Origin of the sequence: Mycobacterium gordonae (assembly GCF_017086405.1) — a bacterium.
In the GTDB taxonomy this organism is placed as follows: domain Bacteria; phylum Actinomycetota; class Actinomycetes; order Mycobacteriales; family Mycobacteriaceae; genus Mycobacterium; species Mycobacterium gordonae_D.
The window spans coordinates 4490570-4548240 of the sequence record NZ_CP070973.1 but is presented as its reverse complement, the minus strand read 5'-3'; the positions used below and the strand labels follow the sequence as shown (position 1 = coordinate 4548240).

The window sequence follows — 57671 nt, the reverse complement described above, 5'->3', positions numbered from 1 at the left end:
CGGCCATGATCCGGGTCATCGGGATGCCGCGCAGCAGTGCGTGCGCGTGCTCGCGGTACGTCGCCACCACCGCGTCGTCGTCGGTCAACGCGCGCAGCGACCCCGCCGCAACGGCTTCCTCGCCGACGTAGAGATGCAGAAAGCCGCGAATCTTGGCCGCGCTATAGAGTTCGGCGCACTTCTCTTCCATCCGGCGCACCCGCACCATGTCCGATAGCAACGAGTGCGTCAGGTCCTTCTCCGTCACAGCGACGCTCCTTGAGGTTGAGATGGGTGCGGTTGTTCGATCGTGGACGTGTCACCTTCGGGCAGCCCGAGTTCGCGGGCCTTCAACAGCCGGCGCATGATCTTGCCGCTGCTGGTGTGCGGCAACGAGTCGGCGAATTCGATCTCCTTGGGCGCCACGGCAGGTCCGAGTCGCTTGCGGGCATGCCCGAGCAGTTGCAAGCGGAGTTCCTCGCTGGCCGCGTACCCGTCCTTGAGGGTGACGAAGGCTTTGATGACAGCACCGACGGTGGGGTCCGGCTTACCGATGACGGCCGCCTCGGCCACCGCCGGATGGTCGGTCAGGGCGCTCTCGACTTCGAACGGACCGATCAGGTGCCCGGCGGACTTGATCACGTCGTCTTTGCGGCCGACGAACCAGAAGTAGCCGTCGGCATCTCGCGTGGCCAGGTCGCCGGTCAGATACAGCCCGTCGCTGAAACACTTTCGGTATCTCTCGTCGGCGTGCAGGTAGCCGCGGAACATCGACGGCCAACCGGGCTTGAGCGCAAGCTCGCCTTCCACGTCGGGTTCATCGACAACGGTGACGCTGCCGTCGTCATTGTCGCGCACGATGCACGCCTCGACCCCGGGCAGCGGTCGGCCCATCGAGCCCGGCTTGATGTCGAAAGCAGGCGTGTTGGCAATCATGATGCCGCCCGTCTCGGTCTGCCACCAGTTGTCGTGAATCGGCAAGCCCAGGGTCCGTTTCCCCCACCACACGGCTTCGGGATTGAGTGGCTCGCCCACGCTGGCGATGAAACGCAGGTGCGGAAAGCTGAATCGCGCGGGCAGTTCCGGCCCGGCTTTGATCAACATCCTGATGCCGGTCGGCGCGGTGTACCAGACCGATACCTGTTCGTCCTGCAGGATCCGGTACCACCGTTCCGCGTCGAATTCGGTCTGGTCGACGATGGATGTCACCCCGTGCAGCAGCGGGCTGATGATCCCGTACGAGGTGCCGGTGACCCAGCCGGGATCCGCTGTGCACCAATAGATGTCGTCAGGGTGAAGGTCGAGCGCGTACAAGCCCGTCACGTAGTGCATGGCGACGGCGCCATGGACGTGGATGGCCCCTTTGGGGGTGCCGGTGGTCCCGCTGGTGAAGTGCAGCAGCGCCGGGTCGTCAGCCGTGGTCGGCTCGACCGGCGCGTGTTCGTCGGCGGCGTTCATGCACTGCCAGAAATCGACGGTTCCTGCGGGCGGCTCGCCGTGGGCGCCGTCGTCGACCACGATGACGTGTCGCACCGAGGCCAGACCGCTGTGGATTTTTGCGATCTTGCGCTGATAGATCGCCTTCGTGGTGACCAGCACATCTGCCTGGCCAATATCCACCCTGGTGGCGATCGGTTCCGGGCCGAAGGCCGAGAACAGAGGGGAGACGACGCTGCCGTTGCGCAGGGCACCGAGCATCGTGATGTACAGCTCGGGGATGCGGCCCATAATGGCGAACACCCGGTCGCCTTTGCCGATTCCCAGCGCGCGCAGCACGCCGGTGAAACGGGTGACCCGGTTACTCAACTCGGCATAGGTCAGCTCGTGGGACCCGTCTTCGGTGAGGAATCGCAGTGCGGTGCGGGTGCTTTCCGGTCCGTTCGCGTGCCGGTCGACGGCGGCGTAGGCGATGTTGCATTTCCCTTCGCCCATGCCTTGGCACAGATTCGGCACATCCGAGAAGCTGAAGTGCGTGCGGGTTTGCTCGTAATCGGCAAGATTTGGCGGGACGCGGAAATCGCGTGAGGTCTTGTGAATCACATCCATGTGCGGGTCCCCATCCCCAAGGTGCTGGCTCTGCAAGCCTGTTCTGCCGACGCAGGGCGCAATAGGGAACAAGGTCACTGATCAGCGGGCCGGACGTCGCAGGTTCGAGCCTGTCCAAACGGGGGGCATCCGAAAGTTGACGGGGCTAAGGTCTCGTCATGGCGGCGTCGATGATGCGGCGCTGACGAGGTCAGGAGGCACCGATGTCGTTCGCTTTTGTAGCTCCGGAGGTGCTGGCATCGACGGCGACACAGGTTTCAGAAATCGGTTCGACATTAACCGCGGCCAACGTCGCTGCGGCGGCTCACACGGCCAGGGTGCTAGCCGCGGGTGCTGACGAAGTATCGGTGGCGATCGCGGCCCTATTCTCCGGCCACGCTTTGGATTATCAGGCGAGCAGCCTGCAATTGGCGGGGTTTCACCAGCGCTTCGAGCAGCTTATGAGCGCTGCCGGAAACCTGTATGCGGTCGCCGAAGCGGCCAACGCGTCGCCCTTGCAGATGGTGGAGCGGGAACTGCTGGCGGTGATCAACACGCCCACTGAGATCTTGTTGGGGCGTCCGCTGATCGGCGATGGCGCGAGCGCGCCGGCCGGAAGCGGTTTGCCGGGCGGTGCAGGTGGGCTGCTCTATGGCAACGGCGGGGACGGCGGGTCCGGCGGGGCTGGCCGGGCCGGCGGTGCCGGCGGGAGTGCTGGCCTGATCGGCAACGGCGGCCGCGGTGGAGACGGCGGGACCGCCGTCAACGCCGGACCGGGTGCGGCCGGCGGGGCGGGAGGTACCGGTGGGTTGCTGTACGGCTCGGGCGGCGTCGGAGGCAATGGCAGCGCCGCCAGCCCCTTCATCACCGCACCTGTCATCGGCGGAGCCGGTGGGCCCGGTGGCCACGCCTGGGTCGTAGGCGCCGGAGGTGCCGGCGGAAGCGGTGGCGCCGGCACCTTCGCCGGTGCCGGCGGGGCCGGCGGGTCAGGCGGTGGGGGTGGATGGCTATATGGCAACGGCGGCGCCGGTGGAGGTGGTGGAACGGGCGGGACCAGCGCCGGAAGCACCGCGACAGGCGGGACCGGTGGTGCCGGCGGGTCAGGCGGCCACGCAGGTCTGATCGGCGATGGGGGAGCCGGCGGGTTCGGCGGGGCCGGAGGCGACGGTGACAATAGCGGCGGCGGTGGCTTCGGTGTCGTCGGCGGGGCTGGTGGTAATGGCGGCAGTGGCGGTAACGCCGGGTGGCTGTCTGGCTCGGCCGCCGTCGGCGGTGCTGGCGGAAGCGGCGGCGATGGCACCGGGGTGGGTACCGGAGTAGGCGGGGCCGGCGGGTTTGGCGGAACGGGCGGCAACGCCGGGCTAGTGGGCCAGGGTGCCATGGGCGGCGCTGGCGGGGATGGCGGCGCCGGCAAGGCAGTCGGCGGTGACATTGCATTTGGCGTCGGCGGGGCCGGCGGGACGGGCGGAAGCAGCGGGACCGGTGGGTGGTTGTACGGTTCCGGTGGCGTCGGCGCGACCGGGGGTATCGGTGGTGAGGGCAATGCTGTCAACGGCGTATTCGGTGTTGGAAGCACTGGCGGCGCCGGAGGTAATGGCGGCACCGGAGGCGGTGCCCGGCTGTTCGGCGATGGTGGCGGGGGAGGGCAAGGTGGAAGTGGCGGCGGCGGCGGACTCCCCGGCGGTGGCGGCGGCGCCGGCGGCCGCGGTGGAAACGCGGGGCTGTGGGGCAACGGTGGTGTCGGCGGGTCCGGCGCGAACGAGCAGTCGGCCGCGCAGTCCTTCGTGGGCACCGCCGGCGGCAACGGTGGTGACGGTGGTGACGGCGGCCTCTGGTACGGAGCCGGCGGTCGCGGCGGATTGGGCGGAAACGGTGGCGCTGGGGCTTTCGCCGGTGGGACCGGCGGGTCCGGAGGTAACGGCGGGAACAGTCAGCTGATCGGCGACGGCGGACAAGGCGGTGACGGCGGGCAAGCTGGGCCCTCTGGAGGCATTAGCGCACTGAACGGCGTCGGCGGGACAGGCGGCCGGAGCGGTCAATTGTTCGGCAAGGCGGGGGCCGCTGGCGTGCCTTAACCCAGCAAGGCTTTCCCGGCTACTCCGACTCCGGCTGCTGTCCAAGCGGTCCATCGAGGCTCGGCCGTGTCTTATGGCGAGACGGTGGTGACCAAGGACCCTGGCATCGGGGTGCTGTGTGGCGCACGGTCGTACTAGCAGCAGAACGTCGTACTCAGAGCGGAGAGGCGGGTGCGATGCCCCGAACGCTGGTCGAAACCGCGGTGATCACCAACGCCGTGGAGTTGGCGTGCCACGCCCCGTCGCTGCACAACACTCAGCCGTGGCGGTGGGTGGTCAGCGGCTCGACCGTCGACCTGTTCCTAGACCCGAACCGCATCGTCGTCTCGACCGACAGCTCGGGGCGGGAGGCCGTGCTCAGTTGTGGCGCCGCCCTCGACCACTTTCGGGTCGCGATGGCCGCCGTAGGTTGGGAAACCCACGCGGAGCCGTTTCCCAATCCGAACGACCTCGACCACCTGGCCTCGGCCGACTTCACGCCGATGGCGTATGTCGGACGGGCACGGCGCGACCGTGCTGAGGCGATCGCGGTTCGTCGCACCGACCGGCGCCCGTTCCGCGCGCCCCACGACTGGCCGTCGCTGCAGCCGCTGCTGCGCAACTGTGTGGACCAGAATCTGGTGGGGATCGAGGTCTTGAGCGACGACGCGCGGCCTCGGCTGGCGGAGGCGACTCGGCTCAGCGAGGCGCTGCGCCGCTACGACGACAGCTACCAGCACGAATTAAGTTGGTGGACAGCGCCATCCAGGGATCACGATGGTATCCCACGGGCTGCGCTGGTATCGGAGGCCGAAGCTCTCGGAGTCGGTGTGAACCGGGAATTCCCCACCGCCGCAGGCGAAGACCACGCCACCAGACATGATCAGGCGAAGATCGTGTTGCTGTCGACGCCCGAGAACAGCCGCGCGGACGCCCTGCATTGCGGCGAAGCGCTCTCCGCCGTCCTGCTGGAGTGCACGGTGGCTGGTCTGGCGACCTGCCCGATCACGCACGCAACGGAACTGGAGCCAGGTCGTGAGATCCTGCGTGAGCTCACCGACGGGCGGGCGACCGTTCCGCAGGTGCTGATCCGGGTCGGCATCTCACCGTCGGGTCCGATCCCGGCAGCGACCCCGCGGCGACCGCTGGGTGAGGTGCTGGAGATTGTCGGCTGACCGGCGGAGGCGGCCTGGTCAGTGGCCTGGTAGATGACCCAGCTAATGGCGAACGTCCACCCCATGCCGGGACTTCGGTCCCTACCCACGACGCCCGGGAATTGGTCGAATTAGGCATTGCCGTGGGGGCGATGGGAAATTGAGGAGTGCGTCATGACCAGTGCAGCCGAGGCCGCGAGGCCCGCACCGAGGCGCGTGTTCCGCGACCGGCGGGAGGCCGGTCAGGCGTTGGCGAACCTGCTGGGCGCCTATCGCGACGACCCGAATGTGATCGTGCTGGGCCTGGCGCGCGGTGGATTACCGGTGGCGTGGGAGGTGGCGGCCGCGCTGCGTGCCCCACTGGATGCGTTCATCGTGCGCAAGCTCGGCGCCCCGGGCCATGAAGAATTCGCCGTGGGCGCGCTGGCCAGCGGTGGTCGTGTCGTCGTGAACGACGACGTGTTGCGCGGGTTGCGGATCACGTCCGCACAGCTGCGCGACATCGTGGAACGGGAAGGCCGCGAATTGGTGCGGCGCGAGGCCGCCTATCGCGGTGGTCGCCCGCCGCTTGACGTGGCCGGCCGGACGGTGATTCTCGTTGACGACGGGTTGGCCACCGGCGCAAGCATGTTCGCCGCTGTACAGGCGTTGCGTGACGCCGAGCCGGCGCACATCGTGATCGCCGTGCCCGCCGCGCCCGAATCCACCTGTCGGGAATTCGAAGGTCTGGTCGACGAAGTGGTCTGCGCGTCGATGCCGACACCGTTTCTGGCGGTGGGAGAGTCGTTCTGGGACTTCCGTCAGGTCAGCGACGACGAGGTGCGCGAACTGCTGGCCAAGCCGACCACGGGGCTTGCGCTGATCAAGCCCGCGGCTGCGACCGCAGCCGAGACGATCGCCGACGTGGCCGTCGATGCGCCGCATGGCATTCCGTCACGCGACGTGCTCGAGCAGATCATTGGTGACGCTCGGATCGTGCTGATCGGCGAAAGTTCGCATGGCACCCACGAGTTCTACGAGGCGCGTTCGGAGATCACCAAGTGGCTGATCGAGGAGAAGGGCTTCTGCGCCGTTGCGGCGGAGGCGGACTGGCCCGATGCCTACCGGGTGAACCGCTACGTTCGTGGCCTGGGCAAGGACACCACGGCGCAGCAGGCCCTGAGCGGTTTCGAACGCTTCCCGGCATGGATGTGGCGCAATACGGTCGTTCGCGACTTCGCAGACTGGCTGCGCGAACACAATCGGCGCGGTCAGCGGCAGGCCGGGTTCTACGGCCTGGACCTCTACAGCCTGCACCGGTCGATGCACGAGGTGATCAACTACCTCGACACGGTGGATCCCGCGGCGGCGGCCCGGGCCCGCATCCGGTACGCGTGCTTCGACCATCCCGCCGGCGACGACGGGCAGGCATATGGGTACCAGGCGGCGTTCGGGGCGGGGCCGAAGTGCGAGCGACAGGCGATCGAGCAATTGGTCGAGTTGCAGCGCAATGCGCTGGACTACCTGCGCGCCGACGGCCTGCTCGCCGAGGACGAGTTGTTCTACGCGCAGCAGAATGCGCAGACGGTCCGTGACGCCGAGGTGTACTACCGCTCGATGTTCAGCGGCCGCGTCTCCTCGTGGAATCTGCGGGACAAGCACATGGCGCAGACCCTGGAAGCGCTGGTGAAGCACCTGGACCGCCACAGTGACCGTCCTCCGGCACGAATTGTCGTGTGGGCACACAATTCTCACGTCGGCGACGCGACGGCGACCGAGGTGTGGGCCGATGGACAGCTCACTCTCGGTCAACTCGTCCGGCAGCGGTACCACCACGACGCGCGCCTGATCGGCCTGAGCACCTATACGGGTACGGTCACAGCGGCCAGCGAATGGGGCGGCATCGCCGAACGCAAGGCGGTCCGGCCCGCGCTTCCAGGTAGCGTCGAAGACCTGTTCCACCGGACCGGCAAGGATGCCTTCCTGGTGTCGGCGCGGATCAACGAAAAGGCGGCCGAGCCGTTGTCCGCGGTCCGGCTGGGCCGGGCCATCGGCGTGATCTACCAGCCGGCGACCGAGCGCCAGAGCCACTATTTCCACGTGCGGCCCGTCGATCAGTTCGACGCGATGATCCATATCGACACCACCCGTGCGCTGGAGCCGTTGGAGACCACGAGCGTGTGGGTTGCCGGCGAAACGCCAGAGACCTATCCCAGCGGTCTCTAGCCCGATCGACGAGCGGAGTTGACGATGCACGCCGGTTTCACACCGGGGTTACCGCGGATCGTCACGTTGACGATGAATCCCGCGCTCGACATCACCACCAGCGTGGACGTGGTGCGGCCGACCAGTAAATTGCGCTGCAGCGCAACGCGTTACGATCCGGGCGGGGGAGGCGTCAACGTCGCGCGGATCGCCCATGCACTGGGTGGGTCGGCGTTCGCCGTGTTGCCGGCCGGTGGGTCGCACGGCGGGCTGTTGACCAGGCTGCTCAGCGAGGCGGGGGTGCCCTTCGGGGAAATCCCGATCGCCGGCGCGACCCGGGAGAGCTTCACCGTCAACGAGATGAGCACCGGGCGGCAGTACCGGTTCGTCCTGCCCGGGCCGGTGCTGACCTCGGCAGAGCAGGACAGATGCGTGCAGGAACTACGGATGGCCGCGCGGTCCGCTGACTTCGTGGTGGCCAGCGGCAGCCTCCCGCCGGGCGTGCCCGCCGACTTCTATCAGCGGGTGGCCCACGTCGCGCGCGAGGTGGGGGCCCGACTCATCCTCGACACCTCCGGTGGTGCCCTGCACGGCGTCACGTCGGGGATCTACCTGCTCAAGGCGAGCGTCCGGGAGTTGCGCGAGTGTGTGGGCCGCGACTTGGCCACAGAGCAGGAACAAGCTGCGGCCGCGCGCGAACTGGTGGACAGTGGTCGCGCCGAGGTGGTGGTGGTGTCGTTGGGCTCGGCCGGAGCGCTGCTGGTAACCGGACACACCTGCCAGCGGTTTGCGGCGGTTCCGATGGAGGCGGGCAGCGGTGTGGGTGCCGGTGATGCGATGGTCGCCGCAATGGCCGTCGGCCTGACCCGCGGATGGCCGTTGGGCAAGTCCGTGCGGCTGGGTATCGCCGCGGGAGCGGCGATGCTGCTCACACCGGGCACCGAGGTCTGCGAGCGCGCCGATGTGGAAAGGCTTTTCGAGTTGACCGGAGAACCCATTGAGGCGGGCAGCGCCGCGGCGGGGACGAAGGACACGGCAAACTCAGGCCCAACGACCCCTGCAGAAACGGCTGACCGCGCCATAGATTGATAGTGAGCAGAAGTCAGGAGCCGACATGAATCAGCTGGACGCGAAGTCGGTGGTGGTGGGGGTCAACGGTTCGCAAGCCGCGGTGAACGCCGCCAAATGGGCGATCGACGAGGCGCTGAGCCGGCAGATGCCGCTTCGGCTTGTCCATGTCATCGCCGGCGCGGGCGGGTCGGCCAGCGCTTCGGAGTGGGAACTCGAACGCGCCGAAATGGTGCTGTCGCAGGCCGAAAGCGCCGTCCTCAGCGAGGCGCAAGCCCAGGGCAAGCCGGTCGAGATCGAGACCGCGATCCTGTCCGGAGATCCGGCGCAAGCCCTGATCGACACGTCACAGGATACTGCCCTGGTGTGCGTGGGGACTTCCCGGCGCGGGTGGGCAGCCGACGGCTTGCTGGGCCCCACCGCCGCCGCATTGGTGACCCACGCGCACTGCCCGGTGGCGGTCATTCGGACCAATCCTGACGGCTCGCCCACCCGGGTGGGTGTCATCGCGGTGGTCCTCAACGATGAGCCCGGCAACGACGAAGTGGTCCGGCTGGCCATGGAGGAAGGCCGGCGCCGGCATGCGATCGTGCGGCAGATCGACCGCCGCGTGGACAGCTGGGTCCGCCGCTACCCCGACGTCCCGGTGCAGGTCGTGGCTTCCGGCGCCGGGGCAAGGGCTGACGAGAAGCACAGCCGGGCAATCGATCTCGCTGTGGTGGGCGAGTCGGAAGCCGCTGAGCTGCCGGGCCTGGCGACCCCGAACTGTCATCCGATCCTCGGTTATCCGGACTGCTCGGTGCTGCTGGTTCGGCACTGATGGTCCGACCTCCGCAAGTTCGTCGGGGGTCAGGTTGCGTGGGGCTGGGTCGGGTTCGGGGTACGCGTTGATCGTTCGCCCGAAGACCGCGCCGAGCGTGTCCTCACGGCAATAAATCGGCCCTTGAACCGCCGTGAGTGCACGTTGGGCGAGCCTCAGCCACGTCAGCGATCGGCTGGCACGCCGTCCCCGACGATTCAACGGGCGCGACCACCGAGGGTCGCGGCGCTCTACCCGACCTCGATGGTGCTGCCGGGCATCAGTCGATGAATCCGGCCGCGGCACTCGACGTCGACGGGTCCGGTAGCCCCGGACTCTGCGGTCAAAGTCGCACTGCGCCCACTGATTTGCAGATGCAGGCGGTGCCCCCGGTACACGAACGGGAACTCGATCGGGCCCAGACCCTCCGGCCATTGCGGGCTGAGGATCAGCCGATCGTCACGGGTTTCCAGCCCGGTGAAGCATCGCTGCAGCAGGTCGATGCTGCCTGCCATGGCCGCAAGGTGAATTCCTTCGGCAGTGGTGCCGCCCTGGATGTCGGTGATGTCGGAATCGAGTACCTGCTGGAAGTACTCCAGCGCGTTGGCGCGGTTGGCGCGGGCCAGCACCCAGGAGTGCACGACGGCGCTCAACGTCGACCCGTCGGAGGTGCGCGCCAGGTAGTAGTCGACCGTCTTGGGGATCTGAGCGGGCGCGAAGTGGTAACCGAGCCTGCCGAACAATCCGAGCAACTCCTCCGCGGACAGCAGGTAGAACAACATCAGCGCGTCAGCCTGCTTGGACGCCTTGTAGTTGTTGACGCTGTCGTTCTCGGCTTCCAGGATGCGGTCGAGTCGCTGGATGTTGTCGTAACGCAGCCGATAGCCGTCCCAATCCAGTTCGGCCAAATCGGCATAACCTTCGAACTGACTGATCACCCCGTCGTGGAACGGCACGAACATGCGCCGGCTCACGTGGTCCCAGCGCTCCCGCTCCTGGGTGGTCAGACCGAGCTTGGCGACGAGTTCGAGGCGGTCGCGCAGCGGCAACAGATCCAGCGCCTCCATCGCCCGCAGGATGACCCACACCGCCATCACGTTGGTGTACGCGTTGTTGTCGATGCCGTCGTATTCGCGGCCCGGGTAACCGGAATGGAATTCGTCGGGACCGATGATGCCGCGGATCGTGTAGCGGCCGAGGCCGGCGTCGAAGTTGGCCAGGCCCACCCAGAATCGCGCGATCTCCACCAACATCTCGGCACCGTAGTCCACCAGGAACTGGCGGTCACCGCTTACCTGATAGTTCTGCCAGGTGTTGTAGGCGACAGCCAGTCCGACGTGGTGTGCCCGCGCACTGGCGTCGGGAAGCCAGCGTCCGGACTGGGGATTGAGATGTACCTCTTGGCTCACCTCGCGTCCGTCGCTGCCGGACTGCCAGGGAAACATGGCACCCAGGTGGCCGGCGCGGTGCGCGGCACGGCGAGCTTCCGGGAGGCGTCGGTACCGGTACAGCAACAGGGACCGGGAGACGTTGGACATGCGCAGGCTCAATACCGGAGAAATGAACAACGAGTCCCAGAACACGTGTCCCCGATAGGCTTCGCCGTGCAGTCCCCGGGCCGGCACTCCGGCGTCGAGCTCGGCCGTGTGCGGTGAAATGGTCTGCAGCACATGGACCAGATGCAGGCGCAGGATACGCAGCGCGTCGTCCCCGTCGGACAACCCGATGTTGCACTGCTCCCACAGCCGCGCCCATGCCCGGGCGTGCGACCGGTGCAGGTCGGCGTAGCGTCCGGCGGCGTCGAGCGTCTCGGCGGCGGCGGCGGCCGGTTCGGCGATGGCGGCGTCCCGGCCGGTGAAGATGGTCGCGATCTTTTCCAGAGTTACCGGCTGACCGCCAGCCACCGCGACCGCGATGTGGTGACCGGCGCGGTTGTGTTCGCGGATCATGGTGTGCTGTGTGTCGGCCGGAGTCATGGCGTCGCTGCCGTGCCAGACGCTGCTGCGGGTGGCGAGCGCGATCGCGATCCGTGATTGCGATGTCTCGGTGCGCAAGACCACACCGTTGGGCGCGATTTCGTCGATCACCGCCTCGGTGAGGTGCGCGCTGGACAACGGGTTGTAGCGTTCGACCATGGTGTTGCGCACGGTCGCGTCCAGCAGCGACTCGAACTCGATCGTGCCGGACCAGTTCTCCGGGCAGATCGTGGCCTTCATGGCCAGTAGGTGAGGATCGTGCATGGATGCGAAGCGCTGCTGGTCTAGCGTCGTGATTCTGCCGGCCCCGTCCCGGAACCGGAGGCTGCGGGATAACGTCGCATGGCGCAGGTCGAATGTCTGCCGGTAGCAGAGCAATTCGGCCTGGTCGAGGTCGAACCACGGCCCACCGTCGATGCGGAAGGTCAACGACAGCCAGTTGGGCAGGTTGACCAGGCTCTCGTTCTCGATGGTCCGGCCCGCGATCTGGTCGGCAAGAATGTTGTAGACGCCGGTGGCGTAGGTACCGGGGTAGTGATGCTGGGAAGCGGTGGCCTCGGCGGCGCAGCCGCGAGTGGCGACGTAGCCGTTGCCCACGGTGCACAGCGTTTCGCGGAGCCGCTCGCTCGCCGGGTCGTAGCGGTCGTACACGAGTTCCCAGGCGTCGTTGGGAGCCGCTGACTCCTCCCGCAGGTCGTCGGTCAGTCGCTGCAAGAAGTCGGTGACAGCGGCGGGGCTCTCCAGGCTGAAGGTCGCGGCTGACGGCCGGTCACCGCCCTCGAGGTGGCGGACGGCGATACCCACACCGTCGAAGCGGATCGCGTCGAACGCGTCCTCGTCACTGATGTCGTCGCCGATGAAAATTGGCAGAGTCGTCGCTGAGGATGAATTCTCCTCGGCACCAAGGTGTTCCAGGATCCAGCGCAGCGCCTTGCCTTTGCCCCAGGAGATGTTGGGCCGCAATTCCACCAGCTTGCGCCCGGTGGTCACACGCAGCCCCATCGACCGCCCCAGCCGGCGCACCACCGCGATCACCCGGTCGACGGACTGCGGGTCGGTGTTGCGGTAATGCACGGCCACCGCAAACCGTTTGCGTTCCACTATCGTGCCGGGAACGTCTTTCAGCTCATCCGCCAATCGTGTTGCGGCATGGACCAGTACACCGACCGACGCGGTGGCTTCGGCGGGCTGGTGCAGGGTGCCGTCGGGCGCGGCTAGCTCGAAACCGTGACTACCCGCAAACCACAATCCGTCGACCTCCACTTTGCCGCGCAGGTCGGCCAGATCGCGGCCGCTGATCACCGCGACCGGGCACTGCCGGGTCAGCGCCCGCAGGGCATCGGCTGCCCCGGGCATCAGCTTCGCCGACTCGGGCTGGCCGACGATGTCGGCCAGGGTGCCGTCGAAGTCGACGAACAGCACCGGCTGGCGTGCTGCGACGAGCTCCTTGAGCTGGCTGTAGACCTGCAGGGCGTCGGTGATGGCCGATATCGCGGCGTCGGCATTGCGCACCGAGATCTCCGCGAGGTCGGCGATGACGGCGTCGGCGCCGTGCGCGGTGAGTTCCTCGCTGCCGTGGTCGAGCCCGATCACCAGACTGAAGCCGGCGGCGCAGGCGTCTTCGACGCCGGCCGGGTCGCGCTCGATCACCGCGCAGCGGTCGGGACGGACCTTCAGCCGGGCCGCCGAACGGACCAGCACCGACGAGTCGTGTTCGTCGGCGAACTCGACGGCGTCGGCGTCGGCGAGTTGGGCGATGACGTCATCCGACAGCCGCGCCCCGGCCCGAGTGGCCGAGTAGACAGCCGTGCCGATGCCCGCATCGTGGAGCCGGCGAAGCAGTGGCCCGGTGGAATCCGAGGCGCGGAAGCCGCCCGAGGCCGCAGCGGAAAGCACTCCGTCAAGGTTCAAGATCACGGCGTCGTGGTAACGCCGGTCAATGGTGGCGGGCCATTCGGTCACGATGGTGACGATGCCACAGCACAGGCCCGGATTGGCCTCCGGAACGGCAATGAAGGTCCCACGTCCCTGCACTTGGTGACTTAAGCCCCACGACCGAGCTCGCTTCGGGCAATAGCGTTTTGGGTAACGGAGGGAGAACAGTATGGACGCGCCGGCGGACCGCCACGGCATCCTCGTCGGGGTCGACGGATCCGAACCATCCAACGCCGCAGTGGTGTGGGCGGCGCGCGAGGCCGCGTTGCGCCATGTCCCCCTGACGCTGATCCACATGCTGAACGCGGCGGTTCCCATGTACCCGGAGATGCCGCTGTCGATGGGCATGGGGATATGGCGGGACGAGGACGGCCGCCGTGTGCTCCAGTGCGCGCTCAAGGTGGCCGAAGATGTCATCGGAGCGGGACGTCCGCTCCCGGTCTCCACCGAATTGAAATGCTCGCCACCGGTTCACACCCTGGTCCAGCTCTCCGGGAACGCGGACATGTTGGTGGTGGGCAGCCACGGACGCTCGGCGGTGGGCCGCAGACTGCTCGGCTCGGTGAGCTCGGGGGTGATCCGGCGCGCGAACTGCCCGGTCGCGGTGATCCGCGACGAAACCGCCCGCCCGGAGGCTCCGGTCGTCGTGGGGATCGACGGATCGCCGGCGTCCGAGCTGGCGACGGCTCTCGCCTTCGAGGAGGCATCCCGTCGCGGGGCCGAGCTGAAAGCGGTGCACGCGTGGAGCGACATCGAAGCGGTCGAATTGCCCGGCTTGGACTGGACCGTATTTAAAGAGGATGCCGACCGCATCCTGGCCGAGCGCCTGGCTGGCTGGCAGGAGCGGTATCCCGACGTGACGGTTCGGCGGGTGGTGGTGTGCGACCGGCCCGCAAGACAGCTCATCAACCAGGCGGAATCCGCGCAGCTCGTGGTGGTGGGTAGCCATGGCCGCGGTGCCGTCGGCGCCATGCTGCTCGGCTCGGTGAGCAACTCGGTCGTCCACTCCACGAGCACGCCGGTGATCGTCGCCCGGCCGGTGCACACCCAGTCCCGGCGATCGACAGTCTGAAGTCATGGAGTTTGCCATCACCGGCGAACGGCCCGCCGATGTGACCACGGATCTCGCTCCCTACCTCGCTGTGCGGGAAACGCACACCGGAGTGGTGGTGCTGGCCGGCGACCGGGCGTACAAGGCGAAGAAGCCGGTGCTCACCGACTTCGTCGACTTCCGCACCGCCGAGGAGCGTGAGCGTGTCTGCCGGCGGGAAGTCGAGCTGAATCGTCGCCTGTCGCCCGAGGCATACCTCGGGGTCGCCCATCTTTCCGACCCGAGCGGCGGCGCCGACGAACCGATCGTGGTCATGCGCCGGTACCGCGACCACGACCGCCTGGCATTCCTCGTCAGCCGCAGCGGGTCGGGCGAATCATCCGAGAAGCTGCTGGACTGCGTTGCCGCTGTGCTCGCGGAGTTCCACGGGCGAGCCGAGCGCAGCCCATTGATCAGCGCGCAGGGCGAAAGTGCTGCGGTCGAACAACGTTGGCACGCTAACCTGAAGGAACTGCACCAGTTCACCGCGATTCCCGGCGTGTCGCCGCAGTCCGTGAGCCGCATCGAGCGCCTTGCCGTCGCATACATTTCGGGTCGTGGCCGGCTGTTCGCGCGCCGTATCGACGAGGACAGCATCGTCGACGGCCACGGTGACCTGCTCGCCGACGACATCTTCTTCGTCGACGGCCACCCGGCATTGCTGGACTGCCTGGAATTCGATGACCAACTGCGGCACCTTGACTGCATTGATGACGCCGCCTTCCTGGCCATGGATCTGGAATTCCTCGGGCGCAAAGACCTCGGCGACTATTTCCTGACGCGATATGCCGCGCGGGCCGGCGACGCGGCGCCGCGCTCGCTGCAAGACTTCTACATCGCCTACCGGGCGGTGGTCCGGGCCAAGGTCGGCTGTGTGCGGTTCCTGCAGGGCAGGCCGGAATCGGCCGACGAAGCGGCCCGCCACCTCGCCATAGCGGCCGAGCATCTGGCCACCGGAGCCGTTCGGCTGGCTCTCGTCGGCGGCAATCCCGGCAGCGGCAAGTCGACGGTGGCCCGCGAACTCGCCGAAGTCGTTGGCGCGCGGATCATCTCCACCGACGATGTGCGCCGGGAGCTCCGGGATTCGGGCGCCATCTCCGGGAGTCCCGGAGTACTGGACTCGGGTCTGTACAGCCCCGACAACGTCGCCGCCGTCTACGACACGGTGCTGCACCGGGCCCGTGTGCTGCTGAGCGAGGGGCAGTCGGTCATTCTGGACGGAACCTGGCAGGACGCGGGTCTGCGCGCACAGGCGCATCGGGTGGCTGACGAAACCCATTCTTGCGTAGTAGAAATCATCTGTGAAGTGCCGGTTGCGACAACGGCTGGCCGAATCCAACACCGCCCGGCAAGCAACTCCGACGCCACTCCTGACATCGCCGCGGCGCTGGCCGCACGCCGTGGCGCCTGGGCGGGCGCCTACCGAATGGACACCTCCCAGCCCCTGGAATCTTCTGTGGCCCAGGCATATGACGCCTGGTGCCACGCGATCGACCTCAATCTTCAGCACCGAAAGGAACGGGCATGACCAACACTGACAGCTACGCCGTCGACATCTCCGCCCTGCGCTTGACCGACGCCGACGAGGCCGGCGGCAAGGGCGCCAACATGGGCGAGTTGGTGGCCGCGGGCCTGCCGGTGCCACCGGGATTCGTCTTGTTGCGCGGCGGCTACCAGGCGGCGATGGCGGCCGGTGGTGTGGACGCCGAACTCGCTGCCCTGCATCGCGAGGCGCTGGCGCAGGTCGACAACGGCGCCCGGTTGGCCGAGCTGTGCCAGCGGATGCAGAAGTTGGTGAGCAAGGCTGGTGTCAGCGACGACGTCCGCGCTCAGGCGCTCGAGTCCTATGCCAAATTGGGCGCCAATTGCGTTGTGGCGGTGCGTTCGTCGGCGACCGGCGAAGACGGCAGCGACGCGTCCTTCGCCGGGATGAACCGGACCCTGACGAACATCACCGGTGGTGAGGACCTGATCGATGCCATCACCCAATGTTGGGCGTCCCTGTTCAGCCCGCGCGTCATCACCTATCGGGCCAGTCGCGGCTTCACCGCCGACCCCGCCATGGCCGTCGTCGTCCAGCAGATGATCGCGTCTGAGAAGTCCGGCGTGGCGTTCAGCGCCGACCCTAGTACGGGGGAGCGGGATCACCTCGTCATCGAAGCCGCGCTGGGCCTGGGCGAAGTGGTGGTGTCCGGCAAGGTCCAGCCCGACACCTACGTCATCGACAAGAAGACCCTGCAGGTGCGTGACTTCTCGATCGGCTACCAGGCCTTCAAGATCGTACGCGGCGCCGACGGCCACGACGTCATCGTCGAACTGACACCCGAGCAGGCGCAGGCGCGAGTCCTCGACGACGAAGCGCTGCGCCGGGTCGCCGAACTCGTCGTCGCCACCGAGAATCATCACGGCTGCCCGCAGGATGTCGAGTGGGCGATCGCCGACGGCAAGACCTGGCTTGTTCAGGCCCGGCCCATCACCATGCTGTACGACCACGAGGAGTCCGGGGAATCCGGCGTGCTGGTGCGCGGACTGCCGGCGGCGCCCGGTTCGGCGTCCGGGCGGATTCGGGTGCTGCGCACACCGCAAGAAGGTAACCGGTTGCAGGACAACGAAATCCTGGTCGCGCCCATGACCAACCCTGACTGGTTGCCAGCCATTCGCCGCGCGGCGGCGTTGGTGACCGAGACCGGCGGCATGACCTGTCACGCGGCCATCGTCGCTCGGGAGCTCCGGGTGCCCTGTGTGGTCGGCGCTCGCGACGCCACCACGCTCCTGCATGACGGTCACCTGGTCACCGTCGACGGTGCCCGCGGCACCGTCACCGCCGGAGCCGCCACCGCACCGGCACAGGTGACGGCGGCTCCGCCGACTGCCGTTACCACCGTGAGCGAAACAACCGGCACCAAAATCTATGTCAACCTGGCGATCCCCGACACCGCGGAGGCGGTCGCTGCGCAGGACGTGGACGGGGTCGGCCTGCTGCGCGCCGAATTCCTGCTCACGCAAGCGCTTTCCGGACGCCACCCGCGCGAGATGATCGCCCGTGGTGAGCAGGCCGGCCTAGTCGACGCCATGGTGGCCTCGATCGGCCGCATCGCCGCCGCCTTCGGATCCCGGCCGGTCGTCTACCGCGCCACGGACTTCCGGAGCAACGAATTCCGGGGTCTGGAAGGCGGCGAGGCCTACGAGCCGGTCGAGCACAACCCGATGATCGGTTATCGCGGGTGCTACCGGTACGTCAACGAGCCCGACCTGTTTGCGCTGGAACTCCAGGCGCTGGCCCGGGTGCGAGAGCAGAACCCCAACGTGCACTTGATGATTCCGTTCGTGCGGACCCGGTGGGAGCTGGAATCCTGCCTGGCGCAGGTGGATGCCAGCCCGCTGGGCAAGCAACGTGGCCTGCACCGGTGGGTGATGGCCGAAGTGCCCTCGGTGATGTTCTGGTTGCCCGAGTACATCGCGATGGGTATCGACGGGGTGTCGATCGGCAGCAACGATCTCACCCAGTTGGTGCTGGGCGTCGACCGCGACTCCGACATCTGCGCCGAACTGTTCGACGAATCCGACGGCGCCGTGCTCGACGCGATCGGGCGGATCATCGCCACGGCACGCAAGCACGGCATCACCTCGTCGCTGTGTGGCCAGGCGCCCTCGACCAACCCGACCTTCGCCGAGCACCTGGTGCGGATGGGCATTACCTCGGTGTCGGTGAACCCGGACGCGGTGACAGCCACCCGGCGCACGGTCGCGGCCGCCGAGCGCCGGCTGTTGCTGGAATCGGTGCGCGGTTGATCACCTGAAATTCCCGCCCGGGGCCAGAGGTGGCGCATCACACCGCGCTGGCTGGTGATGGAGACCGACGGACAAGGCGCTGCGGCGCCCTACGTCGCGAGGTTGGCCGCTGCCGGCCGGCACCTCCCCGAGACCCGGTTGACGACAGCGGAGTTGATGGCCACCGCCCGCCACCGGCGCGCCCGCAGATCGGCAGGCGCTGCGCACGCTGCTCCGGCTGCCGGCCGAAAAGATCTGTGTCGCAGACGATCACCGGATGCACCCGGGGGCTCTCGCGGCAGCCTGCGAACAGCAGGGGCTGCGGGCGGGCAGTCAGGTCCTGTTCGTCGTCGCCGGTGCGGGTGTCGTGGCCGGCGCGGCGCTCTATTGCCGGCTCGCCGAGCACTAGCCGTTCATCCAACCACGACTCGATGTTCACGCAGTCGAGGACTTTAGACCCACGACCGAGCAACGTTCGGGCAATAGCGTTTTCGTGTGTCGAACACTAGGAGAGATGAAATGACGACCTCAAAGAAGGAAGCAAAGGGTCTCGTCGTCGGTGTCGACGGGTCATCCGTGTCCAATGCCGCGGTGGCCTGGGCCGCCCGCGATGCGGCCATGCGCAACGTCCCGCTGACGCTGGTCCACATGCTCAGCGCCTACGTGCCAACGTTTCCGCAGGTTCCGCTGGCCGGCGGCGTCGCGGTCTGGCAGGAAGACGATGCCCGGCAGGTGCTCGAGGAAGCGGCTAAGATCGCCCGCGAGTCGGCCGGCGGCCCCATCGAGATTGCGACCGAGCTGAAGTCTTCGCCGCCGATTCCGACGCTGGTGGAACTGTCCGGCGACGCCGAACTGGTCGTGCTGGGCAGCCACGGGCGCGGCGCGGTGGGTCGGGTGCTGCTGGGTTCGGTCAGTTCCGGCGTGCTGCGTGGCGCGGCCTGCCCGGTCGCCATCGTCCCCGGCGACGACGAGCCCCCGGCCGACGCCCCCGTCGTGCTGGGCATCGACGGCTCGCCGGCATCCGAGGTGGCGACGGCCATCGCGTTCGACGAGGCGTCACGTCGCGGCGTGCCGCTGCGCGCAGTACACGCGTGGAGCGACGCCGAGGTGCTCGACATTGCCGGCCTGGACTGGCCCGCGCTGGAGGTGGAGGCACAGCAGATCCTCGCCGAGCGCCTGGCCGGCTGGCAGGAACGCTATCCCGATGTGACCGTGCAGCGACGCGTGGTCTGTGACCGGCCGGCCCACGAACTGGTCGACCAGTCCAAGTCCGCGCAACTGGTGGTCATCGGCAGTCGTGGTCGCGGTGCCATCGCCAGGATGCTGCTGGGTTCGGTGAGCAACGCCGTCGTGCACTCGGTGCACACGCCCATCATCGTGGCCCGCGCGGCGGACTAGGACGCCAGGGCGCTGCGGTCCCGGCGGCGCACCGCGCGGGTCGTCAACAGCGTGCCCCAGGCCCGAGCGGCGTTGCGGCGCATCGCATCCGGATCGCCCGTGGTGAGGAACACCTTCCCGGCGAGGCGCGACCCCGGCGCTGCTTCCGGATAGCGGTAGGCGACCGCGGCGGCCAGGTGCTCGGCCGGATCGATGAGCAGCACCTCGGGCAGGGCGGCCGCGAACCAGCGACGCGCCGCCGGGTAGTGCGTGCAGGCCAGCACCAGCGCAGCCACCCGGTGCAGCGGGGCGACGATATCGGCCAGGTCCGCGGTGAACTGCGGCGAACCGGTACGGCCGGCCTCGATGTGTGCCGACAGCGGTTGCGCCACCCTCGACAACACCACCCGCCCCGGCCGGGCCAGTCCCCGTTCGTAGTGCCCCGCGTCGATGGTGCGCTGTCCGCCCACCACGCCGACGGAGGCGAGGTCCTCGGGAACCGAGGCCAGACCGTGGGCGATGATGCCCTCTACGGCCACCGGCGCCGCACCCAGCCTGGCAACCACCGTGCTGGCGGCGTTACAGGCCAGCACCACCTCCGTCGCGCCGCGCTCGGCGAGGGCGGTGACGACCCGCAGCAGGCGGTCGGTCAGTTCGTCGGAATCCATCCGGCCGTAGGGGGTGGCGCCGGCGTCGGACCAGTACAAGATCGGCAGACCGGGCACCAGCCGGTCCAACTGGTTGACCAGACCCACGCCGCCGATGCCCCAGTCGATGATGCCCAGGCAGGCTTCGGTGTCCATGGCGGTCACGGGTAGGACAGCGGGGCGGTTTGCCCCTTGGCCAGTGGACCGGAATCGAAGGCCACCACGCGGGCAGACCTGGAAGCCGTCAGTGTCTGCAGCCCGGCGCCGGGGAAGCGGCTGCCGAAATACCAACGGTACTCGTGCTCGGCGCGAATCGGATTGTGCTGCAGCATCGTCCGCCATTCTGGATGATTGGTCAGGGTGGCCAGGTCGTGGACGAAGGCAGGGCGTTCGCGCCGGTTGCGCAGGTGTGCGACGGCCGATCGGGCCAGTATGGGCAGATCCCGTACCCGCATCGGCTGCTCCACCATGTCGACCACCCACAACCGCCCGCCGGGGGCCAGGACCCGCCGGATCTCGGCCATCACCGGATCCCAGTCCAGATAGCGGAACGACAGAAACGAGATCACCACGTCGACATGGTTGTCCGGCACGTCTAGAGTCGGGCCGTTCACCTTGCCGAATCGCAGCCGGGACCGGTCGCGGTTGCGTTCCCGTGCCCGGGCCAGCATCCCGGCGGAACTGTCCACTCCGACGGCGAAGTCGATGTCGCCGTTGTCGTCCAGGGCGCGTAGCAAAGCGCCGTTGCCGCAGCCGATTTCCAGCACACGCACGCGGCGGCCGAGTTCGGCGTGGGTGGCGGCCAGCCGGGCCGCCACCCACTCCCATTCGGCCTGGCGGACGCGGATGTCGGCGTAGGCGCGGTCGTAGAGGTCGGCGACCCGGTCGTAGGACCGCTCTTGTTGCGCGCCGGCCGGAGCGCTGTGCACCATCGGTTCGGCGGCGCAACCCAGGTACTTGCGCATGCTGCCGGCCCAGCCGTGCGATTTGCGGCCCGGCGCGGCGATCAGATAAAGGCTCGGGCGAGCCGTCGGTCGACGGCCCGCCCACGCAAACCGGTCCTTGCGTGCGGACACGGTGGTGTAGTTGTGGTTGCCGAAGGTGGCGACGCCGAACACGTCGGCGAAAAACGGTGTGAACCAGCGCGCCGTTCGGCAGGCGTGAAAATAGGCCCTTCCGTCCGGCGCGAACGGAATGGTCATGTCCTGCCACTCGTGCGGCGAGAACTGCTCGGGCCAGTCCGTCGAGCCGAACATCGGTCCGTACATGCCGGAGTGGCTGATCAGGTGCAGCTGGCTGATCACCCTGCCCGACGATGCGAAGCGAGCCAGCTCGGCGGCGAAGTCGGCCTTGCGGTGCACGCCGGAGACGACCACCTCCGCGTCGGGGTGTGCGGCTGCCAATTCGCGGCCCATGGTCGCCGCGGCGACTGCGAATTCGGCCGAACCGCCGCGATACCGGGTGGTGTGGGCCACCCAGATCACGGGCGCCTGCGGCGCGACAGCGGCGAACGGGGTCCGCGGGTGCTCACCCGATGGGATCCAGGCGCCGTAGTTGCCGACGAGTTCTAGTACCTCGGCCCGGGCCAGGTCGAAGACCCGCATGCCGGCCGGTGGCGGACCGTAGACATGCAGCGACATCCCGCCCGACGGGGCGGCCATGTCGTGAATCACCTCCGGCGCGATCGCCATGGCCGTACCCGGTTGGCGCACATGCTGTTCGGTGACGGACAACCGCGTTCCGCGCCAGCCGAACCGGCGTTCGTCGAACGTGCCCTCGATTGCAACGACGAAGCCGCCCGCGCCGCCGTGGTCATGCGGGGCACAGCCGTGCCCGGGGCGCCAGCGGGCCAGCATGATCTCCACCTGATCGTCGACCCGCAGGATCGAACGCGAATACGGCTCACCTTCGCGTGGATCACCCGCGAGTGCCGACAACGTCGGCTGGGCTGCGGCGGCGCGGGCCAGCAACTCCGGTTCCGGAACCCCGCCGCCCGCGATGGCTGCCAATGCGTCGAGCAGCGGTCTGAGCTCTGCCAGCAGGTCGCCGGTGGGAGCGGACAGTCGGTGCGCAATCTCGGACATGGTCTTTCCCCCTTGGACGAGCCTGGCCGGGGTAGCCGTGGTGCTGGTCGGTTGGCCACCACACGCTCCCGCCAGGCTCTTGGAGGATCCTTGGAGGATTCTTGGAACCGGGCTCACCGCTCCCCGACGGCATGGGCGTCGAGCGGGTTGAGCCGGTTGACGATCAGCGGGTCGGCCGTGGTGAACGGGAAGTCGGGGAGGTCGTCGATGTGGGTGTCGAAGGTGGCCGCGAGAACTTCGCGCGAGTACGCGCTCACCGATGCCCGGTAACCGATGTCACCCGGAGTCGGCTGGTCGAAGAAGATGCAGAAGTGCATCTCCGGGGCGTCGAAGACCTCGATGTGGTGCGGGTAGGCGCGGGGGATGAAGTACACGTCGCCCCGACGCAGGTACCAGGTGTCCAACTCCCCGCCCGGACCCATCACGGTCATCCGCGCCGCGCCCTGGTTGACGTAGCCCATCTCCGCGGTGATCGGGTGCCAGTGCGGTTCACGCATCCCGTCCTCGCGGATACGCAGGGAGTACATCGACAGGTCCTTGAGCGCGGGCCAGTATTGCAGCCGCGCGGTCCTGGCCGAGCCGACCGCGATGCCGACCGGCGGCGTCATCGCCTCGACGGCGAACTTGTGCGGGTCGTTGAAGAACGCCGAGGCGGGGACGTCGGGCGCCCCGGTGCGGGCCGCCAGCGCGCGGTCGGTGGTGCTGCGGCGCATCGCCGCGAAGTCCGAGGCCGGCAAGTCGTAGGTGTTGCCCAGCACCGCATCGGTCATCGCGCCGAATGCGGCACCCAGCCCGAAGTCCTCGGGCCGTTCGTTGCGGAAGGTGATGATGAATTCGCACACCTCGGTGCCGATGTTCTCGATGTGGTGCAGCGAACCGGAGTCGATGTGGAACATCTCGCCGGCGCGCACCACGAACGAGGTGAACTGGCTGCCCGTGTCGAGCACCGACACCAGTGCGGTGCCGGAGACACAGTAGGTGAGTTCGTTGGCGTTGGCGTGCCAGTGCGGTGTCCGCATCGCGCCCGGGTTGATCACCAGCCGCTTGATCGACATGCCCTGCAGGATGGGGAAGTTGTCGGCCGTGAGCCGCTGGATCGAACCGAGTTCGGACTCCTCCACGATCTCGCCGTTGATCAGTGATGCGACGTGTGTGCTTGTCTGCGTGAACATTTCATTCTCCTCGGACTTCGCTGTAATTTGCTGTCTTCAGCATCCCGTCCGGGCGAGCGCGCCGTCCAACACCCGTTTTCGATGTCTTGATCGGCGTCGGTTATCAAGCGGGTCTGCGCAGCGCGGGTGGCACACTCGTCTGATGCCCGAAATCCAATTCACCTCGGCGGCAGCCATCGTGCCCGTGCTGGATCTCGACGCGGCGCTCAACCGCTACCGTCGGCTTGGATTCGAGGCCCGCGGCTATGCGGGGCCCGAACGTTACGGCTTCGTCGACCGCGGGGCGGTCCAGTTGCATCTCACCGAATGGGCCGAGCACGACCCGCTGAGCACCTCGTCGAGCGTGTACTTCTACGTCAGCGACGCCGACGCCCTCCACGCGGAATGGAAGGCCCTGGCAGATCTCGGCGGTCGGCTGCACCCGCCGCATGACACGCCTTACGGGCTAAGGGAATTCGCTTATGTCGACCCGGACGGCACCCTGCACCGGGTCGGCTCGCCGCGCTAACTGTTGCGGTAGACCTTGATCGCCGCCGTGATCATCGGAAATTGCAGCGGCAGGCGGGCCAGCGCCAGGATGCGCATCGGCCACGGCTTGTCCCACCACAGCCGCACCATGTTGATGTTGCCGGGGTACACACCGATGAACAGCGCGGCTGCCGCGGCAGCCGCGGGCCGCCGGGTGCTACGCGGCAGCAGCAGCGCGCCGATCACGATCTCGGCCACGCCGGAAGCGTAGGTGTAGAACCGCGCGCTGAACGGCAACTCGGCCGGGATGATGTCGTCGAACGGCTTGGGCGCGACGAAGTGCAGGGTGCCCACGCCGAGCAACATCGCCGCGAGGCGGTAGGCCGCGGTCTGAGCGGGGGCGCGCTGCACGAGCGGTTCGATGGTCATGACGCCCATCATGCTCCATCGCCACGGCGCCGCACGATATCCGGGTGCGCAGCAGGCGGTCGCCGGCATCGGACTGCGACTTCTGCACTGTCAGCGCAAAGGACGGCCGACGGACTCCCGGCACGGCGTTTAGCATGAGAACTCATGGTCGGGATTCACGTGCGGCGAACGATCGCCGCACCCGTGGAGAAAGTCTTCGACTGGCTGGCCGATCCGGCCAATCTGCGCACGGCGCCGCTGGTTCTGCGGTCCGCATGGACGAAAGACACCAAGGGCCCCGGTGTCGGTGCCGTGCGCGAGGTGGTCGGGACCGGCATGTGGTTTCGGGAGGACATCACCGCCTACGAACGGCCGCGTAGCTACAGCTACCTGATCGTGCGCTCGGTTCCCGCATTCGATCACGACGGCGGCACCCTGACATTCACCCCATCCGGCACCTCGTCCGGGGAGTGCACCGACGTCGACTGGCTGACCGACTACACCCATCCCGTTTTCGCCGGAGGACGGCTGATGGAGCTGGTCACCCGACCGCTGCTGCGGTGGAACTTTCTCGCGATCTTGGACGCTTGCGACAAAGCGGTTGCGAGTTAGTTGTGCAAGCGCGCCTCCGGTTGGACAAACCCGCGACCGCGCGGGGACGCGGTGTAGGACTGGCTCCACTTGCCCATGCGGTTGCCGAGGGCTCTGCCGAATTGGCAGGTCAATTGGGCGGTGCCGGTGAGCGCTGACCGCGCCGCGGGGCGCACGTTCGTTGTGACCGGCGCGGCGTCGGGCATCGGATTGGCGACCGCCCGGCGACTGCTGGACGAAGGGGCCACTGTCATCGGCGCCGACCTCGCCGCGCCGCCGGATCTAGGTGCGCGGTTTCATTTCTTGCCGGCCGACGTCAGCGAGGAGACCGCGGTGGCCGCGATCTTCGCGGCGGTGCCGGATCGGCTGGACGGGGTGGTTCATTCCGCCGGGGTGGCCGGTGGTGGTCCGGTGCATCTGCTTCCGCAAGCCGAGTGGGACCGGGTCATCAGGATCAACCTGACCGCCACGTTTCTGGTCGCCAAGAGTGCGTTGGCCAGGATGATCGAGCAGCCGCGGGTGGCCGGTGAGCGCGGCTCGATCGTGACGCTGGCGAGCGTTGAGGGCTTGGAAGGCACCGCGGGCGGCAGTTCCTACAACGCGGCCAAGGGCGGCGTTGTGCTGCTCACCAAGAACATTGCGCTCGACTACGGACCGAGCGGGATCCGGGCGAACGCGATTTGCCCGGGCTTCATCGAAACACCGCTCGCTGAAAGCGTTTTCGGCATCCCGGGGATGGAGGGGCCACGGGCCGCGATCACCCGGGAGCATGCTCTGCAACGGCTGGGGCGACCGGAGGAGGTGGCGGCGATGGCGGCGTTTCTGTTGTCCAGCGACGCCTCGTTCGTGTCGGGTCAGGCGATCGCGGTCGACGGCGGCTATCTGGCCGGCCGCGATCATGAGGTGGTCAGGCTGTTCGGGCTGCCCGACTGATCAGTTGCCTTTTCCGCCCTTGGGCTTTTTGCCGGGTTTGCCCGGCGGCGCCAACGGAGGTGCCGGCGCGAGTTCGGGCGTGCTCGCGATCGGCGAGGTTTCCGGTGTGGAGGCCGGCGACGGCAGCGGCGTCGTCGTGGCGGCCGGCGACGGCGGCGGTGCGGAGAAGGGCGCGTCCAGAGCCATCAGCATGATCGCCAGCAGGAGCACCGCAACGAGCGCCGCAGCCCACAACTTGCGACTTGGACGGGTCGGCTCGGATTGCGCCGGGACGTACGCCGAGGTGCCCGCCGCCGGCGCGGGCATCACCAGCGTGCGATTGCGTACCGGGGGGCGACCGGGGCCGCTGAGCGCCTCGCGCATGGCGCTGGCCTGATGGAACCGCTGAGCCGGCTGGCGCGCCATCGCCCGCTCGAACACCGCGGCAAGCTCCGGGCGTACATCGGGGCGCAGGGCGGCGATCGGGGCTGGTGTTTCGTGCAAGATGGCGTTCGCCAAGGCGGCGAACTGCTGCTGAGGGTAAGGCCGGCGGCCGGCCAGAGCCTCGTAACCCACCACGCCGACGGCATACAGATCGTCGGCAGGCGTCGCCGGCTTTCCGGCGAGCCGGTCCGGGCTCAGGTAGGCCATCGTGCCGACGACCTGTCCGGTCATGGTGTGCGCGCCACCGGCCGTCTTGGCGATGCCGAAATCCGCGAGCTTGGCCTCGCCGGCGGCGGTGAACAGGATGTTGCCCGGCTTGACGTCGCGGTGCAGAATTCCGGCGTCATGAGCCGAGGTGAGCGCGGCCAGGACGGCGTCGAGCACCGTCCGGACGAACGGCTCCGGAAGCGGACCGCGCGCGATGTGGTCGGCCAGCGACACTCCGGGCAGCCGCTCCATCACGATGAACGGCAGGCCGTGGTGTTCGCCGACATCGTGGACGATCACGATCTTCGAACTGCTCAGAGCCGCGGTGGCCCGCGCCTCCGTTGCGAAGCGCAGGCGGCTGTCGGGCCCGTCACCGTTGCCCGGACCCGATTGGAGCAGCTTGATCGCCACCGGCCGACCCAGCTTGAGATCCCAGCCCTCGCGGACCTCGGACATGCCGCCGCGACCCAGGACCCGGCCCAGTTCGTAGCGGCCGGCGAGGACGCGGCTCGGCGCCGACAACGCCGCCCCTTCACGCCCGCGCTGATACTCCGTCGTCATTTCTCCTGTCACATAGCCAAAGATGTCCGAGCCGAAACTTGTGGCGTACGGTCAACGTGTCGTTATTCGGGGCCCGGTAGTGGTCCGCAATCGCGATTGGAAACGCCAATGACGTCGACAACCGAGGTGGGTGGGCAGGTCGTTGCGCTGGCCCGCGGGATGCGTGATCTGGTGCGGGCGCAGGCCGGCGAATCCGAGCGGATACGCACCATGACCCACGCGGTGGTCGACGAGATGTGGTCGAGCGGGCTGATGACCGCGCTCAGCCCGGGCGAGGCCGGCGGCGTCGAGCCCTCGCTCGCCGAGATGATCGATAGCTGGATCGAAATGGCATGGCAGGACGGATCTTTCGGTTGGATCGGCATCGCCAACCTGCCGTCCAGGTTCGCCGCGGCCACCTATCTCGACGACGAGGGTTTCGCCGAGGTGTTCACCGCCCACGACAATCACGTCACCGTGGGAGGCCAGTTCTTTCCCAACGGCCAGGGCGCCGCCGTCGACGGTGGCTACCGGCTGAGTGGGTCGTGGAGCTTCGGCTCGGGCACCGGACATTCGCAGTACGTGGCGGCCGGCTTCTTTCCGATGGACAACGGTGAGATGCGCTGGGTCAGCGAGGGCATTCCGGACATGCAGGTGGCCCTGGTGCCGCGCGAGGAGATCGAGTTCAACGACGGCTGGTACGTGCAGGGCCTCAAGGGCACCGGGTCCTACGACTACAGCGCCCAGGATGTGTTCGTGCCCGCGAGCAGGACGTTCGGGCTGTTCGATCGCCGGCCCTACCGGGGAACGTCACCAGCCGCACACATGGGACTGATGCCGGTCACCGCCGCCGGTCACGCCTCGTGGGCGCTTGGGGTGGCCAAGAGCATGCTCGACGACGTGGCGGACCTGGCCGCGACGAAATACCGGATGAGCGACATGGCGTCACTGGCCAGCCGGCCGACTTTTCAGAAGGGGCTGGCGCATCATTTGTCGGCCTGGCGCGCGGCGCGGCTGCTGGTGCTGGACGCTTTCGGTGCCGCCGAGGCGGCGGTTGCCGCCGGCGAGGACCTGAGTCCAATGCTGCGGGCGGACATGCGGGCGGCTGCCGTATTCGCCACCGACACCTCGCGCGAATGCGCGGAATGGGCTCATCTGGTGGCGGGCACCAGTTCGATCCGCGAGGGCACCCGTCTGGAACGGGCCTTCCGCGACATCTATACCGGCACCCAGCACGCCTTCATCAGCGAGAAGGTAGCCATCGACTCGGCGCAGATCTGGCTCGGTGTCATCGAGGATCAGTTCGGGCTCTAGGTGCGACCGTGCTCCGAGCGTTAACTGACGGCGAAAACACTCGCGAATTCCCACCGAGGCTTCACGCTCGGCGAGCATCAATGCCAGCCCAGGATGCGTTCGGGCGGTTCCGGTCCGCTGTCCTGCCGGACGAACGGGCCGGCGTTGATCCCGGCTTGCTATATACCGGTGATATGGATTATCCGTAGCCGGGTAAAGTCGGTTAACATAGCCAACATTTCCGGGGACAGGTGAGGAAGCCGCTTGCCATGAATGACCATGCACTGGCCGCTCAGTTGGCCTCCGAAGCCGGCCGGTTACTGCTCGGGGTCCGCACGGAGTTCGCCGGAGCTGACGCCGTTGAGCGGAAAGCCGCGGGGGACAAGCGTTCTCACGACTTTCTGATGGAGGCCCTGGGCCGCCGGCGGCCCGATGACGCGGTGTTGTCCGAAGAGGGCGCCGACGACCCGGTGCGGTTGCGCAGCGAGCGAGTGTGGATCGTCGACCCGCTGGACGGCACCCGGGAATTCTCCGAACTCGACCGGGAAGACTGGGCGGTGCATGTCGCGCTCTGGGAGTCCGGAGAACTGGTCGCGGGCGCGGTTGCGCTGCCGGCGCAGGGGATAACCCTGGCCACACCGGAGGTGTTGCCGCCGCCGGAGGCCGCCGGCAAACCCCGCATCGTGGTGTCGCGCACCCGCCCACCAGCGATCGCACTGGCCGTCCGCGACGCCCTGGACGGCGAACTGGTCGAAATGGGATCGGCCGGAGCCAAAGTGGCATCGATCGTGCAGGGCGTAGCGGACGTCTACGTGCACGCGGGTGGCCAATACGAGTGGGACTCCGCCGCACCCGTGGCAATCGCGCGTGCTGCCGGACTGCACACCTCCCGTGTTGACGGGTCGTCGCTGCTGTACAACCAGCCCGATCCCAAGCTGCCCGACCTCGTGGTGTGCCGACCCGAACTCGCCCAGGCGGTGCTGGCCGTCACGCGGCAGGCGTAGCTTCCCCGCGCGAAGCACTCTCGGTCGGTTGCCGTCGTCGTCGCCGGCGCGGCCATTACGCTGACCGGAACTTGCTGCCTCACTGCGCAGTTTGGAGGTGACCCCCATGACGCCCTGTCCGACAGAGCGGCCGGCGATCCGTCGCCAACGCTGGCGCTCAATGACACCGTCGCCGAGTTGCGCAGATCGGGCGCCGACGTCATCTCTTTCGGCGCGGGTGCACCCCGCTGTGCCGCCACCGCGGGCGACGTTCGACGCGCTGGCCGATTTCGACGTGGCGCCGTCCTCGGGCTACGGCGGCAGCCGTGGCGAGCGGTTTCTGCTGGACGCATTGTGTCAATGGTATGAAACGGAATTGGGCGTCGTGACGACATCGGGCCAGCATGTGGTGACCAACGGCGCCAAACAGGCGATCGTGATCGCGTTACTGGCGTTATGCGACGGCGGAGACGAGATCGCGATTCCCGATCCGTACTGGCCGAACTATCTGAACATGAGCAAGCTGGCCGGTGCGACTGCTGCCCTAGTGGCCGACACGCCCGACGTCACCGCGTGGATCGATCGGGTGAGCGATGACACCAGGGTGGTCATGTACTCGAGCCCGTCCAATCCGACCGGGGGCGTTGCTGTCTCTGGATGACATCCGTGCGGTGGCGGCCTGGGCCGGGGAGACCGGCCACTGGATCGTGGCAGACGAGATCTACGGCTTCCAGTGCTACCGCTACGCCCGTCCGGCACCCTCGGTCCTGCAACTGCCGGCCGATGAGACGGGGCACATCCTGCACATTTCCAGCGCCTCCAAGACATTCGCGCTGATGGGTCACCGGGTCGGCTGGATCAGCGGACACCCCCAAGTGATCGCGCGCTGCGCGTCGGTCGCCTCGAACATAGCCGGCAATGTGAACACCGCCGCGCAGTCGCTGGTGGCCCGGGCGTTCTCGACACCTCACGCCGAAGTGTCGAGCCGCTGTGCTCAACTCGAGGAGCAGCGCGATGTCTTGTGCTCAGCGTTGGAGTCGGTCCCGTGGTTGCGGTGGCGGAAGCCGGACGGTGGTAGTTCGTCTGGTGTGAACTGGTGACGGATCTCGCCGGTAAGTGGGATGGCGACGGCATCGCGGCCGGCCTCCTGGCCGACGAGCACGTGGCCGTGGTTTCCCGGCTCCGCCTTCGGGCACCGTGATGCTCTACGGCTGTCCTTCACCGAGCCGCCCGGCCGGATCCGTTCGGGTGTCGAGCGGATCCAGGCATGAGGGGAGCTGCGGCTTTAACGCTTTGCAAGGATGCCCGACACCACGCTGCCGCCGACGATCAGCCCCAGGGCAACGATGAGGTCGATGGATCCGGTGATCAGTCCCACCACGCCGGTGACGGCGGCGAAGCTGGGCAGCCAGTCAATGACCCGCAACGCCGAAGGCACTTCCGCCTGCTCCCCGTTGTCCATGTCGGACATGGCCGAGGCGTAGTCCGGGTAGAACTCGGTGAATGCGACCGCGAAGAAGATCGCCGCGAGTTGCAGGATCCAACCCGTCCAGAAGTTTTCCGGGTCGTGCAGGATCAGGTTGCCGATCAAGCCGACGCCCGCGGTGAAGGTGAACGCGCCCGCCCACACGGCGGTGATCACGTTGTTGATCCGCATGAACAGCGGGCTGTCCCAATGTTCCCGCGGTTTGCTGTCTTTCGCGTACGCCAGGGTGAACGGCCGCCGGACCAGCAGCGTTGACCACGCGAAAAGCGCCAGCGACAGGTTCGTCAACTCGCCGGACCACATCTCGAGGAATCGGATCAGCGGCGCGCCGGCGAACAGGCCGACCACGGCAAGAGCGGCGAAGAACACCACACCGAAGACCTCGAGCGCGTGGATCTGCACACCGCGGATCAGTCCGACCAGCATCACCAGCACCGAGAACCCGAGGGCCGACAACACCGCGATCTCGAAGTGGCCCGGAGTGGCCAGGATGGAGAGCAGCGCCCACGGCGCGATGCCGGCGAACGTCGAGGTGAGGAAACCGTCCAGGACGCCGGCTACGCGGCCGGTGCTGTCTGTCGACGGCTGTGTGCCGTGGTCGGTGTGGGCCGGCTGGGTCATTGTGGTCTCCCGCATATCTGTCTGACGTTCCAATTTAGACATGTCTATATTGACATGTGGATAGTGACATGTCAATTTTGGAACGTTAGGATGGCCGGGTGAGTTTGCGACATGCCGCGTTAGGCCTGCTGTCCCAGGAACCCGGAAGTGGGTATGACCTGCTGAAAAGGTTCAAAGAGTCGATGGACAACATGTGGCCCGCCACGCAGAGTCAGTTGTACGGCGAGCTCAACAAGCTCGCCGCGGCGGACCTGATCACGGTGTCCGACATGGGGCCGCGGGGCCGCAAGGAGTACGCCATCACCGACGCCGGACGCACGGAGTTGCGCCGGTGGTTGTTGTCGCCGCAAGAGGATCCGCCCATTCGCAACGCCGCGTTGTTGCGGGTATTCCTGCTCGGCGAGCTCTCGCCGGATCAGGCACGTGAGTACCTGAAGTCCTTGCTGGCCGTCTCCGAGCGCGAGCACACACACTATGCGCAGATCCTCCAGTCCCACGAGTGGACGGCCGACGACGGCGCCTTCTTCGCCCGTGCCGCGCTCGAGCAGGGGCTGCGCTGGACGCAGCACGAAATCGAATGGGCCAACTGGGTGCTCGACAGTCTGGACAAGCGCGAGTCTGGTTTCTAGACAAGGTTTCCGGCTGATTGCGGCTGGTTGAGGCACGCGAGGTGTCGCCCGGCCGGCGCGGCCCTCGATTCGTCTGACACACCTTGTGCTGCATTTTCGTACCGGATCGTCCTGCCAGGGTTACGGTGCGAGTCGACCGCATCGGGCGCGGACATGACGAACGGCAGGTGATCGCTTTGGAAGGGTTCGGCTTTCATACGCTCGCGCTGCTGGCTGCGGTAGGTTTCGCTGGCCCGTTGCTGGCCTCGCTGCCGCGCTTGCGCATTCCGGTGATCATCGGCGAACTGCTTGCGGGACTGGTTCTTGGCAGAACCGGTTTCGGTGTCGTCGACGCGTCGAATCCGACGCTTCAATTGCTCGCGAACATCGGTTTCGCGCTGGTGATGTTCACGGTGGGCACCCACGTACCGATTCGCGGCAGTGCGATGGCTTCGGTGTTGCCGGCGGCCGCGGCCAGGGCGGTCTTGGCCGCAGCAGTGGCGGCGGTGCTGGGGGTCGGTCTGGCCGCCTTTTGCGGCACCGACCATGCGCCCCTGTATGCGGTGCTGATCGCGTCCTCGTCGGCCGCGCTGGCGCTGCCGATGATGAATGCACTGAATCTGCAGGGTCCTATGGTGCTATCGGTGACGGCACAGATCGCCATCGCGGATGCTTCGAGTATTGTGCTGCTGCCGTTGGTGATTGACATCGAGCACGCCCTATCGGCCGCGCTGAGTGCCCTGGTGATTGCGGGTTGCGCGCTGATCTTCTACCTGGTGCTGCGCACGGCGGACCGCCTGGGCTGGCTCCGGCGTGTGCAACTGTATTCGGAGAAGCAGCGTTTCGCGGTGGAATTGCGCACCAACATGGTTCTGCTGTTCGCGCTCGGGGCATTGGCGTTACGAACCCATGTGTCGGTGATGTTGGCCGGCTTTGCGCTCGGTCTGGTGATCGCCGCGGTCGGCGAACCTCGGCGGCTGGCATGGCAGCTGTTCGGCATCACCGAAGGTTTTTTCAGCCCTCTGTTTTTCATCTGGCTTGGCGCCACGCTGCAGGTGCGCGAGTTGAGCGCCAATCCGAAGTTCATCTTGCTCGGGGTGGGGCTCGGGTTGGGAGGGGTCCTGGCGCACTCCGCGGGACGGTTGCTGGGACAGCCGCTCCCACTTGCGATCCTGACGGCGGCTCAACTCGGCGTGCCGGTCGCCGCGGCGACCATCGGTACCCAGCAACACATGCTGGCCCCGGGTGAGGCAGCGGCGTTGATGTTCGGTGCCTTGCTCACGATCGTCTCCACAGCGATCGCGGGGCGGTACGCGGCGCGCTCACTGACGCCGACGGCGCCTGTGACCGCGGACGACAGTGCCGCGGCCGACGGTTAAGTGCGTTCGCGGACTGCCTCACCCATCCGGGTGATGGCCTCGGTGAGAATCGCCTTCGAGGTAGCGAAGTTCAACCGGACGTGCCCGGCGCCGCCGGCGCCGAACACGTGGCCCGAACTCAGCGCCACCCGGGCGTGATTGACGAACCAGCGAGCGGGTCCAGATAGGTCGGACACCGCCTTGATGCCCTCGGTGTGCTCTTCGTCGAAGCCGAGTTCGCGGCAGTCCAGCCACGCCAGATAGGTGCCCTGCGGGCGCAGCAGGCGGACGCCGGGGAGGTGCGTTTCGACCAGATCGCCCAGTAGCGTTCGGTTCTCGTCCAAACCGCGCAGCAGTGCGTCGAGCCAGTCTCCGGCACTGCTGAATGCGGCGGTATGGGCGATGAGGCCCAGATGACTGGCGCCGTGGCCGACTTCCTCGGGCATGCGCCGCAAGTCAGCGGCCGATTCCGGACCGGCCATGGCCAGAGCTGCCTTGAGCCCGGCGAGATTCCACGCCTTGGATGCCGACGTCAGGGCCAACGCATTCTCGGCACCGGGCACGCTGAGGTAGGGGGTGAATCCGGCTCCCGGCAAGATGAGCGGCGCGTGAATCTCGTCGGCGACCACTGCGATTTCGTACTGCCTGGCCAGTGCCGCGATCGCGCCCAATTCGGCTGCGGTGTGCACCGCACCCGTCGGGTTGTGCGGATTGCACAGCAGATAGCCGACTTTGCCGGTGCGGCCCGCCGACTGACGGGCCCGGACGAAGGCATCTTCCAACGCGTCCAGGTCAATTCGCCCGTCAGCGCCCAGCGGAGCTTCGACGACCGTGCGGCCGTCGTGCGAGACGAATGCGTAGAAAGGCGCGTAGACAGGCGAGTTGACGATGACGGTGTCGCCGCGCTCGGTGACCAGCCGCAGCATTTCGACGACGCCGAGCATCACGTCGGGCACCACCCGGGTGCGGCCGACCGACAGGCCGTCCCAGTGCCAACGCCGCCTGGCGAATTCGCTGATCGCCGAGGCGTAGCCCCTGCCGTGCGGGTACCCGGTGTCGCCGGCGTCGACGGCGCAATGGATGGCCCGGGCCACTTCCGGCGCGAGGTTGAGGTCCATCTCGGCGACCCAGAGCGGCAGCACGTCTGCCGGGTACGCCCGCCACTTCATGCTGGTGCGGCGGCGCAGTTGTTCGAGCGTCAACTCCTCGAGCGGGTTGGTAGTCACCCAGCGAGTAAATCACCGCGTCCGAGCCCCTCGCGATACATCGCGAGCAGACACAAAAGCACACGGTTTCGTTCCGAAATAAACGTGTGCTTTTGTGTCTGCTCGCCAAAAGGGGGGACCACCTCGCGGACGGGACAGAGCCAGCGGAACAAAGGTTAGGTTACGCGACAAGGGTATTCATGCTGCGGTCCGGCCTGTGCGGCAGATCGCTCGCCACCTCCTGAAACGTGCTGCAGCCGTGGTCGAGTGAAGGAGACAATGCGCGTGCGTGTCGTCGTGTGGTCCACTGGGGGAGGCGGGTCCATCGCGATCCGTGCGATCCGTGCGATCCGTGCGATCCGTGCGATCCGTGCGATCCGTGCGATCCGTGCGATCAGGCATCGGCGTGATCTGGAACTTGTTGCGGTCTGGGTGCATTCGCCGGACAAAGTGGGCAGGGATGCCGGGGAACTGGCCGGGGCGCACCGCTGGGACTGCCCGCCACCGACGACACCGAGCCTTTGCTAGCCCTGCCGCCCGATTTGCGTGGTCTACGCCGCCGGCGGACCCGAATGCGACGGCGCCGCGGTGCCGGACTACCTGCGGGTCCTGGTCGCCGGCGTCAACGTCGTGTCGACGTCGTCGACGAACCGCGTCGACGTCAACGGAGATCCCGACGTGCACTGCGTGCTGACGCTCGGGGCCGCCGCGGGCCACGGCGCCGGGCACGCGGCGATGGCGGCGACGGCCATGCGTGTGGTCAGGGCGATCCCGTATGTCGTTGAGGCGCAACCCGGTTTGCTGAGCTCGCTGGATCTGCCGATGACCCTGCCCCGCCTGGTGTCGGCTGACCCCTGGGCGCCAGACCTAGGCCAGCTGGACGCGGCCGGTGATCAAGTCCATGATCGCCTTGCCCGGCGCGAAGGACCCGGTGATCGACGCCATGGCGTGGCCCTGGTCGACGTTGAGCGTGATGCCGTTGACCGACGCCGCGGCGTCGCTGTTCAGCATGACCATCGCCTTGCCGATGTCCTCCGGCGTCAGCGTCGAACTGCCGGTGTCGTCGCGGTAATCCTGGGCGAAGGTGAGCCACAGGTCGGCGTTGGCTCGCGCCAGGGGCGTGTCGGTGGGGCCGGGGCAGACCGCGTTGATCCGCACACCCTTCTTCTGGAAGGGATAGCCCTGCCACGCCACGTACCCGTTGATCGCCTTCTTGCTGAACCCGTAGTGGATGATGCCCTGGGGTTCACGCTCCTCGCACCAGTCGTGCGCGGCCTTGTAGTCCGGCGCGGCCAGGAAGTCCAACACGAGTTCCAGGTCATTCTCCCAACCCATTCCGGCCACCGACGAGATGAAGCAGATGGCCGCACCCCGCGGGAGCAGGTCCTTGGCCAACAGCCGCTCGATCAGGTGGCGGTGCCCGATGAAGTTGACCCGCATCAGCTTTGGCCCGTCGGCCACCCCGGCCGCGGAGAACAACTTGTGCACCGGCCCGTCCAACACGTCGACCGCCCGGTCGATCGAATCCGGGTCACTGAGGTCAAGTGAGATCACGCGATCGACGTCGAATTCGACCGGTGCGAAGTCCATCACGGTCACCTGCGCCCCGAGGGACTTCGCGATCTGTGCCGCCGCCGCGCCCATTCCGGTCGCACCGCCGACCACCAGAACCTGCTTGCCCTCGTAGCCCAATAAGTCTGACGCCGTCGTCATCTTCTCGCCCCTTTTTCCCTGGTGGTTCGTGCAACGACGTTACAGTATCCGTACCAGATGTAAGTTTCAATCGGGATGGTTGACCGTCGTCGCGCGTCCCACGTAGCGTACGTGAGACAAATATTAGGTTTGCAAGGGAGTCGTGGGTGTTCACGCTGCGCTTCGACATGCGTGCCCCCTCTTTCGGGGCCGATCCGGCGGCTCTGTATGCCACCGCGCCGGAGATGTGCGCATGGGCCGAGAGGCACGGCTGCCTGGCCGCCGTCATGTGCGAGCACCACGGTTCAGCCGACGGCTATCTGCCATCGCCGCTGCTGCTGGCGTCGGCCGTCGCGGCCCGCACCCGGCGACTGGCCTTGAGTCTCGTTCTGATCTTGCCGTTCTACGACCCGGTGCGGCTGGCTGAGGACATCGCGGTGCTAGACATCCTCAGCGCCGGGCGGGCCACCTACATCCTGGCGCTGGGCTACCGTCCCGAGGAGTACGAGATCTTCGGCCTGGACCTGGGCGACCGCGGTCGGCTAGCCGACGAGAAGCTGGCTCTGCTGCGCCGACTGCTGGCTGGGGAGACGGTGGAGCAGCGCGGCAGGCGAATCGTCGCGACACCCCGGCCGCTGAGCGAGAACGGGCCGGCGATGATGTGGGGCGGCGGCAGCCTGGCGGCGGCCCGACGGGCGGGCCGGTACGGGATGGGCATGCTGGCCAACGCCAATGTGCCGGGGATGCGGGAGGCTTACGAGGACTCCTGCCGCAAGCACGGCCATGAGCCGGGACCGGCGTTCTTTCCGGACCGCAGCACGCCGTCGGTGTGCTTTGTCGCCGACGACGTCGATTCGGCATGGGCTGAGCTGGGCGAGTATCTGTTGCACGACGCGCGCACCTACGCCGCGTGGAACCCGGGCAACGAAGTGTCGGCGGGTTTCACCCACGCCGACACCGTCGAAGAGCTGCGCGCGGCCGCGGCCTCGCACGTGATCTACTCGGTGCCGGAAGCGATTTCGCGGGTGCGCGCCGGCAACATGCTGGCCATGTCTCCGCTGTGCGGCGGGTTGCCACCGGAGATCGCATGGCCGTATCTCAAGCGGGTCGGCGAGGTCGTGCTGCCGGCTGCCTCCGAAGCCGCCGGGAACGGCAACAGCGACCGCATGCTCGATGAATTGTTGTCGAACAGGAACGGGTGATTGATGACCGGGGCCAGCACCGCCGAGATCTACTACGACCCTTTCGATTTCGAGATCGACGACAATCCGTACCCGATCTGGAAGCGGATGCGCGACGAAGTCCCGTTGTACTACAACCAGAAATACAACTTTTACGCGCTCAGCCGGTACGAGGACGTCGCCTCGCAACTGACGAACTGGGAGACCTACCGCTCGGGCCGCGGCACCACCATGGACATCATCATGAGCGGCATCCAGGTGCCGCCCGGGGTGATCCTGTTCGAGGACCCGCCGCTGCACGATCTGCATCGCCGTTTGCTGTCAAGGGTTTTCACGCCGCGCCGGATGGCGGCGATCGAACCGCTGACCAGGGCCTTCTGCGTCCGGGCGCTCGACCCGCTGGTGGGCTCGGGTCGGTTCGACTTCATCGAGAATCTCGGGTCGATGATCCCGATGCGCACCATCGGCTACCTACTGGGCATCCCCGAGGAGAACCAGGCCCACATCAGGGACCGCGGTGGGCGTGCCATCAACCTCACCGAGGGCACCTTCCGGGCGGTCGACGGCGACTTGTTCGAGAAGAGCTACGAGGTGTTCGCCGACTACATCGACTGGCGGACCGAACATCCCTCCGACGACCTGATGACGCAGCTGCTCAACGCCGAAATCGAGGACAACGGGGTGACCCGCCGGCTCGATCGCACCGAGGTCTTGATGTACACCAGCATGATCGCCGGCGCCGGCAACGAGACGACGACGCGGCTGATCGGGTTCATCGGGCAGCTGCTCGCCGAACATCCCGACCAGCGCCGGGAGATCGTGGCCAATCCGGAACTGATCCCGATGGCCATCGAAGAAGTGCTGCGTTACGAGGCCCCGTCGCCGGTTCAGGCGCGCTACGTCGCCCATGACGTCGAGTGTTACGGCTCGGTGGTCCCGGAGGGCTCCGTCATGCTGTTGCTCAACGGATCGGCCAACCGCGACGAACGCAAGTTCGCCGACGGCGAGCGGTTCGACATCCACCGGGGTGGCCCGCATTTGAGCTTCGGGCACGGTCTGCACTTCTGTATGGGCTCGGCGCTGGCCCGCATGCAGGCCCGGGTGGCGCTCGAGGAAGTCATCAAGCGCTGGCCGGAATGGGACGTCGACTACGCCAACGCCGTTAAGGCGCACACCAGCAGCGTGCGCGGGTGGGCCAAATTGCCTGTCGTCGCAGGTTAACGCGCCGTCCGGTCTTTCGGCGCCGGGGTGCTGCGCCGGACTGGGGTAATGTCGCGCCGGTGTCCGCCCACCGATTGCCCAGCGTCGCGGTGACGCTCGCGCTCGCCGCTGCGGCGGCAATCGGGTGTGGCCACCCGAGCCCGGCGCCGAGAGCCGCCAACGTCGTCAAAGTGACGGTGACCAATGACGGCGGCAGCAATCGTTGCGTGCTGGACACCACGACCGTTCCGGCCGGCCCGGTGACGTTCACGATGTCCAACGCAGGTGCTCCGGGGGTATCCCACGTCGAGTTGCTCAAAAATCAGCGAGTCATCGGCGAGAAGGAAAGCCTGGACCCGGGTGAGGATCCCGTGTCGTTCACCGTCACCCTCGCAGGGGGCGACTACCAGATCTTCTGCCCAGGAGCGGGCATCGAGTATCAGACCCTGACGGTGACGGGCCGGGCACCGGAACCCGCCACCGGGCCGGTGGCGGCCATGTTCGCACAGGGCGCCAAGGGCTTCGCGCCGTACGTCGTCGCTCAGATGGGTCAGCTCGAGGACGCGGTCAAGGCACTCGACGTGACCGTGCAATCGGGCAATGTCGACGACGCGAAAGCGGCCTATGCACGGGCGCGACCGTTCTACGAGCACGTCCAGTCGAGCGTGGACGGCTACCTGTTGCCGGGGTTCACTGTGGGCGACAACGCGGGAAATCTCGACTACCTGATCGACATGCAGGAGGCCACTCCGGTCGACCCCAAGGTCGGCTGGAAAGGGTTTCACGCCGTCGAGCGAGACCTGTGGCAGGCCGGTTCGATCAGCACCGGCACCAAGGCGCTCAGTGCCGAATTGGTCCGCAATATCGGGACATTGACCACCACCGTGGTAACCGTGCAATTCCGGCCCGAGGATGCGGCCAACGGCGCCGCCGATCTGATCGAGGACGTCTACAACACCAAGATCAGCGGCGAGGAAGAAGCGTTCAGCCACCTCGATCTCGTCGACTTCGCCGCCAACGTCGAAGGCGCACAACAGGCGTATGCCTCCTTGCGCCCAGGGCTGGACAGGATCGACAGCGCACTGGTTCAGCAGATCGACCAGCAATTCCAGGATGTCGTGGCCATGTTGACCCGCTACCGCGATCCGGCAGCGCTAGGCGGCTACCGCAGCTACACACCGGACCTGCGTGAGCGCGACGCCCCGAAGTTGACGGCGTTGATCCAGCCGCTGCATCAGAGCCTGTCCGCCATCGCCCAGAAGGTGGTAGTAACGAACTGATCGGTCGACTGTTCAAGCGGTCGGAAACGGGTACGGCAAGCCGATGGACATCACCATCACCTTTGTCGGGAACGCCACCACGCTCATCCGCTGCGGGGACATCACCGTCCTGACGGACCCGAATTTCCTGCACCGGGGCCAGCGCGCCTATCTGGGCCACGGCTTGGTGTCCAAGCGGCGCAAAGAACCCGCCCTGTCCGCCGACCAGTTGCCGCCGATCGACGCCGTCGTGTTGTCGCACATGCACGGTGACCACTGGGATCGCGTCACCGAGAAGCACCTGGACCGCCGGCTGCCGATCCTGACCACCCCGAAGGCGGCGGCCAGGCTGCGCCAGAAGGGTTTCGAGCACTCCTGTCCGATGTCGACCTGGCAAACCCATACCATCGTCAAGGGTGGTCGACGGCTCACGGTGACCTCGTTGCCCGGCCGTCACGCGCCGATGTGGGCGACGGCTCTGGTCCCCCCGGTGATGGGCAGCATGCTGGAGTTCGACCAGGCAGACGGGTCCCAGCGGCGCCGCCTCTACATCTCCGGGGACACCCTGCTCGTCGACGAACTCGGCGAGATTCCGGTGCGGTTCGACGCCATCGACGCTGGCATCCTGCATCTCGGCGGGACGAGGCTGCCCGCCGGTCCCAGGTTGCCGTTCGGGCTCACTGTGACGATGGACGGACAACAGGGTGCCGGGCTCGTCGAACTGCTCAAGCTGCCGAAGACCATTCCGGTCCACTTCGACGACTACACCGTCTTCGCCTCGCCGCTGGCCGACTTCACCCGGGAGATGGCGCGCCGCGGCCTCGCCGACCGGATTGTCGAGATCGAGCGGGGCGGCTCGGTGTCGATCTAGGACTGATCGACCAGCACCGCGCCGTCGGGTCGGTCACCGAGGGTCTGCAGTTGCAGCGTGATGCTGTCGCCCTGCGCGGTGAGCCGCAGGATCTGGGCCAGCTCTGCGGGTGCGTCACACTGCATGTAGTGATCGGCGCCCGGCACCACCCAGTAACGGCTCCGTCCCGACATGCCCCGCAGATACGTCTGCCAGACGTGGTTCGCCACCCGCAGCGGGGCCACCGCGTCATGCAGCCCCCACACCAGGGTGATATTGACCGGCAGTTTGGAAAGCGTTTCCAGCCAATTCTTTTCGTCGGCCGCGCGCTCGTGCAGATACTGGATGGTGTCCGGCAGCACCCGCATGCCGTCGTTGTAGGCGAAGCACTTTGCCAGTGCGGCGATCTCGGGATGCTCAGGGTTGCGGCGCGGCATGAAGGTGGTGAACCCGAGGCCGGCGGCCAGCATCTCCGGGGTCGTCTCCGCGGCGGTGGCGCGGCCCGTCTTGTCGTTCAGCAGGGCGGTCTGGAATGCGGTGAGGTTGGACAGCGGCAGGTAGATATTGCCGTTGGTGAGGATCAGATCTGTTGGCAGTGAGGACTTCTCGGCAAGCAGACCCACCGCGATCATGCCGACGCTACAGCCGCGGTCGTGGGTGATGATGCGGTAGTCGGTCAGTTTCCACACCTCGGTGATGGCGTGGACGAGCAGACGCGCGTCGTCATAGAGCGAATAGACGTAGGGCTCAGGCGGTTTGTCGGAAATACCGTAACCGGGAAAGTCCAGCGTGAAGATCTCGAACTCGTCTTTGAGCTCATGCGCCAGCCCGTAGTAGTCGATGCTGGATGTCGGGAAGCCGTGTACGCACACCAACGCCGGCTTACCCGGTGTGCCGTACCGGCGCAGGAAGACCGTGACCGCCTGCCCGTCGTTGGCCGCGGTGCTCGAGCGCCAGCGCAACTCCGTTCCACCGTTGCTCCATTCGACGAAAATGTCCATGGTCGCGGCCTTCCTAGGCTTGGGGAAACGTCACGACGGCCAGCAACGTCGGTAACTGGTTGCCCTTGAGTTGAGGGGCCGGGAGCATGTCCGGGCCGAGGAACGAGCCGCTGAGGTAGTTGTCGGCGCTCCACACCTGGGCTGGATTGACCTGACCCTGGTAGCTGAAACCCGCTATGACGTAGGGCTGAGCGTCGGCCTCGAACAGCGAGGGTCCGTTCATCAGCTGAAAGTGCAGGTGTGGTGCGTTGGAATTGCCGGTATTGCCCAGCTTCGCGATCTGCTGACCCTTCTTCACCTTGTCGCCGGGTTTCACCAGCAGTGAGCCCTGGATGAGGTGTGCGTACATGGCATAGAGCCCGTCGCCGATATCCAGGATGATGTGGTTGCCGTCGACGTTGTCGACGGTCAGCTTGGCCGCCAGCACCGGGTCGGAGGCCGGCAGAATGCCGGGCACGTTGGCTTCGACGTTGTCGAGCGTGGACACGACGGTGCCGTCGGCCACCGCGTAGATCGCGGATCCGTAACTGACGAAGCTCTCGTTCTTAGTCTGGTCGCCGGCGTAAAAGTTGCCCTGATCGTTCATCCGCATCCAGTCGATCGCGAAGCGCTGGCTGTTGTTCAGCTTCATGTTCAACGGGAGGATCGCGTCGCGGTGCGCCCAGCCGGGATCGCAGCAACCGTTGAACGCGACCCAGTTGTTGCCTTTCAATGGCGGAGCGATGATGCGCGGCAGGCCGGCCGAGATGTTGAACGGCGCCCCCAGCGTGTCGAAGGGGCCCGGCTCTTTCGATGCCGGGTTGGCGACGCCGTTGCCGTGGAAGCGCAGCATGACCGCCCTGGGGAAATCGGAGAGGTTGTCCTGGCGGAAATCGATGAGCAGCGAGCGCGACGTGCCGGGTGCGATGCTGAAATCGGCTGCGGGGACAGCCGGTAGCGCGCGCAGGCGGTTGCAGTTTCCGTAGTTACAGGCGGGATCGACCAGTTGATTGCCGGAGAACGACGCGAGCACCCTGGCGGGGTCCCTACCGTCGACCACGTCGACGGCGTTGAGCGTGGCAGGTTGGGCGCTGGAGTTGGTGACCTGCATGTCGAACGCCAGATGATATTTGTCATCGGTGCCGGGGAAGGGAAACGTCGGCCGACTGATCGGTGCGACGGTCAACGGCGTGAATGCGTTGGGGACCGTGACGCCCGCGAGCGGGTCCGCCGTGGTGGATGGGCTTGTGGCAGCGGGTTGCTTGGGCGGTGCGGTACACGCGGTGAGGATGAGCACGAACCCCAGGACCGCCAAACTCCGCCGTTTCGCCATCGGGTGAGCATAGTATTCCCGCCCGGTATCACCGCCGCTTACCATGCTGGGCATGTTCAACACGCGGGTCATCGGGCTGGCCGAATATCGGATTAGCGCCGAGCAACCCGGTGTGCTCACCGCCCGCTACCTGACTGCGGGCTCCCGCGTGCTGGGCTCCGGGCGCGCCCGAACCGAGACGCCGACGGGCGCTGGTCACGACGGCTTCGTCGGACACTATCGAGTCCAATATTTCGACGGCACAGGCAAATTGACCGCTGACCTGGACCTGCAGATCCAGCGGGCGGGAGAGGGTTATCGACTGACGTGGCGGCACCGCGCCGAGAATGTCCGGCTTCCGGTGGCCGTCGGTGACGTCGTTTATGAAGGAATCGGTTTTCTGTCGAGCGCGGACGCGATGGCCATCACGTACTGGATGGCGGAAAAGCCGACATCGGCGATCGAGCTTCGGCCGCTGCTGTGAAGAGGATCCGGGTGAGACGCGTAGTGTTGCCGGTCGTCGTTGTTCTGTTCGTGCTCACGGGTTGTGGGAACCCGTCCGCGCCGCGCCTGTGGGGCGCTTGCGCCGAGCGCGGGGTGAGCAACATCCCGATTAAACCCGGGCGCAATGTGCGGATGTTCACCGAGAACCTGGACACGCACGGCTATATCAAGTACTACAAGTCATCTGGACGCTCGACCCTGGAACCCGGCAGCAGCTACCGGGTCGACGCCTGGCCGCTGACGACATTCGGATTCATGTTGACGCCGGAGCAGCAGCTTGCCGCGCACTCGGCTCCCGGCAACGCCTTTCTGTGGAATGTCGACACCAACGACGTGGAGATGCTGGCCTCGGACGACTCAGTACTGCTTCGGTCATCAGAACGGCGACCAGGTCGACGGAATCAAGCTTGAAACCCCTCCTGGCGAACGCGCTTTCGCTCATTGGTCATCGAGCGGTTGTGGCGGTCTCTCTTGCAATTCAATAACGAATCTTCAACTCCCGGCCGTGTCGCGCGAAAATCATTCGTCGAATACTTCAGCCACGCCCATGAGATGGGGAGATCGTGCTCAAACGGTTCCGCGCCGGTCTCGTTGTGGCCGTGGCGTTTTGCGTGGGTGGGGGACTGGCCACGGCGGATCCCGGGGGTGTGCGGACCGTGGTGACGTCGGCCTGTGAGCAGCGGACGCTGATACTGACGGCATTTCCGGCCGAATCCGACGCGGTGCTGGCCCACACCCTGCTGGAGCCGAATCCCGTTGGAGTGTATGACAGGCAGTACTACTACCGCGGTTTGATCGCCGGTAAGAAGGTGCTGGTGGCGATGACCCGTATCGGCCTGGTGAATGCGACTACCGTCACCGAGACCGCGTTGAGTCGCTTCACTTGCGCTTCCGGCATTTCGATTGATGCCGTGGTCTTCTCGGGGGTCGCCGGTGGTGCTGGCCGGACCAATGTCGGCGACGTGGCGATACCGGCACAGTGGACGCTCGACGACGGCGCCACGTACCAGCCGGTCGATCCCGGCATGCTGGCCGTGGCGCAGACGCTGACCGTCCAGCTCAGCAGCGTCAACAACCTGGGTAACCCGATGTGCCTGTGCCGTCACGTCCCGACCGTCAAACTGAATGACCTCGGGCGTCAGCCGCAGCTGTTTGTCGGCGGCAACGGTTACAGCCACGACTCGAACAACGGCCAGGCGTTTCCGTGTGTCCCCAACGCCGGCGACGTCTTCGGGTGCCAGCCTTGCAGTCCGCCCGGTCGTTCGCTGTTGTACACCGGGAACTTCTTTCAGGCCATCGGGCCGTGGCTGACCAAGGGATTGCTCAGCAATCTCAACATTCAGATCGCCGACAACCCGGCCTACGATGCGGTGGACCAGGAAACGGCCGCCTCATTGGCGGTCGCGACGGCACACGGGGTGCCGTTCCTGGGTATACGCGGTATGTCCGACGGGCCGGGGGATCCGCTGGGGCTGCCGGGGTTTCCGTTCCAGTTCTTCTTCTACAAGCAGATCGCCGCCGAGAACGCTGCACGGGTGGTGGAGGCGTTCATGGCGGCGTGGGCCGGCCCGTGACGCCGGTTGCCGGTACGAGACGGGGACATGGGTCGTGTTTCGTTGCGCTGCCGCCCCGGCTGTCTCATGCGTCTGTGGCTAAAGAGATTCATGTGTGTGCCCGCCTCTTGCGGCGACAACTAGTCGTCGCCGCGAGCAACCGGCCGTGCGGGATCCGAGCACCACTCCGACCACGACCCGGGATATAGCGCCACCTGCCGGCCCGCCGCCGCGAGAGCGGCGACCACCACAGTGGCGGTGACCCCGGATCCGCAGTAGGTGCCGATGGCGCCGTCGGGTGGCAGGCGAGCATCGGTGACAAACGTCCCGTCAGCCGCCAGCAGCGTGGCGAACGGCAGATTCTCCGCACCCGGTATGTGGCCGGCGACGGGATCGAGAGGCTCGATCTCGCCGCGGTAGCGCTCGGGTGCGCGGGCGTCGAACAAGGCCACGTCAGACGTCTGTTCGGCGGTCAGCGTGGGTTGCGCACCGGCGTACAAATTCTGTTGCGCCACAGTGACATTCCCGGGCTGCGGCTCGACCGGACCGGTCTCCAACTCTCCACCGGAGGAGCGCCAGGCCGCCAGTCCGCCGTCCAGGATGCGCACGGTGCCCAGACCCGCCGCCGTCAACACCCACCATGCTCGCGCTGAACCGACCCGATTCCAGTCGTCGTACACCACTATCGGTTCGTCCTGGCGAACTCCCCACCGCCGCAACGCATTCTGCAATGTGGCACCGGAAGGCAACGGATGCCGCCCCCGCCCAGCCACCGTGTGGTCGCTCAGGTCGTCTTCCAGCGACACATACACCGCGCCGGGGAGGTGGCCGTCCAGATAGGCCGGGCGCCCGTCGGGAGCATCGAGGCGCCAGCGCACATCGAGGATGCGCAGCGGTTCACCGGACTCGATCAGTCGAGCCAGCCCGCCGGGTGTGATCAGCACTTGGTCGCGCGCATTCACTGGTTCACCCTATCCTCGTTCAGATGACCCGACGGTTCTTCCCGTACTGGTCCGCGGGTGCGCTGGCCTTGAGTGTCGTCACAGCGAGTCCAGCCGATGCGGTGCCGAACACGAGCTGCACGCTCACCACGCCCGTGCAGGAAGTGCAGCACCTGTCCCAGCTGCCGACCGAGCTGCGCACCCTGCTGCCGCCCGTCGCCGATATCGGTGCGCCGTTCAACAAGACCGATGCGGTGGATGACCCGAACCTGCCCTTTCGGCGGTTGATTCGCGCCGGCAACCGCGGCAACGACTGGTTCGTCTGGTACGAACACGGCGGGATCGGCTACTTCTGGCAGGCGGTGGTCGCGCGCGTCACGCCCGGTGGCCGGCCGACCGTATTGGCAGATGCCGGAACCATTTCCGACGCGCTGTGCACACTGACCGACGGTGTGTTCGCCGGTACGGTCCCGCCCTATCCGGCGGGAACGTGGGCTGCCGCTGACTTCTAGATAGCGCTCAGGCGATGCCGCCCGCACCGCCTACGCCACCGCCGCCACCCACGCCGACACCCCCCGCGATACCGCCCGTGCCGCCGGCACCGCCGGTACCCCCGCTCGGCGCTGACCCGCTACCTCCGGACAAGCCGGCCTTGCCGTCGCCGCCAGGCTGACCTGCATTGCCGTTGCCGCTGGCACCGCCGTCGCCCCCGGCGCCACTCTTGCCGCCGTCGCTTCCGTCACCGCCCGTACCTCCGATACCGCCGGCGCCCAGCGCGTTGCCGCCTTTGCCGCCATTGCCGATGGTTGCGCTGGTGGTGCTGCTGCCGCCCCCGGTCTGTCCGCCGTTGCCGCCTTTGCCGCCATTGCCCGCGCCCGCGGCGCCGAACCCGCCATCACCGCCCTTTCCGCCGGTGCCGCCGCTGGCGTTGATGCCGCCGTCGCCGCCGTCGCCGGCAATGCCGTTGACGAAGTTGTTTGATCCGCCCAAGCCGCCGTTGCCGGCGTTGGCGCCGCCGATGTTGTTGCCACCGTTCCCGCCGGCGCCACCGTTGCCGCCCTTTCCGAAGACGGAGTCACCGCCACGGCCGCCAGCGCCACCGGACCCCGAGTCGGCGCCGGCGCCGCCGTTGCCGCCGTTACCGCTGGGGATACCGGCACTGATGCTGGCACCGCCGGTGCCGCCGTTTCCGCCGTTTCCGCCGTTCGCGCCGTTGCCACCCTGGCCGCCGGTGCCGCCGGTTCCGGAATCCAGGGCTGCGCCGCCGGCGCCGCCCGCTCCGCCGCTGCCGCCTTGCCCGGCGTTTCCACCGTTGAAGCCGTCGCTCCCGGCGACCCCGATGCCACCGGCGCCGCCGCTTCCGCCGACGCCACCAGTGCCGCCGTTTCCGCCGGCACCCCCATCGCCGCCGCTCCCGCCGGCCCCAGAGGAGCCGCCGGCACCGCCGTTACCAGCGTTTCCGCCTCTACCGCCATTGCCGCCCCCAGTGCCGCTGCCATTGGTGCCGGCCGCGCCTGCACCCCCGATGCCACCCGCCCCGCCCGTGCCGCCCTTGCCGTTGACTCCGTCAGCGGGCGCACCGCCGCCGGCACCGCCCGCGCCGCCATCACCGGCATCGCCGCCCGCGCCCCCGTCAGCACCGAGGCCGCTCGCCGCTTTGCCCGAGCCGCCGGCACCGCCGGTGCCGCCGGTGCCCCCGGTGCCGCCGGTGCCTCCCTTGCCGTTAACGCCGTCGGCGCCTGCCTTGCCGGTGCCGGTGCCGGCCTGGCCGCCGGCGCCGCCGATACCAGCGTCGCCACCATCGCCGCCTGCTCCACCCGCCGTGCCCTTGGCGCCCGAGCCGATCGTGGCGCTGCTACCGCTTCCGCCGTTGCCGCCTTGGCCGCCGGTGCCGCCGGTGCCGCCGGTGCCGCCGTCGCCGTTGGTGCCGCCGGTGCCGGCGCTGCCGCCGGTGCCGCCCTGGCCGCCCTGGCCGCCGGCGGTGCCGTCGTCTCCGTCGGCGCCGGTGCCTGTCAGGGCGTTTGCTCCGGTCTGGCCTTGGCCGCCCTGGCCGCCTTGGCCGCCGTTGCCGCCGATGCCGGCGTTGCCGGTGTCGCCGGTGGTGCCTGCTTTGCCGGTGCCGGTGCCGGCTTGGCCGCCGGCGCCGCCGTTTCCGGCGTTTCCGCCGTCGCCGCCGGTGCCGCCGGTGCCGGCGCCGCTGCCGGTATCGGCTGTGCCGGTGCCGCCGTTGCCGCCCTGGCCGCCGGTGCCGCCGGTGCCGCCTTTGCCGCCGTCGCCGTTGGTGCCGCCGGTGCCGGCGCTGCCGCCGGTGCCGCCCTGGCCGCCTTGGCCGCCGGCGGTGCCGTCGTCTCCGTCGGTGCCGGTGGTGCCCGGGGCGTTTGCTCCGGTCTGGCCTTGGCCGCCCTGGCCGCCGTGGCCGCCGTTGCCGCCGATGCCGGCGTTGCCGGTGTCGCCGGTGGTGCCTGCTTTGCCGGTGCCGGTGCCGGCTTGGCCGCCGGCGCCGCCGTTTCCGGCGTTTCCGCCGTCGCCGCCGGTGCCGCCGGTGCCGGCGCCGCTGCCGGTATCGGCTGTGCCGGTGCCGCCGTTGCCGCCTTGGCCGCCGGTGCCGCCGGTGCCGCCTTGGCCGCCGTCGCCGTTGGTGCCGCCTCTGCCGGCGCTGCCGCCGTTGCCGCCCTGGCCGCCTTGGCCGCCGGCGGTGCCGTCGTCTCCGTCGGCGCCGGTGGTGCCCGGGGCGTTTGCTCCGGCCTGGCCGGTGCCGCCGGTGCCGCCTTGGCCGCCGTCGCCACCGATGCCGGCGTTGCCGGCATGTCCGGCACGACCACGTCCGGTGCCTGCCAAGCCACCGCTGCCGGCGTCGCCGCCGGCGCCTCCGGTGCCGCCGGTGCCCGCGCCGCTGCCGGTGTCATCGAGACCGATGCCGCCCTGCCCACCAAGTCCGCCGTTGCCGCCGAGACCACCATTGCCGTTGGTGCCGCGGTACCCCGCCGAACCTCCCTGGCCGCCAGCCCCGCCGGCGCCACCGGCGTAACCCGTGCCGGCGGGCGTGCTCGCCGCGTCGGCGGCGCCGCCGTCCCCACCGGCACCTCCGGCGCCGCCATGACCGGAGGAGCCAGTAAGGCCTGACCGACCCAACAATCCGTGGGAACCGGCTGCGCCGCCGACGCCGGCGTTACCACCGGCGCCGCCCGCGCCACCGGCCCAACCGTCGCGGCCTACACCTGCATCGCCGTCAGCGCCCATGCCTCCGGCGCCACCGTTGCCTCCGACCCCGCCACTGCCGGCCGATCCGAACAGCCCATGCTCAGCGCCGCCGACTCCGCCGACTCCACCGGCGCCGCCATGGCCGCCGCCTCCGCCATCGCCGCCCGGGGTCGAGATTCCGGCACCGCCGATCCCGCCGTGGCCGCCCTGGCCACCCCGGCCGCCGTGACTGAACAGCAGACCCCTGTCCGCGCCACCGGCCCCGCCGGCACCTCCCGATCCTCCGTCACCCGCTGCGCCGCCGTCACCGCCGGGGCCGCCGGCACCGCCGGCGCCACCAAATCCGCCGAACAAGGCGCGGTTGGCACCACCCACCCCGCCGTTGCCGCCGAGCCCGCCCGCCCCGCCGACTGAGGTGGCTGCCCCGCCGGCCCCGCCGACACCACCGGCGCCGCTCTTCCCCCAGAGCAGGCCGCCACTGCCGCCCGCACCGCCCGTACCGCCGTTACCGCCTGCGACCGCGGCCGCTCCACCCGCTCCGCCGTTCCCGCCACGACCGATCAGGCCGGCCGAACCACCCGCTCCACCGGCGCCGCCGGGCGCACCAGACCCGCCGCTGCCGCCGTTGCCGAGCAGGATTCCGCCGTCGCCGCCGGCCGCCCCGGTGCCCGCGGCGCCGTTGGCCCCGTTCCCGATCAGCGGACGGCCCAACAACGACTGGGTTGGTGCGTTGACTGCGTTCAGCACATTGCGTTCGAGGTTCTGCAAGGCCACGTTGCCCGCCTCAGCGACGGCGTACCCACTGGCACCGGTGCGCAAGAGTTGAGAAAACTGTTCGTGGAAGAGCGTCATCCGGGCACTGAGGACCTGATAGTCGTGGGCGTAGACGCCGAATAGCCTGGCGATCGCTTCGGACACCTCGTCGCTGGCCGCCGTCGCGATCCTCGACGTCGGCGCGGCCGCAAGTGCGGATGCCGACCTGACTTGCTCCCCGATGTCCGCTACGTCCGCCGAAACCGCGGCCAGGACATCAGGGACAGCCTGCATGAACGAAGACATTGACCGCTCCCATCGCCCGAAGGGGCCGCAGCCCCGAAAATCTTGGAGTGCCAGCGCGCGAAATGTACACCCGTCGGCTAACGGAGGTGTCAATTTCGGAAATCTTCTGTGCGCTCCCGCTGGTGGGGTGTCGGGGAAACTTCAGTCGCCGACCGGCCAGGCATCCCAGCGGATCATGCTGCGCAGCGGACCGGCGAACAGCGGGTGCACGTCTGCCGAGCGCCATCGCTGCTCGACGAGAGGAGTCAGCCCGGCCGTGACCGCCAGCGGGTCGCCGTCGAGGTAGACCACTGTGACGTAGTGCGGCTCGCTGTGCCACCCGCGCGGGGCGGGGCTGCAGACCGACCCGAACGTCCATACCCCGGCCACACCGGGACAGGCGAGCAGCGCCGGATAGTGCTCGGCGTGCAACCATTCCAGCCAGGCGTCGGGCCGTTCGCCGCGGGGCTCCTCGAGGATTACGAGCACGCCCCGATGCGGCCGAAACGGCACCACCGCAGCCGACACCAGCGCCCGCGGCGCCGAATCCCATTGCAGCAGGCGAAGACCGGAGATCTGCAGTGGTGGCCGCATGGCCGGCATGCGGCCGTTCTCCCGCAACACCCGGCCGAGCTCGACGAAGTCGCGCAGGTTCTCGGCGACGGGCTCCCCGACGAGGTAGTGGACGACGTTGCCGATGTCGCCCAGCGGTCCCTGCGCGGCGATTCGGTGGGCGGGGTAGTCGCCGTCGGCGATCCAGCGCAGTGCGTGCACGATGCCGGGCAATTGGTATTGCTCGGGCATATGGTCCAGTAGGTGCCAACGCAGGTATCCGTCGTCGGTCGGCGCCGCGGCGGTGAGGCTGAAGATCCCGGCCCTGACCCGGTTCATCCGGCGTTCAGCTCGGCGAGTGCGTGCAGATTCTCCAGGTAGTGCTGCAGGGAGTCGTGGCGGAAGGTGGCGCTGACGATGGTGGCGCCGTGCGCGAGGGTCTCGGCGATCGATTCCCGGGTTCGGTCCGGCGCAGTCAGGGGGTCGAGTCGATGTGCCGGGCTCAGCACCACCTCGAAGCCCGGCGGAATATCAAAGCGGTTCAACCATTCTCGCGCCTGCCGCAGACTCACATTGAACGGCGCCCACCCGTCGGCCAGGGTGACGGCCCGGCGCAGTGATCGCAGCGTCCGGCCACCGATCCACAGCGGCACGCGCGGTTGCACCGCACACGGGTCGACGACCAGACCGTCGAACGAATAGAACTCGCCGTGGTAGCTGGGCTCGGCGACCGATAAGGCCGCCCGAAGTGCCGGCAACGCGTCGTCGGCGCGCACTCCGCGGTCCGCGAATGGGGCGCCGATCAGGTCGAACTCTTCCTTCAGGGAACCGACGCCGACACCGAGAATGAGCCTGCCGTTGCTGACCCTGTCCAGGGTCCCGTAGCGTTTCGCGATTTCCAGCGGGTGGTGATACCCCAGCACCAGCACGTTGGTGGCCAACCGGATTCGCTCGGTACGTGCCGCCAGATAACCGAAGGTGGCCAGCGGATCCCAGTAGCGCGCGCCGCGTCGGGCCTGCTCGGCGGCCGGCAGCGCGATGTGTTCGCTGCAGGTCAGATGGTGATAGCCGAGCCGGTCCGCCGCTTCGGCGACCCGCGCGATGTCCTCGATCGACGCGTCGATCTCCCAGTCGGCGCTCACCCCGGGGAACATCGTCACCACCGGCGTGGCGATCGATATCCGGGCAGACGACTTTGCCGGCACCGTGCTCATCGCGCTAGATTCTAACAGTGCTCGAATTGATTCGAACATGGCTCGAATGACGGCGCGGCGCGCGTACGGGGAACTCGATCGCGCGCAGGTGGTGTCCTCGCTGCACACGCTGGCCCGGCGGGTCGGGGTGCAGCAGGTGACGATGCGGGAGTTGGCGGCTGAACTCGGCGCCGCGGTGCCGTCGGTCTACTACCACGTGCCGGGCAAACAGGCCGCGCTGGATCTGCTCGCGGAATCGGTGCTGGCCGACATCCCGGTTCCGCAGACCGGGCCGTGGGACGCCCGCCTGGCCCAGCTGTACTGTGCGGCGCGTGAGGTGATGCTCGCCGTTCCGGGAATAGCCGGCATCTTGCAGACCCGCGGTGGTGGGGAGCGCGCCCGCCGGCTGGACCGGCTCAGCCGCTCGCTGCTGGCCGACGCCGGCCTCACCAAAAACGTTGCCGCAGCAGCACATACCGTGCTTTACACTTACCTGTTGGGTTCGGTGAGTCTGGACGAGGCGCGGGGCAGGCCGCAGTCCACCAAGCGGTTCACCGCCGGTCTGGACGTGATCATCGCCGGCATCAAGGCATTTGAGGGGGAGTCATGACCGTTCCGAAACTGGGGTCGCTGGTGGTCGAGAACCAGGACACGCAGGCCGATCGCGACGCCGCGGCGGTGCTGAACCCCGACACGTTCGTCACCGGCGCCCCGTTCGGCGCGATGGCCAGACTGCGCGAGGAGGCGCCGGTGCACCCGGTGCAGATGTCCGGTCTGCCCAGGGCGTGGCTGCTGACCAGGCACGCCGACGTCCGTCTGGTCAGTCGCGACACCGACACCTTCACCAGCGGCAGGGGCAACACCCTGGTCGAGGTGGAGGCCGCACCCACCTCGGCGATGCTGCCCGGAATCGACCCGCCCCGCCATGTGCACTACCGCAAGTTGATCAACCAGGGCTTCACCGCCCGTAACGTGTTGCGGCTGGAGCCACACATGCGTCAGGTCGCCCGCAACATCGTCGCCGACATCACCGAAAAGGGCGAATTCGATGCGGTGCCCGACATTTCCGCGGAAATGTCGCTGCAGGTGATCGCCGACGTACTCGGGGTACCCGCCGAAGACCGCATGGAGGTGTTCCGGTGGAGCAACGCGATCGGGACCCTGGGCATCGAAGACCCCGATTACGCCCCCACCCCGGAGGCGCTCGGACAGGCGGCTGCCGAGATGTTCCGGTACTGCGGTGAACTGGTCAGGCACCGGCGCACCCACGGCCTCACCGACGACATCCTGTCGGCACTACTGGCCGCCGAGGTAGACGGGGAGAAACTCAATCGCGACCAGCTCAACGAATTCTTTCTGCTGTTGGCCATCGCCGGCAACGAGACCACCCGAAATACGCTCAGCCACGGCATATTAGCGCTGTCGCGACACCCCGAGCAGCAGGCGCTGCTCGCCCGCGACCCGGATGCCGTCAAGCCGGCGGTCGAGGAGCTGCTGCGGTGGGCCAGCCCGGTGATGCATTTCCGCCGCACCGTGACCCGCGACGTCGAGATCCGCGGCCGCCGGATCCCCACCGGCGACTGGGTCTTGATGCATTACCTGTCGGCCAATCGCGACAAGGAAGTGTTCGACCGGGCCGAGGAATTCGACGTCACCCGAACAGATGCCGGGCACGCCGCGTTCGGCGGCGGGGGAGTGCACTTCTGCCTGGGCGCGCAACTCGCCCGCCTGGAGCTGCGGGTGATGCTGGAGGAGCTGTACCCCAACGTGCCCGGACTGACGGTGACTGGCGAGCCCGACCGGCTGCGGTCGTCGTTCTTCCACGGGATCAAACGACTTCCGTGCAGTACGGGTTAGGTGCCTTCGGATTTCGCGATCTGCTCGCCCATGTCGTCCGCGGACAGCCGTGCCCGCAGGAACGCCCCCGAGGTCGGCAGGCTGAGGTGTAATTGCGAGGCCCCGCTGACGGCGACGCCGCCGCGCTCGCACGTGAAGTCCAGCACGTGTCCGCCGGCGGTGCGGTCGTCATTGAGGAAGTGCAGGTGATAACCCGCGACGGAGATGCCTTGTTCGAAGTCGGGGGTGCGGAACCCGACCAGAGTTCCCGACACATCGCTGAATCGGGTTTCGGCCTGTCCCTCGGTCGCTTGCGTCAGCGGCGGATACGGCTGCTGCTGTTCCATCACGGTGCGGGTGTGCAGGTCGGTGAAATGGCCGGCGACCCGGATCGCGTAGATCAGATTGGTGCTGGCGATCCGCTGGTCGATTGCTGCGGTCACCGCCGCACGATCGGTGCGCTCCTCGATGGCGATCGCGAAGTCGCGGTGGAAGCGGGTGACCGCGGCGAACGGGGTGCGATCAGCTGGTGCTGCGCGCGTGGCGGTTCCGTCCGCGCGTAACCGGTAGCAGACGCCGTCGAGGATCACCATTTCGCCGTCGAGGTGATTGAAGGTGCCCAATCCGAAGTCGCCGTGCTGCAGGATCTCGGAGACGGTGGCGTCGCCGTCGTACACGCCGTCGAGCAGGGCGCTGATGGTGGAGTACTGGTACACCTCGGACTGGTGGCCGAGAAGTGCTGCCGCCCAGCGACGGAAGTGCTCGTGTGCGGTGCTCATTCGAAGCTGTCGTCGTGCAGGTGGGCGGCCAGAGCGACGTTGTGGCTGTAGTCGACCGGGACATCGATCAATGAAGGGCCGGGTTCGGTCAACGCCTGGCGCAGGACCGAGCTGAATTCCTCCAGTGTCTCCACCCGGTAGCCGTGTGCGCCGAATGCTTCGGCATAGGAGATCGTGTCGTAGTCGCCGAGGTGCACACCGGATTTGCGGCCGTACTTCAATTCTTCCTGGAACCCCACCATGTCGTAACCGTTGTCGCGAAAGATGATGTGGGTGAACGTCAGACCGAGCCGGGTGGCGGTCTCGAGTTCCTGTGCGGAGAACAGGAACCCGCCGTCGCCGGACACCGACACCACCGGGGTGCCGGGTCGCACCAGGCAGGCGGCCATCGCCCAAGGTAGGGCGACCCCGAGGGTCTGCTGGCCGTTGGAGAACAGCAGCCGGCGCGGTTCGTACACCCGGAAGTGGCGCGCCAGGTAGATATAGACCGACCCGATGTCGCAGGCGACGGTCGCGGTGTCGTCGAGCCCGGCGCGCAGCCTCAACACCACCGCGACCGGGTTCAACCCCGGGCCGGGCGGAGCTTGATCGCGCGCGGCATTGTCGATGTCGGCCAACGCTTTCCGCTGCTCAGCGATTTCATCCCGATAGTCGGCGTCCGGGGCGAAGCCGGCCAGGGAGCCGGTCAACGCCGTGAGTGTGGATGCGATGTCGCCGCGCAGTTCCACCGCCGGCTGATAGTGGTTGTCGATGTCGGCGGGCACGGAGTCGATGTGGACGATGGTGCGCCCGACATCGTCGTTCCACAGCACCGGGTCGTATTCGACCGCGTCGTAACCGATCGCGACGACGACGTCGGCGCGGGCCAGGATGACGTCCCCGGGCTGGTTGCGGAACAGGCCCACCCGGCCCAGGAAGAAGTCCTCCAGCTGCCGGGATATGACGCCGGCCGCCTGGAACGTCTCGACGACGGGCAGCCCCGTCGCGGCCACCAAAGCCCTTAGCGCCGTGCAGGATCGGGGATCGGCACCGCGAATGCCGACCAGCAGTGCGGGCCGGTGCGCCGCGCGGATCAGTTCGGCCGCGCGCGCCCCCAGCTCAGCCGGTGCCGCCGCCAAACGGGGGATGGGCAGCGCCGCGGTGATGCCCGCGGTGGTCGGAGCGGCCAGCACGTCGGAAGGCAGGACGACCGCGGCGGCCCCACAGGGTTCGGTCAACGCCGCGCGGAATGCCGCGACGGTGGCCTCGGCCGCATTGTCGGGGTGGTCGATCTCGCCGGTGAACTTCGTGACCGTCCGCAACAGGGCCGCGGCGTCCATTGACTGGTGGGTGCGCTTGAGCCGGTCCTCGCGCTGCACCGCGCCGCACAGCGCCACCACCGGATCCTGTTCGGTGTTGGCGGTGAGCAGGCCGGTCGCCAGGTTCGTGGTGCCCGGCCCGGACGTCACCACAACGACGCCGGGGGTGCCGGTGAGGCGGCCCACCGCCGCGGCCATGAACGCGGCGTTCTGTTCGTGTCGGCAGACCACCAGTTCGGGCCCGCCGTCGAGCAGTGCGTCGTAGACGGCGTCGATCTTGGCGCCCGGCACCCCGAAGACGTACCGGACACCCTGTGCGGACAACACGTCCACGATTTTCTGGGCGCTGCGCACGGAAGTCACCTGGGTGACGCTACCCGCTGCGCGGGCCGAACCACCGGTTCAGCGCCGCGTGAGCGTGCGTGGACTCGAATTCGCCCGTCGCCCAAGCGATGTAGGCTCAGGGTCTTCGACAGGCGGGCCGAATGCGCAGGTGCCGAACATGCAACGGCCCAGTGCGCGCGCTTATTCCACGTCGGCCGGACCGAGCAGCCGCACTTCTTCCAGGTCCATGGTCTCCTGGATCTCCCGCAGCACGATGTCGTCGATCTGTCGTTGGTTTCGCAGCTCGGTGATGGCCTGGCGTTTGCGTTCGAGCACCCGAAGATGCACCTCTCGGATCTTGTCGCGTGCCTCGGTCAGGTGGTTGCTGTCGTCGGAGTCGTCGCCGTCGGCCTCGGCCAGCCGGGCCTTCTCTTCGTATTCCCTCTGCAAGCGGGCCAGTAATTTGGGCCCGACTCCGACGTCGGCGGCGACCTGCGGCAGCGCTTCGAGTGCGACTTCGGCGCCGCGGGTACGGGCCAACTGCACCTCCTCGGCGCGGGCGACGTCTTCGGGTAAGCGCGCCCATCTGACCACCAGGGGCAGCGTGCTGCCCTGGACGAGGACGGTCATCAGGATGACGACGGAGACCACGAAGATGATCAGGCTGCGGTCGGGAAAGGGCGCACCGCTGTGCGTTTCCAGCGGGACGGCCAGCGCCGCGGCCAGCGACACCGCCCCGCGAAAGCCGGCCCAGCTGGTGACACTGCGCTGGCGGAACGGCACATGACGGGTGGGCCGGTTCGTGCTTCGGTCGATGGCCAGACCCAGGACCGTGGTGACTTCGACCCAAAGGAACCGGGTCGCGATCACCACAGCGCACACCGCGAAGGCGAGATAGACGGCGTGCCGGATTCCGCCGTGCACGTCGGCGATTCCGCGCATGGCATTGGGAATCTGGACGCCGACGAACACCCACAGCGAGCCGTTGAGCAGGAACGTGGTGATGTCCCAGAACGCGAAGGACTGCAGCCGGGAGCGGGCCCGGATGACCCGCGGGCTGGCATAGGCGAGCATCAGTGCGGACACCAGCACGGCGACCACACCGCTGCAGTGCGTGGTCTCCGCGAGCAGGAACGCGGCGAACGGGGTGAGCAGGCTGAGTGCGCCTTCCTCCAACGGTGCATCGATGCGGCTGCGCAGCAGGGTCACTAAGCCACCGACGATCAGCCCGGCGAGGATGCCGCCCAGGTAGGAGTAGACGAACCGCAGGGTCAGGGCCAGGGGGCCGACCTCGCCACCGCCGACCGCCACCGACACGGTCACCCCGAACAGCACCAGCGCCGTGCCGTCGTTGATGAGGCTCTCGCCGCGCAGCACGGTCAGCGACCGCCGGGGCAGTTTCTTCGCCAAACCGGCGACGGCGGCCGCGTCGGTGGGGGAGAGGACGGCGCCCAGTACCGCGGCGGCGTGCGATTCCATGCCCATGGCCCGCGCCGTCCAGGAGACGGCGAAAGCCGTGGCGATGACCAGCCCGATACT

49 protein-coding genes and 1 pseudogene (2 of these 50 running past the window's edge) are annotated in these 57671 nt (G+C 67.8%); 30 read left to right on the top strand and 20 right to left on the bottom strand.

Annotated features, from left to right (window positions below; translation table 11 throughout):
• Together pdhA and acsA are read right to left on the bottom strand one after the other, a co-directional pair.
• Positions 1–247, bottom strand: partial view of a pyruvate dehydrogenase (acetyl-transferring) E1 component subunit alpha gene (gene pdhA, locus JX552_RS19435; protein WP_205873577.1) — the 5' end (the start) only. 728 nt of this gene lie to the left of the window's left edge; only the first 247 of its 975 coding nucleotides appear in the window; the start codon lies at positions 245–247; the stop codon falls past the left edge of the window.
• On the bottom strand, positions 244–2025 hold the full coding sequence (gene acsA / locus JX552_RS19430) for an acetate--CoA ligase (RefSeq protein ID WP_205873576.1): 1782 nt from the start codon (positions 2023–2025) through the stop codon (positions 244–246). The genes pdhA and acsA overlap by 4 nt, the downstream gene beginning before the upstream one ends.
• A 203-nt stretch (positions 2026–2228) precedes the next feature.
• On the opposite strand from acsA, the gene JX552_RS19425 reads away from it, so the two are divergent.
• The 5 genes from JX552_RS19425 (at position 2229) to JX552_RS19405 (ending at position 9284) form a co-directional block, all read left to right on the top strand.
• The gene (locus tag JX552_RS19425; protein ID WP_205873575.1) at positions 2229–4079 is read left to right on the top strand and encodes a PE family protein; all 1851 of its coding nucleotides are present in this window, start codon (positions 2229–2231) and stop codon (positions 4077–4079) included.
• Between the two features lie 176 nt (positions 4080–4255).
• Positions 4256–5233: an Acg family FMN-binding oxidoreductase gene (locus tag JX552_RS19420; protein WP_205873574.1), complete on the top strand. Its 978-nt coding sequence runs from the start codon at positions 4256–4258 to the stop codon at positions 5231–5233.
• 153 nt (positions 5234–5386) lie between these two features.
• A complete protein-coding gene (locus JX552_RS19415) occupies positions 5387–7417 on the top strand; it encodes an erythromycin esterase family protein (protein WP_205873573.1) in 2031 nt (676 codons plus the stop codon).
• A gap of 24 nt (positions 7418–7441) precedes the next feature.
• Positions 7442–8485 (top strand): 1-phosphofructokinase family hexose kinase, encoded by a 1044-nt coding sequence (locus JX552_RS19410; protein ID WP_205873572.1) that lies wholly within the window; start codon positions 7442–7444, stop codon positions 8483–8485.
• Positions 8486–8510: 25 nt separating this feature from the next.
• The gene (locus JX552_RS19405; protein WP_205873571.1) at positions 8511–9284 is read left to right on the top strand and encodes a universal stress protein; all 774 of its coding nucleotides are present in this window, start codon (positions 8511–8513) and stop codon (positions 9282–9284) included.
• A gap of 230 nt (positions 9285–9514) precedes the next feature.
• Here JX552_RS19405 and otsB read toward each other — a convergent pair whose 3' ends face one another.
• Complete coding sequence (gene otsB, locus JX552_RS19400) at positions 9515–13204, bottom strand: trehalose-phosphatase (protein ID WP_431195993.1); 3690 nt, start codon at positions 13202–13204, stop codon at positions 9515–9517.
• 139 nt (positions 13205–13343) lie between these two features.
• On the opposite strand from otsB, the gene JX552_RS19395 reads away from it, so the two are divergent.
• From JX552_RS19395 to JX552_RS19380, 5 genes are all read left to right on the top strand, one after another.
• Complete coding sequence (locus JX552_RS19395) at positions 13344–14246, top strand: universal stress protein (protein WP_205873569.1); 903 nt, start codon at positions 13344–13346, stop codon at positions 14244–14246.
• 4 nt (positions 14247–14250) lie between these two features.
• The gene (locus tag JX552_RS19390) at positions 14251–15792 is read left to right on the top strand and encodes a bifunctional aminoglycoside phosphotransferase/ATP-binding protein (protein ID WP_205873568.1); all 1542 of its coding nucleotides are present in this window, start codon (positions 14251–14253) and stop codon (positions 15790–15792) included.
• On the top strand, positions 15789–18056 hold the full coding sequence (gene ppsA / locus JX552_RS19385; protein WP_205873567.1) for a phosphoenolpyruvate synthase: 2268 nt from the start codon (positions 15789–15791) through the stop codon (positions 18054–18056). The genes JX552_RS19390 and ppsA overlap by 4 nt, the downstream gene beginning before the upstream one ends.
• Positions 18057–18312: 256 nt before the next feature.
• A complete protein-coding gene (locus JX552_RS33420) occupies positions 18313–18444 on the top strand; it encodes a hypothetical protein (RefSeq protein ID WP_277395997.1) in 132 nt (43 codons plus the stop codon).
• A 110-nt stretch (positions 18445–18554) separates the two neighbouring features.
• A complete protein-coding gene (locus tag JX552_RS19380; protein ID WP_205873566.1) occupies positions 18555–19433 on the top strand; it encodes a universal stress protein in 879 nt (292 codons plus the stop codon).
• Here the strand turns inward: JX552_RS19380 and JX552_RS19375 are convergent.
• From JX552_RS19375 to JX552_RS19365, 3 genes are all read right to left on the bottom strand, one after another.
• A complete protein-coding gene (locus JX552_RS19375) occupies positions 19430–20215 on the bottom strand; it encodes a glutamate racemase (protein WP_205873565.1) in 786 nt (261 codons plus the stop codon). The genes JX552_RS19380 and JX552_RS19375 overlap by 4 nt on opposite strands.
• Positions 20216–20220: 5 nt before the next feature.
• A complete protein-coding gene (locus JX552_RS19370) occupies positions 20221–22143 on the bottom strand; it encodes a methyltransferase domain-containing protein (RefSeq protein ID WP_205873564.1) in 1923 nt (640 codons plus the stop codon).
• Positions 22144–22256: 113 nt separating this feature from the next.
• On the bottom strand, positions 22257–23315 hold the full coding sequence (locus JX552_RS19365; protein ID WP_205873563.1) for a cupin domain-containing protein: 1059 nt from the start codon (positions 23313–23315) through the stop codon (positions 22257–22259).
• 151 nt (positions 23316–23466) lie between these two features.
• Here JX552_RS19365 and JX552_RS19360 point away from each other — a divergent pair, with 151 nt between their 5' ends.
• A complete protein-coding gene (locus JX552_RS19360; protein WP_205878557.1) occupies positions 23467–23823 on the top strand; it encodes a bleomycin resistance protein in 357 nt (118 codons plus the stop codon).
• Here JX552_RS19360 and JX552_RS19355 read toward each other — a convergent pair.
• Positions 23820–24212 carry a DoxX family protein gene (locus JX552_RS19355; protein ID WP_205873562.1) on the bottom strand — a complete coding sequence of 131 codons (393 nt, stop codon included), beginning with the start codon at positions 24210–24212 and terminating at the stop codon, positions 23820–23822. The two genes, JX552_RS19360 and JX552_RS19355, sit on opposite strands and share 4 nt — an antisense overlap.
• Positions 24213–24356: 144 nt before the next feature.
• On the opposite strand from JX552_RS19355, the gene JX552_RS19350 reads away from it, so the two are divergent.
• Both JX552_RS19350 and JX552_RS19345 read left to right on the top strand, forming a co-directional pair.
• Positions 24357–24803 (top strand): SRPBCC family protein, encoded by a 447-nt coding sequence (locus tag JX552_RS19350; protein WP_205873561.1) that lies wholly within the window; start codon positions 24357–24359, stop codon positions 24801–24803.
• 126 nt (positions 24804–24929) lie between these two features.
• On the top strand, positions 24930–25715 hold the full coding sequence (locus tag JX552_RS19345; RefSeq protein ID WP_431195870.1) for an SDR family NAD(P)-dependent oxidoreductase: 786 nt from the start codon (positions 24930–24932) through the stop codon (positions 25713–25715).
• Here the strand turns inward: JX552_RS19345 and JX552_RS19340 are convergent, their stop codons facing one another.
• On the bottom strand, positions 25716–26918 hold the full coding sequence (locus JX552_RS19340) for a serine/threonine-protein kinase (protein WP_241010629.1): 1203 nt from the start codon (positions 26916–26918) through the stop codon (positions 25716–25718).
• Between the two features lie 96 nt (positions 26919–27014).
• On the opposite strand from JX552_RS19340, the gene JX552_RS19335 reads away from it, so the two are divergent.
• From JX552_RS19335 to JX552_RS19320, 4 genes are all read left to right on the top strand, one after another.
• The gene (locus tag JX552_RS19335) at positions 27015–28199 is read left to right on the top strand and encodes an acyl-CoA dehydrogenase family protein (protein ID WP_205873559.1); all 1185 of its coding nucleotides are present in this window, start codon (positions 27015–27017) and stop codon (positions 28197–28199) included.
• 248 nt (positions 28200–28447) lie between these two features.
• On the top strand, positions 28448–29182 hold the full coding sequence (locus tag JX552_RS19330) for a 3'(2'),5'-bisphosphate nucleotidase CysQ (RefSeq protein WP_205873558.1): 735 nt from the start codon (positions 28448–28450) through the stop codon (positions 29180–29182).
• A gap of 160 nt (positions 29183–29342) precedes the next feature.
• On the top strand, positions 29343–29822 hold the full coding sequence (locus JX552_RS19325) for an aminotransferase class I/II-fold pyridoxal phosphate-dependent enzyme (RefSeq protein WP_205873557.1): 480 nt from the start codon (positions 29343–29345) through the stop codon (positions 29820–29822).
• Entirely contained in the window at positions 29806–30261 is a 456-nt protein-coding gene (locus JX552_RS19320) for an aminotransferase class I/II-fold pyridoxal phosphate-dependent enzyme (protein ID WP_205873556.1), read from the top strand. Before JX552_RS19325 ends, JX552_RS19320 begins: the two co-directional genes overlap by 17 nt.
• Positions 30262–30446: 185 nt before the next feature.
• Here the strand turns inward: JX552_RS19320 and JX552_RS19315 are convergent, their stop codons facing one another.
• Positions 30447–31268, bottom strand: coding sequence for a DUF3159 domain-containing protein (locus tag JX552_RS19315; protein ID WP_205873555.1), 822 nt, complete (start codon positions 31266–31268; stop codon positions 30447–30449).
• Positions 31269–31366: 98 nt separating this feature from the next.
• Between JX552_RS19315 and JX552_RS19310 the strand changes: the two genes are divergently transcribed.
• Positions 31367–31897 carry a PadR family transcriptional regulator gene (locus JX552_RS19310; RefSeq protein ID WP_205873554.1) on the top strand — a complete coding sequence of 177 codons (531 nt, stop codon included), beginning with the start codon at positions 31367–31369 and terminating at the stop codon, positions 31895–31897.
• A gap of 176 nt (positions 31898–32073) precedes the next feature.
• Positions 32074–33255, top strand: a complete 1182-nt coding sequence (locus JX552_RS19305) for a cation:proton antiporter (RefSeq protein WP_205878555.1) — start codon at positions 32074–32076, stop codon at positions 33253–33255.
• Here the strand turns inward: JX552_RS19305 and JX552_RS19300 are convergent.
• On the bottom strand, positions 33252–34460 hold the full coding sequence (locus JX552_RS19300) for a MalY/PatB family protein (RefSeq protein ID WP_205873553.1): 1209 nt from the start codon (positions 34458–34460) through the stop codon (positions 33252–33254). The genes JX552_RS19305 and JX552_RS19300 overlap by 4 nt on opposite strands.
• 258 nt (positions 34461–34718) lie before the next feature.
• On the opposite strand from JX552_RS19300, the pseudogene JX552_RS32520 reads away from it, so the two are divergent.
• Positions 34719–35273: pseudogene (locus JX552_RS32520) on the top strand (hypothetical protein); the annotation flags it as partial.
• Positions 35274–35306: 33 nt separating this feature from the next.
• Here the strand turns inward: JX552_RS32520 and JX552_RS19295 are convergent.
• A complete protein-coding gene (locus tag JX552_RS19295; RefSeq protein WP_205873552.1) occupies positions 35307–36152 on the bottom strand; it encodes an SDR family oxidoreductase in 846 nt (281 codons plus the stop codon).
• 146 nt (positions 36153–36298) lie between these two features.
• On the opposite strand from JX552_RS19295, the gene JX552_RS19290 reads away from it, so the two are divergent.
• The 4 genes from JX552_RS19290 (at position 36299) to JX552_RS19275 (ending at position 40642) form a co-directional block, all read left to right on the top strand.
• The gene (locus tag JX552_RS19290; RefSeq protein WP_205873551.1) at positions 36299–37333 is read left to right on the top strand and encodes an LLM class flavin-dependent oxidoreductase; all 1035 of its coding nucleotides are present in this window, start codon (positions 36299–36301) and stop codon (positions 37331–37333) included.
• A gap of 3 nt (positions 37334–37336) precedes the next feature.
• Entirely contained in the window at positions 37337–38533 is a 1197-nt protein-coding gene (locus JX552_RS19285) for a cytochrome P450 (RefSeq protein ID WP_205873550.1), read from the top strand.
• Positions 38534–38652: 119 nt separating this feature from the next.
• Positions 38653–39792 (top strand): iron uptake system protein EfeO, encoded by a 1140-nt coding sequence (gene efeO, locus JX552_RS19280; RefSeq protein WP_241011177.1) that lies wholly within the window; start codon positions 38653–38655, stop codon positions 39790–39792.
• Between the two features lie 43 nt (positions 39793–39835).
• The gene (locus JX552_RS19275; protein WP_205873549.1) at positions 39836–40642 is read left to right on the top strand and encodes an MBL fold metallo-hydrolase; all 807 of its coding nucleotides are present in this window, start codon (positions 39836–39838) and stop codon (positions 40640–40642) included.
• On the opposite strand, the gene JX552_RS19270 is transcribed toward JX552_RS19275, so the two are convergent.
• On the bottom strand, positions 40639–41622 hold the full coding sequence (locus tag JX552_RS19270; RefSeq protein ID WP_205873548.1) for an alpha/beta fold hydrolase: 984 nt from the start codon (positions 41620–41622) through the stop codon (positions 40639–40641). The two genes, JX552_RS19275 and JX552_RS19270, sit on opposite strands and share 4 nt — an antisense overlap.
• A gap of 13 nt (positions 41623–41635) precedes the next feature.
• Positions 41636–42934 carry a M23 family metallopeptidase gene (locus JX552_RS19265; RefSeq protein WP_205873547.1) on the bottom strand — a complete coding sequence of 433 codons (1299 nt, stop codon included), beginning with the start codon at positions 42932–42934 and terminating at the stop codon, positions 41636–41638.
• Positions 42935–42986: 52 nt separating this feature from the next.
• On the opposite strand from JX552_RS19265, the gene JX552_RS19260 reads away from it, so the two are divergent.
• The 3 genes from JX552_RS19260 to JX552_RS19250 all read left to right on the top strand — a co-directional run bounded on the left by JX552_RS19260 (position 42987) and on the right by JX552_RS19250 (position 44991).
• The gene (locus JX552_RS19260) at positions 42987–43397 is read left to right on the top strand and encodes a hypothetical protein (protein WP_241010628.1); all 411 of its coding nucleotides are present in this window, start codon (positions 42987–42989) and stop codon (positions 43395–43397) included.
• An 11-nt stretch (positions 43398–43408) separates the two neighbouring features.
• Positions 43409–43828, top strand: coding sequence for a hypothetical protein (locus JX552_RS19255; protein ID WP_205873545.1), 420 nt, complete (start codon positions 43409–43411; stop codon positions 43826–43828).
• 152 nt (positions 43829–43980) lie between these two features.
• Positions 43981–44991, top strand: coding sequence for a 5'-methylthioadenosine/S-adenosylhomocysteine nucleosidase family protein (locus JX552_RS19250; protein ID WP_241010627.1), 1011 nt, complete (start codon positions 43981–43983; stop codon positions 44989–44991).
• Positions 44992–45110: 119 nt separating this feature from the next.
• On the opposite strand, the gene JX552_RS19245 is transcribed toward JX552_RS19250, so the two are convergent.
• Positions 45111–45932, bottom strand: coding sequence for a sulfurtransferase (locus tag JX552_RS19245; RefSeq protein WP_205873544.1), 822 nt, complete (start codon positions 45930–45932; stop codon positions 45111–45113).
• A 23-nt stretch (positions 45933–45955) separates the two neighbouring features.
• On the opposite strand from JX552_RS19245, the gene JX552_RS19240 reads away from it, so the two are divergent.
• The gene (locus JX552_RS19240) at positions 45956–46423 is read left to right on the top strand and encodes a hypothetical protein (protein ID WP_241010626.1); all 468 of its coding nucleotides are present in this window, start codon (positions 45956–45958) and stop codon (positions 46421–46423) included.
• Positions 46424–46430: 7 nt separating this feature from the next.
• On the opposite strand, the gene JX552_RS33415 is transcribed toward JX552_RS19240, so the two are convergent.
• From JX552_RS33415 to JX552_RS19225, 3 genes are all read right to left on the bottom strand, one after another.
• On the bottom strand, positions 46431–50171 hold the full coding sequence (locus JX552_RS33415; RefSeq protein WP_277395996.1) for a PE family protein: 3741 nt from the start codon (positions 50169–50171) through the stop codon (positions 46431–46433).
• A 141-nt stretch (positions 50172–50312) separates the two neighbouring features.
• The gene (locus JX552_RS19230) at positions 50313–51041 is read right to left on the bottom strand and encodes a hypothetical protein (protein WP_205873543.1); all 729 of its coding nucleotides are present in this window, start codon (positions 51039–51041) and stop codon (positions 50313–50315) included.
• Entirely contained in the window at positions 51038–51916 is an 879-nt protein-coding gene (locus JX552_RS19225; RefSeq protein ID WP_205873542.1) for an LLM class F420-dependent oxidoreductase, read from the bottom strand. Before JX552_RS19225 ends, JX552_RS19230 begins: the two co-directional genes overlap by 4 nt.
• Positions 51917–51962: 46 nt before the next feature.
• On the opposite strand from JX552_RS19225, the gene JX552_RS19220 reads away from it, so the two are divergent.
• Positions 51963–52505, top strand: coding sequence for a TetR/AcrR family transcriptional regulator (locus tag JX552_RS19220; RefSeq protein WP_205873541.1), 543 nt, complete (start codon positions 51963–51965; stop codon positions 52503–52505).
• Positions 52502–53752 (top strand): cytochrome P450, encoded by a 1251-nt coding sequence (locus JX552_RS19215; RefSeq protein WP_205873540.1) that lies wholly within the window; start codon positions 52502–52504, stop codon positions 53750–53752. The genes JX552_RS19220 and JX552_RS19215 overlap by 4 nt, the downstream gene beginning before the upstream one ends.
• On the opposite strand, the gene budA is transcribed toward JX552_RS19215, so the two are convergent.
• The 3 genes from budA to JX552_RS19200 all read right to left on the bottom strand — a co-directional run.
• Positions 53749–54510, bottom strand: a complete 762-nt coding sequence (gene budA / locus JX552_RS19210; RefSeq protein WP_205873539.1) for an acetolactate decarboxylase — start codon at positions 54508–54510, stop codon at positions 53749–53751. The genes JX552_RS19215 and budA overlap by 4 nt on opposite strands.
• Positions 54507–56171 carry an acetolactate synthase AlsS gene (alsS, locus tag JX552_RS19205; protein ID WP_241010625.1) on the bottom strand — a complete coding sequence of 555 codons (1665 nt, stop codon included), beginning with the start codon at positions 56169–56171 and terminating at the stop codon, positions 54507–54509. Before alsS ends, budA begins: the two co-directional genes overlap by 4 nt.
• A 162-nt stretch (positions 56172–56333) precedes the next feature.
• On the bottom strand, positions 56334–57671 hold the 3' portion of the coding sequence (locus JX552_RS19200) for a Na+/H+ antiporter (RefSeq protein WP_205873538.1). Its footprint extends 258 nt past the window's final position; 1338 of the gene's 1596 nt are visible here — the last part of the coding sequence; the start codon falls outside the window, past its right edge; its stop codon occupies positions 56334–56336.

Coding starts and splice junctions, on each gene's coding strand:
- acsA (WP_205873576.1), bottom strand. CDS start 2,025: ATGGATGTGATTCACAAGACCTCACGCGATTTCCGCGTCCCGCCAAAT.
- JX552_RS19425 (WP_205873575.1), top strand. CDS start 2,229: ATGTCGTTCGCTTTTGTAGCTCCGGAGGTGCTGGCATCGACGGCGACA.
- JX552_RS19420 (WP_205873574.1), top strand. CDS start 4,256: ATGCCCCGAACGCTGGTCGAAACCGCGGTGATCACCAACGCCGTGGAG.
- JX552_RS19415 (WP_205873573.1), top strand. CDS start 5,387: ATGACCAGTGCAGCCGAGGCCGCGAGGCCCGCACCGAGGCGCGTGTTC.
- JX552_RS19410 (WP_205873572.1), top strand. CDS start 7,442: ATGCACGCCGGTTTCACACCGGGGTTACCGCGGATCGTCACGTTGACG.
- JX552_RS19405 (WP_205873571.1), top strand. CDS start 8,511: ATGAATCAGCTGGACGCGAAGTCGGTGGTGGTGGGGGTCAACGGTTCG.
- JX552_RS19395 (WP_205873569.1), top strand. CDS start 13,344: ATGGACGCGCCGGCGGACCGCCACGGCATCCTCGTCGGGGTCGACGGA.
- JX552_RS19390 (WP_205873568.1), top strand. CDS start 14,251: ATGGAGTTTGCCATCACCGGCGAACGGCCCGCCGATGTGACCACGGAT.
- ppsA (WP_205873567.1), top strand. CDS start 15,789: ATGACCAACACTGACAGCTACGCCGTCGACATCTCCGCCCTGCGCTTG.
- JX552_RS33420 (WP_277395997.1), top strand. CDS start 18,313: ATGCACCCGGGGGCTCTCGCGGCAGCCTGCGAACAGCAGGGGCTGCGG.
- JX552_RS19380 (WP_205873566.1), top strand. CDS start 18,555: ATGACGACCTCAAAGAAGGAAGCAAAGGGTCTCGTCGTCGGTGTCGAC.
- JX552_RS19375 (WP_205873565.1), bottom strand. CDS start 20,215: ATGGACACCGAAGCCTGCCTGGGCATCATCGACTGGGGCATCGGCGGC.
- JX552_RS19370 (WP_205873564.1), bottom strand. CDS start 22,143: ATGTCCGAGATTGCGCACCGACTGTCCGCTCCCACCGGCGACCTGCTG.
- JX552_RS19365 (WP_205873563.1), bottom strand. CDS start 23,315: ATGTTCACGCAGACAAGCACACACGTCGCATCACTGATCAACGGCGAG.
- JX552_RS19355 (WP_205873562.1), bottom strand. CDS start 24,212: ATGACCATCGAACCGCTCGTGCAGCGCGCCCCCGCTCAGACCGCGGCC.
- JX552_RS19350 (WP_205873561.1), top strand. CDS start 24,357: ATGGTCGGGATTCACGTGCGGCGAACGATCGCCGCACCCGTGGAGAAA.
- JX552_RS19335 (WP_205873559.1), top strand. CDS start 27,015: ATGACGTCGACAACCGAGGTGGGTGGGCAGGTCGTTGCGCTGGCCCGC.
- JX552_RS19330 (WP_205873558.1), top strand. CDS start 28,448: ATGAATGACCATGCACTGGCCGCTCAGTTGGCCTCCGAAGCCGGCCGG.
- JX552_RS19325 (WP_205873557.1), top strand. CDS start 29,343: ATGACACCGTCGCCGAGTTGCGCAGATCGGGCGCCGACGTCATCTCTT.
- JX552_RS19315 (WP_205873555.1), bottom strand. CDS start 31,268: ATGACCCAGCCGGCCCACACCGACCACGGCACACAGCCGTCGACAGAC.
- JX552_RS19295 (WP_205873552.1), bottom strand. CDS start 36,152: ATGACGACGGCGTCAGACTTATTGGGCTACGAGGGCAAGCAGGTTCTG.
- JX552_RS19285 (WP_205873550.1), top strand. CDS start 37,337: ATGACCGGGGCCAGCACCGCCGAGATCTACTACGACCCTTTCGATTTC.
- JX552_RS19275 (WP_205873549.1), top strand. CDS start 39,836: ATGGACATCACCATCACCTTTGTCGGGAACGCCACCACGCTCATCCGC.
- JX552_RS19270 (WP_205873548.1), bottom strand. CDS start 41,622: ATGGACATTTTCGTCGAATGGAGCAACGGTGGAACGGAGTTGCGCTGG.
- JX552_RS19265 (WP_205873547.1), bottom strand. CDS start 42,934: ATGGCGAAACGGCGGAGTTTGGCGGTCCTGGGGTTCGTGCTCATCCTC.
- JX552_RS19260 (WP_241010628.1), top strand. CDS start 42,987: ATGTTCAACACGCGGGTCATCGGGCTGGCCGAATATCGGATTAGCGCC.
- JX552_RS19240 (WP_241010626.1), top strand. CDS start 45,956: ATGACCCGACGGTTCTTCCCGTACTGGTCCGCGGGTGCGCTGGCCTTG.
- JX552_RS33415 (WP_277395996.1), bottom strand. CDS start 50,171: ATGTCTTCGTTCATGCAGGCTGTCCCTGATGTCCTGGCCGCGGTTTCG.
- JX552_RS19230 (WP_205873543.1), bottom strand. CDS start 51,041: ATGAACCGGGTCAGGGCCGGGATCTTCAGCCTCACCGCCGCGGCGCCG.
- JX552_RS19225 (WP_205873542.1), bottom strand. CDS start 51,916: ATGAGCACGGTGCCGGCAAAGTCGTCTGCCCGGATATCGATCGCCACG.
- JX552_RS19220 (WP_205873541.1), top strand. CDS start 51,963: ATGACGGCGCGGCGCGCGTACGGGGAACTCGATCGCGCGCAGGTGGTG.
- JX552_RS19215 (WP_205873540.1), top strand. CDS start 52,502: ATGACCGTTCCGAAACTGGGGTCGCTGGTGGTCGAGAACCAGGACACG.
- budA (WP_205873539.1), bottom strand. CDS start 54,510: ATGAGCACCGCACACGAGCACTTCCGTCGCTGGGCGGCAGCACTTCTC.